Genomic DNA, 57,671 nt, shown 5'->3' on the forward strand with positions numbered 1-57,671 from the left:
CGACGGGCCCCTCGGCATGCCAAGTGGCGACGCCGTTACTGCGCTTGCTGCTGCTGGCTCGGCAGCGTCCCCGCCGCCATCCGCCGCGCCACGTCCCGTCGCAGCCACAGCAGCCACAGCCAGATCCCGAGGAAGATCACCCCGAGGATCGCCACGGCGGGCAACGCGACGAAGAAGGCGATCAGCGCGACCTGCAGCACGAGCACCGCGGGCACCGCCCAGGGCTTCTTCAGGAAGCCGCACAGCACGATCAGCGCGACCGCGATCACGATCACCGACCAGCCGGTGAACGAGCCGACCCCGCCGCCGAGTTTCGCCACCACCGGCAGCGCGAGCGCGACGGTGATGCCCTCCATGATCAGCGAACCGGCCATCACCCCGCGGAAGGACTTCATCGGGTCCTTGGCGGGCGGCTTCGGGGTCTCGTCGGTCACGCCGGCTCCTTACCGAACAGGGTCCTGGCCTCGCCCGCGGTGACGACGGAGCCGGTGACCAGCACGCCGCCGCCCGCCAGCGGTTCCTCGGGGTCGTCGCTCTGCTCGACGAGGCCGATGGCGGTCTCGATCGCGGCATCCAGGCTGGGCTCGGCCACGACCCGGTCTTCGCCGAAGATCGAGATGGCGATGTCGTTGAGTTCGTCGAGCGGCATCGCGCGCGGGGACGAGTTCTTGGTGACGACGATCTCGGACACCACCGGTTCGAGGGCGTCCAGGATGCCGCGCGCGTCCTTCTCCGCCATCACGCCGACCACGGCGGCGAGGCGACGGAAGGCGAACTCCTCGGCGACGGTCGTCGCGAGTGCCTTCGCGCCGTGCGGGTTGTGGGCGGCGTCGAGCAGCACGGTCGGGGCGGCGCGGACGCGCTCCAGCCTGCCGGGGGTCTCGACCTCGGCGAAGGCCTCACGGACGGCCTCGATGACCAGTTGCTTGTCCTTGCCCGCGCCGAAGAACGCTTCGACGGCGGCCAGCGCCAGAGCGGCGTTGGCCGCCTGGTGCGCGCCGTGCAGCGGCAGGAAGATCTCGTCGTACACCCCGCCGAGGCCCTGCAGCTTCAGCATCTGCCCGCCGACGGCGACCTCGCGCTCCAGCACACCGAACTCGCTGCCCGCGCGGGCGACGCTCGCGTCGACCTCGATGGCGCGTTCCAGCAGGACTTTCTGCACCTCGGGGTCCTGCTCCGCGATGACCGCGACACTGCCGGGCTTGATGATCCCGGCCTTCTCCACCGCGGCCTTGACCGGGGAGCCGCCGAAGTACTCGACGTGGTCGACGCCGATCGGCGTGATGACGGCGACGTCGCCGTCCACGACGTTGGTGGCGTCCCAGGAGCCGCCGAGCCCGGTCTCGATGACCGCGGCTTCGACGGGCGCGTCGGCGAAGGCCGCGAACGCCATCCCGGTGAGCACCTCGAATTTGCTCATCGGCACCGCGTCGTGGCCGCCGACGTTGTCCACCATGGTCACATACGGCGCGACGTCGCGGTACAGGTCGACGTACGCGGCGGCGGAGATGGGGGCGCCGTCGAGCGCGATCCGCTCGGTGACCAGCTGCAGATGCGGGCTGGTGTACCGGCCGACGCGCAGGCCCATGCGGGTCAGCAGCGCGTCGATCATCCGGGTGGTCGAGCCCTTGCCGTTGGTCCCGGCGACGTGCAGCACCGGGTAACCGCGGTGCGGTTCACCCATGAGGTTGACCAGGGCCGCGATCCGGGCGAGGGACGGCTCGATCTTGGTCTCGGGCCAGCGCTGATTCAGCTCGGCCTCGACGGCGAGCAGTTCCCGTCGGGCCTGCTGCCCGTTGGGGTCGGACGGGGCGAACTCGTCGCCCTGGTCGTCCAGTTCGTGCAGTTCCACGTCCTCCGGGGCGACGAGGTCCGGCACGGGGCCGAGCGCGAGGTTGTCCCCCAGCTGCCCGATCCCGCCGATGCCGCCCCGCGCGCCGCCGCCCGCCTGGTACGCGGCGTCGGGTGCGTCCAGATCCGGGTCGGTGTCGTCGGACGGATCGTGGGCGCGGGCCCCCAATTCGTCGACACCGGCGAAACTGTCCAGATCTGCCAGGTCCGGGGATTCCCTGAAATCTTCGGAATCCCGGCCGTCACCTCGCGGCACGAACTCTCCTCTTACCCTTGCTGCCTGTCACGCCGAGTCTACGTGCGGCTTTTCCTGGCACTCTCGACGCATGGGGTTCAACCACAACGACCACTATCACCCGCTGCTGCTCGACCAGCTGCCTCCCGGGCCCGGCGTGGCGCTGGACGTGGGCTGCGGCAGCGGGCGGTTCGCGCGGCGGCTCGCGGCCACCGGGATGCACGTCGAGGCGATCGACCGGTCCGGGCCGATGATCGACCTCGCCCGCGCCGCCGGCTCGCCGGGCCCCGGCACGATCTCGTACCGGCAGGCCGACGTGGTCGCCGAGAAGCTGCCGGACGAGGCGTACGACTTCATCTCCTGCCTCGCGATGCTCCACCACGTGCCGTTCGACACGGTCACCAGGCTGCGTGACGCGCTGGTCCCCGGCGGGGTGCTCGCCGTGCTCGGCCTCGGCAGGCCCAGCACCGTCGCCGACTACGCGCGCGCTCTCGTGGCCTCACCGGTGAACGCGCTGGCCAGGGTGGTCGTCTACGCGGGCGAACGGCTGAACGGCGGCGCCGACCCGCTGCCGACGGCGCCGATCGTGGAGACCTTCCCGCCGATGAACCGCGTCCGGCGCGACGCGGCCCGCCTGCTGCCCGGCAGCAAGGTCCGGAACCTGCTCTTCTTCCGCTATCTGCTCGTCTACCGGCGACCCGAAGACGATCACCCGATGTGACACCCCAAGCGGGTGAAACCGGCGCCCGACCACCCGATCGGCGGCGCCGAGCCGGGCGGATCCGGTTCATTTTTGAGAGGCCATCCAGTCCGGAGATCGGGGTCCTCATGCGCTACAGACGCGTCCTGTTCGCGGCCGTCTCGACCGTCGTCCTGCTGATCGCCTCCGCCACGGCGGCCACCGCCACCACGCGGTCCTACCGGAATTACGTCGCGCTGGGTGATTCCTACACCTCCGGACCGCTGATCCCGCTCCCCCGCCTCGATCCGCTCTTCTGCGGCAAGTCGACGCAGAACTACCCGTCGATGCTCGCCTCCGCACTGCGGGTCCGCTCCTTCACCGACATCAGCTGCGGCGGCGCCGACACCACCAACATGACGCAGCGCCAAAGCGTGACCCTCGGCAGCAACCCGCCCCAGTTCAGCGCCCTGCGCGCGAACACCGATCTGGTGACGGTCGGTATCGGCGGCAACGACTACGGCGTCTTCGGCACGCTCGTCGGCACCTGCCCGTCGCTGCGGGCGAGCGATCCCACCGGGAACCCGTGCCAGGAGAGGTTCACCGTCGGCGGTGTCGACACCATCAAGGCCAAGATCGCCGACACCGGCAAGAACGTCGAGAAGGTGCTGGCCGGGATCCACGCCCGCTCGCCGCGCGCCGACGTGCTCGTCATCGGCTACCCGCGGATCGCGCCGGAACGCGGGTACTGCCCGAAGATCCTGCCCTTCGCCGAGGGCGACTACGCGTGGCTCAACGACGTCGAGAAGGCGCTGAACTCGGCGATCGAGAAGGCCGTCGCGGCCGACGGCAAGTCGACCTTCGTGGACACGTTCGGACCGTCGGCCGGGCACGACGCGTGCGCGAAGAACGGGGCCGCGTGGATCAACGGGCAGCACACGAAACTGCTCGCCGCGGCGGCTTACCACCCGTATCGCACCGGGATGGCGGGTGTGGCCGCGGTGGTCCTCCGTCACCTCCGCTGAATGTCATGAAAGGGTCGTTCAGGACAAAAAATGTCCTGAACGACCCTTTCATGACATTGGTCAGGAGGCGGGGAGGGCGGCCAGCCGGGCGTTGATGCGCTCGATGTCCGCGACCGCGGTCTCCTTGCGGGCCCGGATCTTGCCGATCACCGGCTCCGGCGCCTTGTCGATGAAGGCCTGGTTGCCGAGCTTGGCCTCGGCCTGCGCCAGTTCCTTCTCCGCCGCGCCGAGGTCCTTCTGCAGGCGCTTGCGCTCCGCGGCGACGTCGATCGTGCCGGACAGGTCCAGCTCGACGGTCACCACACCGGCCGACAGCCCGACCTCGAGCGACGCGCTCGGCGCGAAGCCCTCTTCGGGCTGGGTCAGCCGGACGAGCGAGCGGATCGGCTCGTCGTGCCCGGTCAGCTCGGCGAATCCGTCGCCGGACAGCCGCGCGGCCACCTTCTGGCTGGGCTTGAGGCCCTGGTCCGCACGGAACCGGCGCACCTCGGTGACCAGCTTCTGCACGTCCGCGATCCGCTTGTCCGCCACGGCGTCGGCGTACGAGGCGTCGGCCACCGGCCACGGGGCGATCACCAGCGACTCGCGGCCGGTCAGCGCCGTCCACAGCTTCTCGGTGATGAACGGGATGAACGGGTGCAGCAGCTTCAGCACGGTGTCGAACACGTGCCCCAGCACCGCGCGCGTCGCCGTCACGCGGGCCTCGTCACCCTGGAAGACCTGGACCTTCGACAGCTCCAGGTACCAGTCGCACAGCTCGGTCCAGGTGAACTGGTAGAGCGTGTCGGTGGCCTTCGCGAACTGGTAGTCCGCCAGGTAGCCGGTGACCTCGTCCACGACGTTGCCGAGCCTGCCGAGGATCCAGCGGTCGGCCTCGGTGAGTTCGGCGGCCGGCGGCAACGGGGCGTTCGCGTCCGCGCCGTTCATCATCGCGAACTTGGTGGCGTTCCAGAGCTTCGTGGTGAAGTTCCGGGAGCCCGCGACCCACTCCTCGCCGATCGGCACGTCGGTGCCCGGGTTGGCGCCCCGGGTGAGGGTGAAGCGCAGCGCGTCGGTGCCGTAGGAGTCCATCCACTCGATGGGGTCGACGCCGTTGCCCGCGGTCTTCGACATCTTCTTGCCGAACTGGTCGCGGACCATGCCGTGCAGCGCGATGGTCTTGAACGGCGCCTCGCCGGTGGCGTAGAGACCGAACATCATCATCCGCACGACCCAGAAGAACAGGATGTCGTAGCCGGTGACCAGCACCGACGTCGGATAGAACTTGTTCAGGTCCGGGGTCTTCTCCGGCCAGCCGAGGGTGGAGAACGGCCACAGCCCCGAGGAGAACCAGGTGTCGAGGACGTCCGGGTCCTGGGTCCAGCCCTCGCCCGAGGGCGGCTCCTCGTCCGGTCCGACGCAGACGACCTCGTCGTTCGGGCCGTACCAGACCGGGATGCGGTGGCCCCACCACAGCTGACGCGAGATGCACCAGTCGTGCAGGTTGTCGACCCAGTCGAAGTAGCGCTTCTCCATCTCAGCCGGGTGGACGTTGACCCGGCCGTCGCGCACCGCGTCGCCGGCGGCCTTCGCGAGCGGGCCGACCTTGACGAACCACTGCAGCGAAAGCCGCGGCTCGATCGGCTCCTTCGAGCGCTCCGAGTGCCCGACACTGTGCAGGTACGGGCGCTTCTCCGCGACGATGCGGCCCTGCTCGCGCAGCTTCTCCCGCACCGCGACGCGGGCCTCGAAGCGGTCCATGCCGTCGAACTCGGTGCCGGTGCCGTCGATCCGGCCCTGCTCGTCCATGATCGTGATCATCGGCAGGTCGTGCCGCTGGCCGATCTCGAAGTCGTTCGGGTCGTGCGCGGGGGTCACCTTGACCGCGCCGGTGCCGAACTCCGGGTCGACGTGCTTGTCCGCGACGATCGGGATCTTGCGCCCGGTCAGCGGCAGCTCGACCTCGGTGCCGATGAGGTGGGTGTAGCGCTCGTCGTCCGGGTGGACCGCGACGGCGGTGTCGCCGAGCATCGTCTCCATCCGGGTGGTGGCCACGACGATCGCGTTCTCGCCGTCGCCGTAGCGCATCGAGACGAGTTCGCCTTCGACCTCTTCGTGCTTCACCTCGGCGTCGGACAGCACCGACCGCAGCTCCGGCGACCAGTTGACCAGCCGCTCGGCGCGGTAGATGAGGCCGTCGTCGAAGAGCTTCTTGAAGATCGTGTTGACGGCCTTGGACAGACCGTCGTCCATGGTGAACCGCTCACGGGTCCAGTCCACACCCTCGCCGAGGCGTTTCATCTGGGCGAGGATCTTGCCGCCGTGCTCGTTCTTCCACTGCCAGACTCGCTCCACGAAGGCCTCGCGGCCGAGTTCGCGGCGGCTGGTGCCTTCGGCGCGGAGCTGCTTCTCGACCAGCGCGTGGACCGCGATGCTCGCGTGGTCCATGCCCGGCAGGTACAGCGTCTCGTCGCCGAGCATGCGGTGGTAGCGGGTGATGGCGTCGATCAGGGTGTGCTCGAACGCGTGCCCGATGTGCAGCGAACCGGTCACGTTCGGGGGCGGGATGACTACCGTGAACGGCGGCTTGTCCGACGTGGGGTCGGCCGTGAAGTAGCCGGCGTCTACCCAACGCTGGTAGAGCGAGGCTTCTTCGTCGGCCGGGTTCCAGGTACCCGGAAGGTCGGTCTGCTGCGGCTGGGCGTTCTCGGTCACAGTTGACAAGTCTACGAACCTCCTCCATCGAGTTCCTCACCGGCCGTAACGCCCGCCGTTCCCAGCCGATGAGGGGTTGTCGTCACGCACTGGGGAGGGGCGGGTTCTTGGAGGACGCGCGGTTGGAGACGCATCCGGATCTGATGGATCCGGAGCGACGCGATCAAGACCGGCATCCTCGCACCCCAGTACGCTGACAAGGACAGACCTCTCGTCGGCCCACCCGTCGCCGACGAGGTCGCCGCCTACGACCCGACGAAACCCTTGCCGTCGCTGGACACCTGCCGGTAGCAGGCCGAACCCTGGGGAAGAGGACCGAGATGGACGAAGAGGACCGGCGGATCGAGACCCATCCGGATCTGATGAATCCGGACTGGCAGAAACACGCCGAACGCGACGCCTGGCTGGGTGCGAAGAAGGAGCTCAAGAAGAAGCGTCGTAAGCAGCAGAAGGTCGCCGCGGCCTCCGGGGGCGGCTACTCCGCGCCAGGGACGAGCCGGTGGCCGGGCATCGCGGCGCTCGTCGGCCTGATCGTGCTGGTCCTGGCCGCGGTGACGGTGAACGTGGTGCAGGAACGCGGCGTCAACGAGACACCTTGGTTCCCGCTCGACGAGTCGCAGATCACCCGGATCGTCACCGACGCCTGACCCCTCGGTCGCGCGCGAAGGCGGCAAGGCGCACGATGGGGTCATGACCCGCGAAGCACCCGCGAACGACGTTGACGAGACACAGCTCGAGGTCGGGAAACCGAAGAGCTGGGCGGCCGGGATCCCCGGTGTCGCCGTCTCCCTGATGCGCGGCATGGAACAGATGGGCGCCGCGCGCACCGTGAAGACGCTGCGCCTGCTGAACCAGCGCGACGGTTTCGACTGTCCCGGTTGCGCCTGGCCGGAGCCTCGCGAGGTCGACGGCGAGCACCGCAAGCTCGCGGAGTTCTGCGAGAACGGGGCGAAGGCCGTCGCCGAGGAGGCGACGAAGCGCCGCGTCGGCCGCGAGTTCTTCGCCGCGCATTCCATCCACGAGCTGGCGGACAAGACGGACTACTGGCTCGGCCAGCAGGGCCGCATCACCGAGCCGTTCGTGCTGCGCGAAGGGGCTTCGCACTACGAGCCGATCTCCTGGGACGACGCGTTCACGCTGGTCGCGGACGAGCTCCGGGCGCTGAGCGACCCGAACGAGGCGATCTTCTACACCTCCGGCCGCACCAGCAACGAGGCCGCGTTCCTCTACCAGCTGCTCGTGCGCTCCTACGGCACCAACAACCTGCCGGACTGCTCCAACATGTGCCACGAGTCCTCCGGTGCGGCGCTCGCGGCCACGACCGGGATCGGCAAGGGCTCGGTGTCGCTCGCCGACATCCACAAGGCGGATCTGATCGTGGTGGTCGGCCAGAACCCGGGCACGAACCACCCGCGCATGCTGTCCGCGCTGGAGGAGGCCAAGGGCAACGGCGCGAAGATCGTGGCGGTCAACCCGCTGCCCGAAGCCGGCCTCATGCGGTTCAAGAACCCGCAGAACATCCGCGGTGTGGTCGGCAAGGGCACCCCGCTGGCCGACGAGTTCGCGCAGATCCGGCTCGGTGGCGACCTCGCCCTGTTCCAGGCGATCGGTCATCTGCTGCTGAAGTGGGAGGAGGAGACTCCCGGCACGATCGTCGACCACGCGTTCATCGAGTCGTCCTCCGAGGGTTTCGAGGACTACGCGAAGCATCTGCGGGAGATCGACTGGGCCGAGGTCGACGCCGCGACCGGGCTGCCGCGTGAGCAGATCGAACGGCTGGCGCGGATGATCGCGACGTCGAAGCGGACCATCTACTGCTGGGCGATGGGGCTGACCCAGCACAAGCACGCGGTGCAGACCATCTCCGAGGTCGCGAACCTGGCGCTGGTACGCGGCATGATCGGCGAGCCGGGTGCGGGCCTGTGCCCCGTGCGCGGGCACTCCAACGTCCAGGGCGACCGGACGATGGGCATCTGGGAGAAGATGCCGGAGTCGTTCATGGACGGCCTCGACGCCGAGTTCGGCATCAAGGTGCCGCGAGACCACGGTCACGACACCGTCGCCGCGATCCGCGCGATGCGGGACGGGCACGGCAAGGTGTTCTTCGCCGTCGGCGGCAATTTCGCTTCCGCCACACCGGATACGGAGCTGACCGAGAAGGCGCTCAAGTCGTGCTCGCTGACCGCGCACGTGTCGACGAAGCTCAACCGCTCGCACGTCGTGCCGGGCAGGACGGCGCTGATCCTGCCCACCCTCGGCCGCACGGAACGCGACGTCCAGGCTGGCGGCGAGCAGTTCGTCACCGTCGAGGACTCGATGTCGCAGGTGCACACCTCACGCGGCAGGCTGGCCCCGGCCAGTGAGCATCTGCTCTCCGAAGTCGCGATCATCTGCCATCTCGCGGAGGCCCTGCTCGGTGCCGGGCACGCCGTGCCGTGGCGGGACTTCCACGCCGACTACGACCTCATCCGCGACCGGATCGCGCGCGTCGTCCCCGGCTGCCACGACTACAACGCCCGCGTGCGCGAGCCCGACGGGTTCGTCCTCCCGCACGCGCCGCGCGATTCGCGGCAGTTCAACGGAACCGCGAACGGCAAGGCGAACTTCACCGTCTCCGAACTCGAATACCCCCAGGCGCCCGAAGGCAGGCTGCTGCTGCAGACGATGCGCAGCCACGACCAGTACAACACCACCATCTACGGCCTTTCCGACCGCTATCGCGGCATCGAGGACGCGCGGCGCGTGGTGCTGGTCAACCCCGACGACCTGACCGCGCTCGGGCTGGCCGACGGCGCGATGGTCGACCTGGTCTCGGAATGGCGGGACGGCGATCGCCGGGCACCGCGGTTCCGGGTGGTCTCGTATCCGACGGCGAAGGGCTGCGCGGCCGCGTACTTCCCCGAGGCGAACGCGTTGGTGCCGCTGGATTCGGTGGCGGACAAGTCGAACACCCCGGTGTCGAAGGCGGTCGTGGTGCGGCTGGAGCCGGTGGCCGCACCTTAAGCTGCCCGCTTGGCGGTGCCGCCCGGCGCCGGACGGGGTCCACCGTGAAGTGGCCAACCCACTTCGCGGAAAGGCCTTGCCATGTCACGAAGATCGACCTTGCGTTGCTTCGCCGCCCTGGCTTCGCTCCTGCTCGTCGCGGTGTTGCCCGGCGCGGCCACCGCCGCCGCGGGCGCACCACCGCCGCTGCCCTTCGTCTCCCAGCTCGACCTGTCCTGCTACCGGACCGAAGGCTACAAACCGCCGCCGACGGAGCTCACCCTCAAGCACCTCAACCCCGTACTCGGGAATCTGCCGGTGGAGACGGTCAAACTCGGTGAACGCCAACAGCTGTGCGTCCCGGTCGCGAAGAACGGCGTGATCCCGCCGTCGGGGATCATCGACTACGTCCGCTGGGTGGATCTGTCGTGCTACCGGATCGAAGGCCGCACGGTGGACTTCCCGCTGACGCTGAGCCATCTGAACCCGGTCGTGCAGAAGCTCGGCATCCAGGACTCGCACGTGACGATGTTGTCGCCGGAGCAGTTGTGCGTCCCGGTCGCGAAGAACGGCAAGCTGCCGCCGCCGGAGATCCTGTCGTTCGTGCGGCACATCGACCTGGAGTGCTACACCCTGCGCGTCCTGGGCATTCCGACCATCCCGTTCCCGCTCACGCTCGGCCATCTCAACCCGGTGCTGGCCGACCGGCCGAAGGTGGACGTGAAGGTCGGTAACGCGCGGCAGTTGTGCGTCCCGGTGGCGAAACGCGGCGACGAGATCCCACCTGAGGTGCTCAACACCGTCCAGTGGCTGGATCTGGCGAAGGCGGACATCAGCACCGCGCCGAGCGTCGTCGGACCAGTCACGCTGAAGCTGACCCATCTCAACCCGGTGCTGTCCCACTTCCCCAGCGAAGCGGCCGTCATCACCGAGCCGGTCCAGCTCGGTCTTCCGGTCGCCAAGAACGGGAAGATCCCGCCAAGGGAATGACGCGGCTCAGTCGATGCAGTCGGTGCCTTCGGCCGTGATCGGCTGCTGGCCGAGCGCACCGGTCGCGCCCCCGCCCGCGGAGACGCCCGGTCCTTTGTAGACCTGGCCGAGGACGACCTCGACCTGGCCCGCCGCGACCGAATCGGCTTTCTGGACGTCCAGTCCGCCGAGCAGTTTCGCGATCTCCGCGGCGGGTCCGGCCGCGTCGCTGTACCGGACGACCGACGTCCGGCGGCCGGCCTCGGCCTTCGTGTCGCCCTTGCCGTATCCCTTCTCCGCCAACAGTTCCGAGACGCGGGCGGCGAGGCCGTCCTTGCCGCTCGCGTTGACGACGTCGACCTTGGGCCCGGCGGGCGCCTGCGGCGTCGTGGGCTGGGCGCCGATCAGGGAGGCGGCGAACGCGCGCACCTGGGCGGGATCCACCTGCACGGCGGTCCAGGTCGGATGCCGGGGGTCGTAGCGGTAGTCGGGGTTGACCACCGGGATGGTCTCGAACGCGATACCGCCGCCGGACACCCCGCGCATCTGCCGCACGAAGTCGAGCAGGTTCCACGAACCGTCGAGCACGACCGAACGCTTCACCGCCTCGATCAGGTCGGACACGCGCGCCGGGTTGGCGAGGGTCCCGCCGGAGAGCACCTGTTTCGCCAGCCCCGCGAGGAACACCTGCTGACGGCGGACGCGGTCGAGGTCGCTGCGGGGCAGGTTCTTGCGCTGTCGGACGAAGGCGAGCGCGTCGGCGCCCGCGATGGTCTGCCGCCCGGCGGGGAAGTCCGCGCCCGAATCGCGGTCCTTGGTGGCGTTCTTCAGGCAGACCTCGACGCCGCCGACGGCCTTGCTGATCTCGTAGAAGCTCAGCAGGTTGACTTCGGCGAAGTGGTCGATCTTGACGCCGCTGAGCTCTTCGACGGCCTTCAGGGTCGCCTTGCGCGCCGCGGTGATCGCCTGCTTGTTGATCTCGGCCTTGTCGGTCTTGCCCGCCGCGCGCTGCTCGCTCGCCGAGGCGAACTTGGTCCGGCCGAAGATCTCATTGATCTTGCTCTTGTCCTTCGTGCCCGGCTGCGCGACCCAGGAGTCACGCGGGATCGAGAACGCCTTCACCGCCTGCTGTCCGTTGGGGATGCGGAGCACGATGAGGGTGTCGGTCAGGTCGTCGCCGTTCGCCCCGGCCCGCAGTTCGCGCAGGATCTCCGGCGGGAGCGGCCGGTCCTGGTTGTCGGTGCGCGCGTCCCGCCCGACCAGCAGGATGTCCAGCGAACCGTCGGCGGGCTGCTCCCCCGGATCCGGCGCCTCGATCACGTCCTCGCGGGTGATGCCGTCGAGCGACTCCAGCGTCGTGTATCCGTACGCGGTCCCGCCGAACACCGCCACCGCGAGCGCGGCGACCAGGACCTTCCCCAGCTTGTGCACGTTCCATAGACGCGCGGGAGGCCGTCAGCGCTGCATCCGTGACCCAGTTCACATCCGCAGATGCGACGCGCCGTTCAGATCGAGGATCGCCCCGGACGCCCACGCGGCCTCGCCGGAAGCCAGGTAGAGCACCGCGGCGGCGACCTCCTCGGGCGTGCCGACCCGGCCGAACGGGCTCTCGCCCCGCGCGCCTTCCACCTTCGCCGCGACCCGGTCGGTCGCGGTGAAACCGGGCGCGACCGAGGTCACGGCGATCCCATGCGGGGCGAGGGCGACGGCGAGCGACTGCCCCAGCGAGTGCAGCGCCGCCTTGCTCGCGCCGTACGCCGGGAACTCGGGCTCGCCCTTGAAGGCTCCCCGCGAGCCGATGTTGACAACGCGGCCGGGCGCGCCGCGCTCGATCATGTGCCGCGCCACGCAGTAGGTCACGTTCGCGGTGCCGAGCACGTTGACGTCGAGCATCCGCCGCCAGACCCGCTGCCAGTCCGCATAGGACACTTCGGCGACCGGATGGGCCGAAGCCGCGGACGGCGCGAAGGCGGCGTTGTTCACGAGGACGTCGACACCGCCCACCAGTGCCTCGGCCTCGTCGGCGACCCGTTGTGCCACTTCGGGTTCCGCGAGGTCGCCTTGGATCAGGCCGTGCCCGGAACCGGGCAGTTCGCCGAGGGTTCGCTCGGCTTCCTCCCGCTTCGAGGCGTAGTGGACGGCGACACGGTCGCCCTTTTCCGCGAAGGCGCGGGCGATCGCACGGCCGATGCCGCGCGACGCCCCGGTGACCAGAACTCCCACGAGCCGACCTTACTCAGCCGCCGAAAAGCTGGACCACCTTGCGGAACAGTTCGTAGACGCCGTAGGCGAAGGGGAGCGCGACCCACAGCCACGCGAAGACCATGAGCCCGGTGCGGCGGCGTTCGGGAGCCTGTTCGGTCATCGGGCCTCACTCCTCGCGGGCTCGCCGGACGGCGCCGGCTCGTGGTACTTGGGGTTGACCGGGCGCACCAGTTCGTTGGCGACGAAGCCGACGACCAGCAGGCCGATCATGATGAACAGCGACGTCGAGTACAGCTCCGGGCCGACCTTGCCCGCCGCCTTCTGACTGTCGGCGATGGCGTTGACGATCAGCGGCCCGAGCACGCCCGCCATCGACCACGCGGTCAGCAGCCTGCCGTGGATCGCGCCCACCTGGTAGGTGCCGAAGAGGTCCTTCAGATACGCCGGCACGGTCGCGAAGCCGCCGCCGTAGAAGGACAGGATCAACATCGCGCACAGGACGAACACGAGCTTCGAGGCATTGGTGGTCAGCGCGATCACCAGGTACAGCAGGGCGCCGACGCCGAGGTAGAGCCGGTAGATGTTCTTGCGTCCCACCAGGTCCGAAGTGGACGACCAGACGAACCGGCCGAGCATGTTGGTCAGCGAGAGCAATGCGACGAACCCGGCCGCGGCGGCGGTGCCGACCGGGGTCGAGGTCTCGCGGAAGAAGTCCGCGATCATCGGCGCGGCCTTCTCCAGGATGCCGATACCGGCGGTCACGTTGAAGCACAGGACCACCCAGAGGAGCCAGAACTGCGGCGTCCTGATGGCGTTGCGCGCCGACACGTTCGCGGTGGTGATCATCGCGTTGCCGTGGTCGGTCTTCGGTTCCCAGCCCTTCGGCTTCCAGCCCTCGGCGGGGACCCGCACCAGCAGGATGCCGAGGGTCATGAAGACGGCGTAGACCAGGCCGTGCACGAGGAAGGCCGTCGCGACCGTCCCGATGGACCACGGCGCCGCGCCCAGCATCTGCGAAGACCACGGGGAGGCGATCAGCGCGCCGCCGCCGAAGCCCATGATCGCGATGCCGGTGGCCATGCCGGGCCGGTCCGGGAACCATTTGATCAGCGTCGACACCGGCGAGATGTAGCCGATCCCGAGCCCGATGCCGCCGATCCCGCCCCAGCCGAGGACGACGAGCCAGTACTGCGACGTCGCCACACCGAGCGCGGAGAGCAGGAAGCCCGAGCTGAAACAGACCATCGAGACGAACATCGCCCAGCGCGGCCCGTTACGTTCGACCAGCGTCCCGCCGAAGGCCGCCGAAAGCCCGAGCATCACGATGCCGAGCTGGAACGGCAGCGCGCTCTCCGTCCCGGTGAGGCCGAGGGTCTTCTCCAGCGGCGGTTTGAAGACGCTCCACGCGTACGCCTGCCCGATCGACAGGTGGACGGCCAGCGCGGCGGGCGGCACCAGCCAGCGGCTCCAGCCCGGTGATGCGACGATGCGGGAACGGTCCAGGAAGCCGACAGCCATCCGGCGCCTCCGTACTCTGAGGATGTGCACTGGGAATGTATTACTTAATTCCCGACGTTGCAGTATCCGAGTGTCGAACAAACCGGTCAGAAGGGTGGACAAGTGGGCAGGGTGACGGTGCGGCGTCCGGTGCGGAAGATCTCCGCGACCAAGGACGTGCGGCGGCCCGACGCGCTCGCGGCCGAAGAACCGCTGGAGATCCGCGTCGGCGGCAAGGCACTCGCGGTCACCATGCGGACACCCGGCAACGACGTCGAACTCGCACACGGGTTCCTGTTGTCCGAAGGCGTGCTCGCCTCGCGTGAGGACGTCGCGGTCGCGCGGTACTGCGACGGCGTCGACGACCAGGGCCGCAACACCTACAACGTCCTGGACATCGCGCTGGCCGAAGGGGTCGCCCCGCCGGAGACCGGCGTCGAGCGGAACTTCTACACCACGTCCTCGTGCGGCGTCTGCGGCAAGGCCGCGCTCGACGCGGTGAAGCTGAAAAGCCGGTTTTCCCCGGAGAAGTCCGAATTCACGGTGAGCACCGACGTGCTGGCGAAGCTCCCGGACACCCTCCGCGCGCACCAGAAGGTGTTCTCCAGCACCGGCGGGCTGCACGCGGCCGCCCTGTTCGACGGAGACGGGAACCTCGCCGTCGTCCGCGAGGACGTCGGCAGGCACAACGCCGTCGACAAGGTGCTGGGCTGGGCGCTGCAGGAGGGCCGGATCCCCGCGGCGGACACCGGGCTGCTGGTGTCCGGCCGCGCCTCGTTCGAACTGGTGCAGAAGGCCGCCATGGCCGGCATCGGGCTGCTGGCGGCCGTCTCCGCGCCGTCGTCGCTGGCCGCGGAACTGGCCGAGGAGAACGGCATGACGCTCATCGGTTTCCTGCGCGGCGACAGCATGAACCTCTACAGCGGGGAACAGCGCGTGCTCGGCCTCGGCTGAGCGTGGCGCGACGTGTTGCGAAAGCCACTTTCGCAACGTTGAAGGTTGCGAAAGTGGCTTTCGCAACCTCACACGGCGGCGAGCGGGCGAGGGCGCCTTCAGCCCTCCGTGCCCACCCAGTTGCCGTGGAAGCCGTTCGGCACCCGGTCCGGCAGGTGCACGGCCCCGACGGTCTCCAGTGTCCCCGCGTCCAGAATGGTCAGATCGCTCTTCTGTGTCGCGGCGTCGTAGACGAAACCCATCAGCACGCCCTCGTCCTCGCCGGCGTCCACTGAGGACGGCACGAAGACGAACTCCCCCACCTGGCTGCCCGCACCGAATTCCCGCGAAGCGACCGACCGGTTCCACAGATCGTGCTTCAGCAAGGAACCCGAGGACGCCGAACCATCCTTTGTGGACACCGAGTAGCCGAAGCGGTGCCGACGCCCCACCAAACGCTCGTCGACGCGCGGGAACTCCTGCCCCTGGTCGTCGAGACGTTCCTCGATGACCTTGCCGACGCTCAGGTCGATCGTCCAGCGATCCAGGGTCGGCGGCCCCTCGGCGGGGCCAAGGAGTTCGGTGTCGAACATCTTCGGATGCCGCACGACGTCCAGCACGATGTCGTCGCCGTCGTCGTAGGCGTTCATCGGGTGGAACACGTAGCACGGCTCGATCTCGAACCAGCGGACGTCGCCGTTGCCGCCGTCGCGCGGCATCACGCCGACCCGCGCCGGGTACTTCGGGTTCCAGCGGTACGGCAGGCCCGCGTTGCCCGTGATCCGCTGACGCAGCCGCGCGCTGAGCGGATCCGGCACCTTCACCTTGCCCACCAGCGCGGACACAACCAGCTGGGCGGGCGTGCGCAGGAACGGCGGGACGGAAGCCGCGACGGCCTGCTCGGTCGCGAACGTGACCGGGAGGTCGTAGAAGACGACGTGCTTCTCGGTCAGGGAGAAGTCGTGCATCATCGGCGAACCGGCGACCTCGATGTCCACCTTGCGCCGCGCGCGGCCCTGCGCGTCGATCACCGAGTACTGCACCTTGTTGCCCCAGCCGAAGAAGTACGACACGGCGTGCAGTTCGCCGGTCTCCGGATCACGCTTCGGATGGGCGGTGTAGCCACCGGGAAGGGTGCCGTCGAAATCGCAGGCGCCGACGGTGTCGAGTTCGTCGGTCAGTTCGAAGTTCGTGGGGCCGCCCTCGATCAGCGCGAGGGTTTTGCCCGCGTGGCCGATGACGTTCGTGTTGGCCCCCATCGACGCGACCCCGGAGACCGGCCCACCCTCCCAGCGCTCGCCGATCTCCGCGGACAGCCGGGGATTGCGCACCCAGCGGTTGCGGTACCACTCGGCGCGGCCGTCCCGCAGCCGGACGCCGTGCACCATGCCGTCGCCCATGAACCAGTGATACGTCGCGGGGTCCACTTCGGACAGCGGGTTGGGCCCGTTCCGCAGATAGCGCCCGTCCAGGTACTCCGGGATGTGCCCGGTGACGCTCAGTTCGGTGATCGTGTGCTCTCGGCTGACCGGGGCGAAATTGCCCTCGAGGAACTTGTTGCCCATCACAGCCCCCTAGCCTGGTATAACGATGTTATGCGGTCATTTATAACAGGGTTATGAGATACTGGCAAGCATGGCACCGAAACCCTCCGCCACCGAGGTCAAGGGAAAGCTGATCGAAGCGGCGATCCGGCTGCTCGCGCACGGCGGCCCGGAGGCGCTCCAGGCCCGCAAGCTGGCGGCCGAGATCGGCGCGTCCACCATGGCCGTGTACACCCACTTCGGCGGGATGGGCGCACTCGTGGACGAGGTCGCGCGCGAGGGATTCCGGCGGCTGTCGGCGAACCTGGGCCGGGTCGAGGAGACCGACGACCCGGCGGCCGACATCCTCACCCTCGCGCTGGCGTACCGGCGGACCGTCGTGGACGATCCGCAGCTCTACGCGGTGACCTTCGGCCAGAGCCAGCCCAGCGGGCAGAAGGTGACCCTCGGCGACATGACCAACGAGGAGACCCGCCAGAACGCCAGCGAAGAAGGCATCGAGGCCTTCGGCTACCTCGTCCGCGCCGCGAAACGGGTGATCGACGCCGGCCGGTTCCGGCCCGCTCCGGAGTTCGAGGTCGCCGCCCAGCTCTGGAGCGCCGTGCACGGCTACATCACGCTGGAGGTCGCCGGCCACTTCGGCGACGGCGAGAATGGTGTGGACCACATCCTGATTCCCCTGGCCACCGCCCTCGGCGTGGGGCTGGGCGACACTTACGAGGCCGCGACGCGGTCCGCCCGGCGCTCGATCGAGGCCTGGCGCGCGAAAGAGGGAAACATCGGCACCTGATCCGGCGATACCCCGGTCACAGGTCGGTGAATCGTGCAACCTTCGAGCGGAAACGCGCGTCTGACCTGGTGGAAGCTCAACAGGGGGATCGGGGATCGGTGAACGAGGACGACCAGGGGCACACGACGCTGCCGGGGGTGGACGGCGCCCGCCGGTGGCTGAGCCGTCGTTCCGTGCTGATCGCGGGCGCCTCCGGCCTCGGGGTCGCCGGGCTCGCCGCCGGAACGGCCACCGGAGCCCTGCCGTTCAGCGAAGCGCTCCAGCGGGCGCTCGGCGTCGCGTCGCCGACCCCGGCCACCCAGCTGGGCAGCCCACGTGTCGAGCGCGTCTACTCCGAAGCCCGCGGCCGCGAGGTCGACCTCGTACTCATGCTGCCGACCAAGGCGCCGCCCAAGGGCCTGCCGATGTCGCTGATGCTGCACGGCCTCCACGGCACCGCGCGGCACGCGGCCCCGACAGGACTGCTGAAGCAGCTCGGCAGCGACGTCGCCCGCAAGGCGGTGCCCCCGTTCGGGTTCGTCGCCGTCGACGGCGGAGACCACTACTGGCACGAGAACAAGCCGGGTGACAACCCGATGGCGATGCTGCTCGAAGAGGTCCCCCGCTGGCTCGCCGCGCGCGGCCTCGGCGGCCGGGACGGCCAGCCGTTCGCCGCCACCGGGCTTTCGATGGGCGGCTTCGGCGCGCTGCTGTACACCCGGCGCCGTCTCGAACGCCGCCGCCGGCCCGCCGCGGTCGCGGCCCTCGCGCCCGCGCTGATCACGTCGTGGGCCGAGATGAGCAAACGGCGCGCGTTCCGCGACGCCGCCGACTGGGGATCGCTGGACCCACTGCGCCACATCGACGTCACCAAGAGCGTGCCGACCGGCATCTGGTGCGGGACCGAAGACCCGTTCATCGGCGGGGTGCGGAAGTTCATCGCCGAGGCGCGGCCCATGGTCGCGCACACCTCGCGCGGCAAGCACGGCGACGCCTTCAACCGCACGGTCGTGCCGAGCCTGGTCGCGTTCCTCGGCAAGCACGTCCCGAAGAACACCTGAGGCCCCTCAGACGCGGAAGTAGATCCTGGTCACGGTCGACCCCGGTCTCAGGTACTGCCGGACCAGGTCGGCCACCTGGTTCACCAGCACCAGGCCCCGTCCGCCGATCTGCCCCGGCGAGGCGGGACGGCGGCCTGCCAGCGGATCGCTCAGCGTGCCCTCGTCGATGACCTCACAGAGCACGTAGCCCTCTTCACGCCAGACACGGACGACACCGTGCCCCGAACCGTGCAGCACGCTGTTGGCGGACAGTTCGGCCACGGCGAGCACGAGGTCTTCCACGCGCTCCAAAGCGAGCCCGTACTCCTCGGCCCGGTCCTGCGCGAAACTCCGCACCGCGCCGAGCCGGGCGAGGTCGAAACGGAACGCGTCGGCCGCCCGCGGTTCGGGCAATGGGAGGTTGTACTTCTCGACGACCGCGTCAGGGGCGTACCCCGCGCTCGGGCGGTCTCCCCCGGCGCCGGACAGCGTCGGATGGGTCCGCTCGGCGTCGGCCAGGACGTCGTCTTCGAGCCGGTTGCGGTCGTACGGGCAGAGAATGCTCAGCTCGCGGTCCCCGAAGGCGAAGTTGATCAGCGCCTCGTGCTGCGCGCAGGCCGGGTACTCCAGCGCCGACCGGCCCGCCCAGATCGGTTCACCGATGATCCGCACCGGCCCCGGGCGGTGGTCCGCGAACGCGAGCAGCACGCCGGGGAGGATGCGGCCGGGATTGCGGCCCGCCTCGGTCATGTCGATGAGCTCGACCCCGGCCGCGGAATCGCCCAAGGCGGCTTCGATCAGCGCCAGGTTCCGGCCCGGCACGGCCACCGCGACGGGCTGGCCGAGCTTCAGGCCCTCCAGGATGTACGGAACCGTACCGTCCAGGTACTCGGTGTCACCGGAGTAGAGCAGGCCCACGTGGGAGAAGAGACCCGCGGTGACTGTCACGGACTCGTCTTACCCCGTGAAGACGATTCTGAAACCCTGCTAACGGAGGGAAATCGCCGAAACGGCGCCGGGCCGATCAGCCGAGCCAGCGTCCCGCCATCGAGATCAGCCAGAATCCGGCGAGCGTCGCACCGGTGAACAGTCCCGTCCAGGCGACCAGCGACTGGTTCGCCTCAGCACTTTTCGCCGCCTTGAGCCGGACGAGCGCATACGCCGAAACGGCGAAGAACGGCAACGGGATCAGCGGCAGTGGCGACAAGCGGACGACCCCGGCCACCAGGCAGGTCGCCACGAGCACGCCCAGCGCGATCGTCAGCGCCCGCGGGAGCCACGGATGCCCGCGGTAGGCCCCGACGACGATGCGTTCGGTGAGTTCGACGAGTCCCCTGACCTCGCGTGGACTCGCGGCTTCCAGCTCGGGAGCCTCGTTCTCGTCCTTCGTGGGAGTCAGCGGCACCTTCGCATCCTATCCCGGTCCGGTCACCGGCCGGACCGGGCCGGAGAAACCGATGCCCCGGCCGGGTGGATCCGGCCGGGGCATCGGTGACGAAACAGCCTTTCTCAGGCGGACTTCTCGCCGCGCTCGCTGCTTCGACGGCGTGACGGCTGACGCGCCACGATCGTCGGGTTCACGTTCTCGCGGACGGTCTGCTCGGTGATGACGACCTTCGCGACGTCGTCGCGGCTGGGGATGTCGTACATGACCGGCTGCAGGACCTCTTCCATGATCGCGCGCAGGCCGCGGGCGCCGGTGCCGCGGAGCACGGCCTGATCGGCGATGGCCTCGAGCGCGGTCTTGGTGAACTCCAGCTCGACGTTGTCCATCTCGAAGAGCTTCTTGTACTGCTTCACCAGCGCGTTGCGCGGCGTGGTCAGGATGCTGACCAGCGAGTCCTTGTCGAGGTGGGTCACCGTCGCCACGACCGGGAGACGCCCGATGAACTCCGGGATCAGCCCGAACTTGATCAGGTCCTCCGGCATGGTGTCGGAGAAGATGTCGCTCTCGTCGATCTCGGCCTTGGTGCGGATCTCCGCGCCGAACCCGAGGCCGCGTTTGCCGACCCGCTCGTTGATGATCTTCTCCAGCCCGGCGAACGCGCCGGCCACGATGAACAGCACGTTCGTCGTGTCGATCTGGATGAACTCCTGGTGCGGGTGCTTGCGGCCGCCCTGCGGCGGCACCGAGGCGGTGGTGCCCTCGAGGATCTTCAGCAGCGCCTGCTGCACGCCCTCACCGGACACGTCGCGGGTGATCGACGGATTCTCCGACTTGCGGGCGATCTTGTCGACCTCGTCGATGTAGATGATGCCCGTCTCGGCGCGCTTGACGTCGTAATCCGCCGCCTGGATCAGCTTGAGCAGGATGTTCTCGACGTCCTCGCCCACGTACCCGGCCTCGGTGAGCGCCGTGGCGTCCGCGATCGCGAACGGGACGTTCAACATCTTCGCCAGGGTCTGGGCCAGATAGGTCTTGCCGCAGCCCGTCGGCCCGAGCATCAGGATGTTGGACTTCGCCAGCTCGACGGTCTCGTCCTTGGAATCCTTCGGCCCGGCCTTGTCGTCGGACTGCACACGCTTGTAGTGGTTGTACACCGCCACGGCCAGCGAACGCTTCGCGTCGTCCTGGCCGATGATGTACTGCTCGAGGAACTCGTGGATCTCGGCGGGTTTGGGCAGCTCGTCGAGCTTGACCTCGCCGGCCTCGGCCAGTTCCTCTTCGATGATCTCGTTGCAGAGATCGATGCACTCATCGCAGATGTAGACCCCGGGGCCGGCAATGAGCTTCTTCACCTGCTTCTGGCTCTTGCCGCAGAAAGAACATTTCAGCAGGTCGCCGCCGTCACCGATCCGTGCCATGGCCGTTGACCTCGTCCCCTCCGGCGCGATACGCGCCTGACTGTCTTACCGCCCCGGTCACGGATGACCTCTCGGAGCCTCACACACTGCCACTGACGGTACCCGTCCGATGCCGCCGACGGGAGAACCAACGTCATATCTGAGCACGCCAGAAGCTGACCATAGACCAGGGGTCCGGTGCGTGTCGTCTCCCGACACGCACCGGCCCCTCCCTCGATCAGCTGCTCGAAGCCTTGCGGTACTCGAGCACCTCGTCGACGATCCCGTACGCCTTGGCCTCGTCGGCCGTCAGGATCTTGTCGCGCTCGATGTCCTTCTTGACCTCGTCGGCGTCCTTCTTGGTGTGCTTCGCCAGGATGACCTCCATCTGGCGCCGCACCCGCTGGATCTCGTTGGCCTGGATCTCCAGGTCCGACACCTGGCCGTAGGTGCCCTCGGTGGCGGGCTGGTGGATCAGCACGCGCGAGTTCGGCAGCGTGAACCGCTTGCCGGGGGTACCGGCGGCCAGCAGCACCGCGGCGGCCGAGGCGGCCTGGCCGATGCACATGGTGACGATGTCCGGGCGGACGTACTGCATCGTGTCGTAGATCGCCATCAGCGCGGTGAACGAGCCACCGGGCGAGTTGATCAGGATCATGATGTCGCGGTCCGGGTCCTCGTGCTCGAGGTGGAGCAGCTGGACCATCACGTCGTTGGCCGACGCGTCGTCGATCTGCACGCCGAGCATGATCTGACGCTCTTCGTACAGCTTGTTGTACGGGTTCGATTCCTTGATGCCGTAGCTCGTGCGCTCGACGTACGAGGGCAGGACGTACCGCGACTGCGGCAGCTGGAGCCGCGACTGCATCCCGGGCGCCTGCGACCCGATCGGAAGCTGGAAGTTGCTCATGAAATTCTCCTGTGTGCCGGGCGCGGATCAGCTGTTGGGAAGCGGGTTCTCACGAGTGAGGACCTGGTCCACGAAGCCGTAGTCCTTCGCCTCCTGCGCGGTGAACCAGCGGTCGCGGTCACCGTCCTTGACGATCTGCTCGACCGTCTGGCCGGTCTGCTCGGCGGTGATCCGGGCCAGCTCCTGCTTCCACTTGCCGAACACCTCGGCCTGGATGGCGATGTCGGAGGCCGTGCCGCCGACCCCCGCCGAGGGCTGGTGCATGAGGATGCGCGCGTGCTGCAGCGCGTACCGCTTGCCGGGCGTGCCGGAGGAGAGCAGGAACTGCCCCATCGACGCGGCCAGGCCCATCGCGTAGGTCGCGACGTCCGGGCGGATCAGCTGCATGGTGTCGTAGATCGCGAAACCCGCGGTGACCGAGCCACCGGGCGAGTTGATGTAGAAGCGGATGTCCGACTCGGAGTCGTCTGCGTCGAGCAGCAACAACTGGGCGGTGATCCGGTTGGCGACCTCGTCGTTGACCTCGGAGCCGAGGACGACGATGCGCTCCTGGAGCAACCGCTCGAAGACCGAGTCGGTGAGGTTGAGCCCTGCGGTACCGGTCCGCGCCTGGGGCGTGTGCTGCGTCACGTCATGCCTGCCTTTTCGCCGACGGCGGCGGGTGGAACGTTCGCCGCCGCGTATGTCCAGATGCTTGAGGATCTTGCAACCGACCCTAACGAACTTGGGCGGTGCAGAATGCCTGACACCGCCCAAGTTCGCTTACAGCTTTACGGTCCGTTTCGACCGGACCGGATATTCCCTACTCGGCCGCAGTCTTCGCGGTCTCCTCGGTGACCTGCGTCTCCTCGGCTGCGGGGCCGAAGAGCTCTTCGAGGTCGACCGTGGCGCCGGAGGCGTCGGTCACCGTGGTCTTGCGGACCACAGAGGCCAGCGCCTTGCCGCGGCGGACGTCGGCGTAGATCGCGGTCAGCTGACCGGACTGCTGCGCCCGCTGGACGTACTCGTCCGGGCTGACGCCGAAGCGCTGCGCCTGGTAGATGATGCGTTCGGTGAGCTCGCCGTCGTTGACCGACGTCTGCTCGGCGTCGGCGATGCTGTCCAGCAGCAGCTGCGTGCGGACCGCCTTCTCCGACTCCTCGCGGACCTCGGTGTCGAACTCTTCGATCGTGCGGCCTTCGGCCTCCAGCGCCTTCGCGAACTGCGCCTCGTCGTGGTCGAAGGGGTGGATCGCGTCGTGCTTGCGGTTCTCGATCTCGGCCTCGAGGACCTTCTCCGGGATCGCGACCTCGGTGCGCTCGAGGAGCTCCTCGAGGACCTTGTCACGGGCCTGGACGCCCTGCTGCATCTTCTTGACGCGGCCGAGGCGCTCGCGAAGGTCACCCTTCAGCTCGTCGATCGTGTCGAACTCGCTCGCCATCTGGGCGAACTCGTCGTCCGCCTCGGGCAGCTCGCGCTGCTTGATGGTCTGCACGGTGACGGTGACGTCGGCGTCCTTGCCGGTGTGCTCGCCGGCGACCAGCTTCGTGGTGAAGGTCTTGGTCTCGCCGGCCTTCGCGCCGATGATCGCCTCGTCGATGCCGTCGACGAGCTGACCGGAGCCGATCTCGTAGGACAGGCCGGTGGTCGAGGCCTCCTCGACCTCCTGGCCGTCGACGGTGGCCGACAGGTCGATCGAGACGAAGTCGCCGTTCTCGGCCGGGCGGTCGACACCGGTCAGCGTGCCGAAGCGGGCGCGCAGCTCGTCGAGCTGCTCGTCGACCTCGGCGTCGGTCAGTTCGACGTCGTCGACGCTGACCGCGAAGCCCTCGAGGTCGGGCAGCGAGATCTCCGGGCGGACGTCGACTTCGGCGGTGAACTCGAGGACCTCGCGGTCCTCCAGCTTGGTCACCTCGAACTCGGGCTGGCCCAGCGTGCGGACCTCGCCCGCGCGCACGGCTTCCATGTACTTGGCCGGAATGACCTCGTTGACGACCTCGTCGAGCACCGGGGCTCGCCCGATCCGGCTTTCCAGCACGCGAGCCGGCGCCTTGCCCGGGCGGAAGCCGGGGATGCGCACCTGCTGGGCGATCTTGCGGTAGGCGCGGTCGAAGTTCGGCTTGAGCTCGTCGAACGGCACCTCGACATTGATCTTGACTCGCGTCGGGCTGAGCTGCTCGACGGTGCTCTTCAACGTATTCTCCTCGAGCGGTAAACGATGTGTTGGGGCATCCGCATGTCTTCGACGGCGGATGTGCCCTGGTCACCTTGCAGACCGGGCCGTCCGAGTCTAGGCCGTGTCCCTTCCCGGTCCGGGCCCGGGGCCATCAGCCCGCCCTCGCCCGCCGGTCACAGGTTTCGAACGACGTCGGACCATCAGGCCCCCGACCACCCGATCGGACGAGTTTTCGGTTCTTCTCTGTTACGAACCGGCCCTTTCCTGGACACGGATGCGTGCCACGCTTCACCATCGGACGCCGTGACGAGGCGTTTCGGCGATCGGATGAAGTTTACAAACCAGTACTAATTGTCTACGGTGTGCTGGCTCGACCCGGTAGCCATCGACCGAGGGGGAACGATCGATGACCGTCGCCGTAACCCGGTCCGAGGACACGGGGGAATCACCCGCGAGAAGCCCCAGACGCGGCGTGCCCAACCCGCGGATCCCGTTGCCACTGGTCTCGGTGCCGACGGTGCTGCTGTTCACCGGTGGCGCCATGGTCTGGACGGGCGCCACCTGGCTGGTCGTCAACGATGCCGCGCCGCTCTGGGTGACCATTCCCCTGCACGCGCTCGTCACCTTCACCATGTTCACCGTGCTGCACGAGTCGACGCATCACGCGGCCGGGCGGCTCACCTGGGTCAACGAACTGCTCGGCAGGCTCGCGATGCCGTTCGTGGCCGCCTACGGCTCCTTCCCCCTGGTGCGCTACATCCATCTGGAGCACCACCGCAACACCAACGAGGACGCCCACACCGACCCCGACGCCTGGACCGCGCACGGGCCGTGGTGGCAGTTGCCGCTGCGCTGGCTGACCATCGACTTCTGGTACGCCCGCTTCTACGTGGCACGGCAGCGCACACGGCCGCCGTCGGAGCGGATCGAGACCGCGGCCGTCGTGACGCTGAGCCTCGCCGCGTTCGCCTGGCTGACCGTGAGCGGCCACGGCTGGGAACTGCTGATGGTCTACCTGATCCCGCAGCGTGTCGGGCTGGCCGTGCTGGCCTGGTGGTTCGACTGGCTCCCGCATCACGACCTCGGCGCGCAGCGGCAGAACCGGTTCGGCGCCACCCGCGTCCGCGTCGGGCTCGAATGGCTGATGACGCCGATCATGCTGTGCCAGAACTACCACCTGGTGCACCATCTCCACCCGGCGATCCCGTTCTACCGGTACCTGCGCACGTGGCGGGACAACCGCGACGCCTACCTCGCCAGGGACGTCCCGATCGCGACCCCGTGGGGCCGCGAGCTGACGGCCTCGGAGTACCGCGAATGGCGACGGCTCACCGGCTCGTTCGACGAGGAGCCGCCCGCGCACCAGCCGCTGCGGCCGAGCCGGTTCCACTCGCTGCGGGTCGCCGAGGTCCGGCCGCTGTGCGAGGGCGCCGTCACCGTGACGTTCGACGTGCCGGAGCGGCTGCGCGAGACCTTCCGTTTCACCCCCGGCCAGCACCTCGTCATCCGCGCGGAGGTCGACGGTGAAGAGGTGCGGCGCGCCTATTCGATCTGCTCGACGCCGGACTCCGGCGTGCTGCGGATCGCGATCAAGCACCAGCTCGGCGGCGCGTTCTCGACTTTCGCCACCACGGAGCTCGCGGCGGGCGACGTCCTGGACGTCCTGCCGCCGGACGGCGAGTTCACGCTGATCCCGGAGCGGGGCCGCGCCGGCCGCTACGTCGCGCTCGCCGCGGGCAGCGGGATCACGCCGATCCTGTCGATCCTGGCCGCGACCCTGGGGAACGAGCCGAACAGCAAGGCGACCTTGCTGTACATCAACACCTCCGGCGCCAGCACGATGTTCGCCGACGAGCTCCGCGAACTCGCCGCTGGGCTGGGCGGACGGCTGCACGTCGTGCACTACCGCACCGACGAACGCGACCCCGACCTGCGCACGCAACGGCTCGAAAAGCCGTTCGACATCGTCGGCGAGGCGCTGGCCATCTCGCACGAGCGCTACCAGCGCGGCCGCCTCGACGGCACCCGCCTCCGCGCGCTGCTGCAGGCACGGCTGCACCCGGCGAAGGTGGACGACTGGTTCCTGTGCGGCCCGCGCGACCTCGTCGACATGGCCCGCCGCACGCTGGCCGACCGGGACGTCCCGGAGGAGAACGTCCACTTCGAACTGTTCCAGGGCGCGCTTCCGGTCCGCCCCTCGCGGCGCCCCGGCTCGACGCTCACGGTGACCGCCGGCGGGAAGACCGTCGAAATCCCCGCGACAGTGGGCGAAACCGTGCTCAGCGCCGCGCTCCGGCACGGCGTCGACGCGCCGTACGCGTGCGTCGGCGGGGCTTGCGGCACGTGCCGGGCGACCGTGGTGCACGGCGACGCCCGGATGGACGTGCACTACGCGCTCGGGGACGACGAGGTCGCGGCGGGCCGGATCCTGACCTGCCGCGCGGTGGCCACCTCCCCGGCACTCGGCGTCGACTACGACCGCTGACCCCGGCCATAAGGGTGGCGCGCACGACAGCCCCTCCGATATGTCGCGAAAGCCACTTTCGGGACATATGACGTCGCGAAAGTGGCTTTCGCGACATGATCGCGCCGTCGATGGGGTCGTGAGTGGCGACTCGTGTTCTAACCCGAATCGCCACTCACGACCACCGGACCGACTCGGTTGCGTGACTGAGTGGCCGACGCGTGTGATCAGGCGGACGACACGCGTGATTGGGTGGACGACACTCGGACGTGACCAATCCTGCCGCGAGGCGTCCGTCTGGACACGCGTGTCGTCCGTCTGATCACATGTGTCGCCCGAAGACAGGTACGTGACCTAGGCACACAGCGGGCTCACAGGCGGGACACAACGCGCGCATACGACCGCGGCGCACGCTCGGGGCATGGCATCCGGTCCGACCACCGGCCCGCGCCGGTGGCCCCGGCCCGGGCGGCTTTCCCTGCGCGCCAAGCTGACCGGCTCGCTGGTCCTGCTGCTCACGTTCGTCTGCCTGGTGATCGGCGTCGCCAGCGAGATCGCGCTGCGGTCGTTCCTCACCCGCCAGATCGACGACCAGCTCTCGGCGGCGTCGGACCGCGCCCACGACTTCGCGAGCAGGCCGCCGGAAGACGGCCTCGGTCCCAACCCGCTCAACGCGCCGGGCCAGGCTTCCGGGACGCTCAGCGTGCGGGTCTCCGGAGACCGCGTGCTCTACGCGGGAGTCCTTACCGTGCAAGGACTTCCGCAAGGACTGTCGGCCGAGCAGGAGGCCGGGCTGTTCTCGATCCCGGCGGACCGGCCGCCGATGACGCTGACGCTGAGCGGGCTGGGCGACTACCGCGTGCAGGCCTCCTCGATCCCCGGCGGCGTGGTCGTCACCGGGCTCCCGCTCGGGCCGATGCAGGACACCCTGGCCACCGTGCGCTGGATCCTGTTCGGGGTCGCTGCGGCGGGTGTCACCGGCGCCGGGTTCCTCGGCGCGTTCGCCGTCCGGCGCACGTTGCGGCCGCTCGACCGGGTCGCGGCGACCGCGGGCCGGGTGTCGGCGATGCGCCTCGACCGCGGTCAGGTCGCGCTTTCCGTGCGGGTGCCCGAGATCGACACCGATCCGCGGACCGAGGTCGGCCAAGTCGGTTCGGCGCTGAACCTCATGCTCGGGCATATCGCTCGGGCCTTGGAAGCCCGGCAGGCCAGCGAGACCCGGGTCCGCCGGTTCGTCGCCGACGCGAGCCACGAACTCCGCACGCCGCTCGCGGCGATCCGCGGGTACGCCGAACTCGCCGGCCGCGGCAGCGCGCTGGCACCGCCGGAGGTCGCGCGTTCGATGTCGCGGATCCAGTCCGAGGCGGCCCGGATGACGACGCTGGTCGAAGACCTCCTCCTGCTGGCGAGACTCGACGCCGGGCGGCCGCTCGAAGCGGGCGAGGTCGATCTCACCCGGCTTGCCGCGGACGCCGTCGGCGACGCGCACGTCGCGGGCCCGGACCATCGCTGGGAACTCCGGCTCCCGCCGGTGCCCGTCCTCGTCCGCGGCGATGTCCAGCGCCTGCACCAGGTGCTGGCGAACCTGCTGTCCAACGCGCGCACGCACACCCCGCCGGGCACCGTGGTGGTCACCGCGCTGACCCGCTCGCCCGTCGGGGCCGCGGTGCTCACCGTCACCGACGACGGCCCCGGTATCGCACCGGAGCTCCTGCCGGGCGTGTTCGAACGCTTCGCCCGCGGTGACTCCTCCCGCTCACGGACCGCGGGCGGCACGGGGCTCGGGATGGCGATCGCGTCGGCGATCGTCGTGGCCCATCAGGGCACGATCGAGGTGCACAGCCGCCCGGGACGCACCGAATTCGCCGTCCGTCTTCCGGTGATCGGATCCTCACAGCGGGTGCACAGCTTCGGCACAACCACGCCCCAGGTCGGCCCCCGACGCTGAGGCCATGACCCTCCTCGCCTCCCGCGACGAAGCCGATCGAACCGCGCCCCCCGCCCGAGGCAGGCCCGCGGATCCGCGCTGGGTCCGGCCGTCGCTGGCCGCGCTGCTGCTCGCGACCGCCGTCCTGTACCTGTGGAACCTCGGGGAATCCGGCTGGGCCAACGCCTTCTACTCGGCGGCCGCGCAGGCCGGATCGCTGAGCTGGAAGGCGTTGTTCTTCGGCTCCAGCGACGCCGCGAACGCGATCACGGTCGACAAGACACCGGCCGCGTTGTGGGTCATGGGCCTTTCCGCGCGCCTGTTCGGTGTCAACGCGTGGAGTGTCCTGGTACCGCAGGCGTTGATGGGCGTCGGCTCGGTGGCGTCGCTGTACGCCGCGGTGCGCCGGACGTCCGGTCCGGCGGCGGGGCTGCTGGCGGGCACGGTCCTCGCGCTCACCCCGGCCGCCGCGCTGATGTTCCGCTTCAACAATCCCGACGCGTTGCTCGTCCTGCTGTTGACCGCGGGCGCGTACTGCGTCGTCCGCGCGCTGGAGAAGGCGAGCCCGCGCTGGCTGGCGCTGGCCGGGGTCGCCGTCGGGTTCGGCTTCCTCGCCAAGATGCTGCAGGCGTTCCTGGTGCTGCCCGCGTTCGGGCTCGCCTACCTGATCGCCGCGCCGGCCTCGCCTGCCAAACGTCTCTTGCACCTGTTCGGCGCTTTGGCCGCGACCCTCGTCTCGGCAGGCTGGTATCTCGCCGTCGTCGCGTTGTGGCCCGCGGCGGACCGGCCCTACATCGGCGGCTCACAGGAGAACAGCCTGTGGGAGCTGGCTTTCGGCTACAACGGCCTCGGCCGCATCACCGGGAACGAGGTCGGGAGTGTCGGCGGGAATCCCAACGGCGGCTGGGGCGGCACGGGCTGGGACCGGTTGTTCGGCGACGAGATGGCGGGCGGGATCGCCTGGCTCCTGCCTGCCGCCGCCGTCGCGCTGGCCGCCGGGCTGTGGTTCACGCGCCGTGCCCCGCGCACCGACCGCGGGCGGGCGGCGCTGATCGTCTGGGGTGGCTGGTTCCTGGTGACCGCCGTGGTGTTCAGCTACATGGGCGGCATCATCCACGCCTACTACACGATCGCGCTCGCGCCGGCGGTCGCCGCGCTCGTCGGGATCGCGGGCACACAGTTGTGGCGTGCACGGGGGAATCCCGCCGCCGCGGGCACCTTGAGCGCGGGAGTGGGGCTGACCGCCCTGACGGCGTACCTCCTGGTGTCACGGCAATCCGACTGGCTTCCCGGGCTCGGGATCGCGATTCTCGTGGCCGGTCTCCTGTGCGCCTTCCTGGTGTTCTTCGCCTCGCGTTTGCCTGACGTGGCAAGGCGTCTGGTCGCCCTCGGCGTACTGGTCACGGTTCTCGCAGGCACGGGGGTGTACACGGTCGCGACGGCGGCCACCCCGCATTCCGGCGCGCTTCCCTCAGCAGGGCCGGATACGGGCCGGGGCATGCGGATGGGCGGCGGCGGGCTGCTCGGGACGAGCCTGCCCGGTGACACCCTGGCCGCCCTCATCCGGCAGGACAGCGCGAACTACACCTGGGCGGCGGCGACCGTCGGCTCCAACAACGCCGCGGGGTATCAGCTCGGCAGCGGCGCGCCGGTGATGGCCGTCGGCGGGTTCAACGGCACGGATCCGGCCCCCACACTCGAACAATTCCAGGAACTCGTCCAAAAGGGACGGATACATTATTTCCTCGGCGAAGGCATGATGATGCGCGGGGAGACCGGCAGCGACGCCGCCGAGCGGATCGCCGCCTGGGTCGCGGATACCTACCGACCGACCACTGTGGACGGTGTCACCGTCTACGACCTGAGCCGGTGAGTCCCGTGACAGGACACAGCGACAGCACAGCTCGGGCACAAGGCGACCTCAGCGCGATGGCCGAGATTGACGTCATGACAACCGCGATCCTCTCCGGCGCCGACACCGGCCGCCGCCCCGCCATCGCCCCGGACGGTTCCCTCGTGCTCGATGTCGTCATCCCGGTCTACAACGAGGAGAACGACCTCGAACCGTGCATCCGCAGGCTGCACGCGCACCTCGTGGAGCAATTCCCGTACCCGTTCCGGATCACCGTCGCCGACAACGCCAGCACCGACGGCACGCTGCGCGTCGCGGAACGGCTCGGCCGCGAGTTCGACGCGGTCGAAGTCCAGCACCTCGAAGAAAAAGGCCGCGGCCGCGCACTGCGCGCCGTTTGGTCCACTTCGGACGCTCCGGTGCTCGCCTACATGGACGTCGACCTCTCGACGGATCTGGCCGCGCTCGGGCCGCTCATCGCGCCACTGCTGTCCGGCCACTCCGACCTCGCCATCGGCAGCAGGCTCGCCCGTGGCGCACGGGTGGTGCGCGGGCCGAAGCGGGAGTTCATTTCCCGTTGCTACAACCTGATCCTGCGCGGCACGCTGGCGGCGAGGTTCAGCGACGCGCAATGCGGCTTCAAGGCGATCCGCGCCGACGTCGCCGAGCGGCTGCTCCCCCACATCCAGGACACCGGCTGGTTCTTCGACACCGAACTGCTCGTGCTGGCGCAGAAGGCCGGGCTGCGGATCCACGAGGTCCCGGTCGACTGGGTGGACGACCCGGATTCGTCGGTGAACATCATCGCCACGGCGACCGCCGACCTCAAAGGCATCGCCCGGCTGACCAAGGCCACGATGACCGGCCGGATCCCGATCAGCGGCCTGCGCGAACAACTCGGCCGCGCACCGATCCAGGTCCAGGCGCCGGGGGTGGCACCGAGCCTGGTGCGGCAGCTGGTGCGGTTCGCCGCCGTCGGGGTTGCCAGCACCGTCGCCTACCTCTTGCTTTTCCTGCTGCTGCGGACGTTCACCGGCGCGCAGGCGGCGAACCTCGTCGCACTGCTGGTGACGGCGGTCGGCAACACCGCGCTCAACCGGCGCCTGACCTTCGGCATCCGCGGCAAGCAAGGCGCCGGGCTGCACCAGTTCCAGGGTCTCATCGTGTTCGGTCTCGGGCTCGCGCTCACCAGTGGCGCGCTGGCGCTGCTGCACACGATGACCGCGCCGGGGCTGGCGCTGGAGATCACCGCGCTCGTGCTCGCGAACCTCGCGGCCACCGTCCTGCGTTTCCTGTTGCTGCGGGGCTGGGTGTTCCGCCGCCGCCCCGCCACCGAGATGGAGAACTGAGCCATGACCACCGCACTCGCCTCCCGGGTGGAACCCGGCCACGCCGGGGAAACCGCCACGAAACCACCCGGCCGATGGGTCCGGCCCGCCGTGTTCGGACTGCTCGCCGCCACCGCGCTGCTGTACTTCTGGAACCTGACCGCCTCCGGCTACGGCAACTCGTTCTACGCGGCGGCCGTGCAGTCGGGCACCCAGGACTGGAAGGCGTGGCTCTTCGGCTCCCTCGACGCGGGGAACGTGCTGACCGTCGACAAACCCCCGGCCGCGCTGTGGGTGACGACGGCGTTCGCCCGGATCTTCGGGTTCTCCGGCTTCACCGTGCTGGCCCCGCAGGCGCTGATGGGCGTGGCCTCGGTCGGCCTGCTGTACCTGACGGTGAAACGGACCTCCGGACCGGTCGCCGGCCTGTTCGCCGGCGCTGCGCTCGCCGTCACGCCGGTCGCCGCGCTCATGTTCAAGTTCAACAACCCGGACGCGCTGCTGACCCTGCTGCTGATCGCCGGTGGATACTGCACGATCCGCGCGATCGAAACGGCGAGCCCGCGGTGGCTGGCGCTGGCCGGGGTCGCCATCGGGTTCGGCTTCCTGACCAAGATGATGCAGGCGTTCCTGGTGCTGCCCGCCTTCGGGCTCGCGTACCTGATCGCCGCGCCGACCTCGCTCGGCAAACGCTTGCTGCACCTGCTCGGTGCGGTGGTCGCGGTGGTCGTTTCGGCGGGCTGGTTCATCGCGCTGGTCGATCTGTGGCCGACCGATTCGCGGCCGTACATCGGCGGCTCGGACGGCGACAGCCTGCTCGAACTGGCCTTGGGCTACAACGGGCTCGGCCGGATCTTCGGCATGGGCGGCGGCATGGTGGTCGGCGGCCCAGGCGGGACCGTCGGCTCCGCCGGCGGCGGGAACGTCGGCTTCGGCGGCGAGAGCGGCCTGACCCGGATGTTCGGCGCCAGCTTCGGCGGCGAGGTGTCGTGGCTGCTGCCCGCCGCGCTGATCGGGCTGGTCGCGGGGCTGTGGTTCACCCGGCGGGCGGCCGGCACCGACCGGACGAGGGCCGCACTGATCGTGTGGGGCGGCTGGATGCTCGTCACCTCGCTGGTGTTCAGCTTCATGAGCGGCATCGTGCACCCGTACTACGCCGTCGCGCTGGCGCCGTCGATCGCCGCGGTGGTGGCGATCTCCGGGACCTCGCTGTGGCGCGGCCGGGCACATCGCGCGCCGCGGGTGTTCCTGTCGCTGATGATCGCGGCCAGCGCCGTCTGGGCGTACATCCTCTTGGACCGCGACGCGGACTGGCTGCCCGCACTGCGCTGGATCATCGTCGGCCTCGGCCTGATGACCGCGACCGTCGTGCTGGTGGGTGTCCCGCCGATGCGCAAACTCGTCGCCGTCGTCGCCACGGTCTCCGTGCTGACGATCGGCCTCGGGACCACCGCGTACGGCATCGAGACCGCTTCGCAGTCGCACTCCGGCTCGATCCCGATCTCCGGCCCGTCCACCGGTGACGAGCGCGGAATGGGGATGGGCCCGGAAGAGGAATCTTCGGCGGAGATCGGGGCCGCGCTCGCTGCGACCACGACGAAATGGGCGGCCGCGACGTCGAGTTCGCAGTCGGCGGCGAGCCTGGAACTCGCGAGCGGGAAGTCGGTGATCGGCATCGGCGGGTGGAGCGGCCGGGATCCCGCTCCGACACTGGCGGAATTCCAGCAGTACGTGGCGAACGGCGACATCACCTACTACATCGAAGGCGGCCGCGGCGGCGGGCCGGGCGGCGGCTCGAACGAGATCTCCGAATGGGTCGCCGAAAACTTCACCGCCACCACCGTCGGCGAGCGGACGGTGTACCACCTGCTGTCTTAAATGCTTCGACAAACCTTGGGGCGCACGGGAATCCTGGACAGCGTGAATCGGCCGTACCGCTGGGATCTCGTGCGCCCCGACCAGCTCGGGACGCTACTGGAGCGCGCCGAAGAACCGTCGTTGTGGTTCCTGGACGAACTGATCGAATGCGCCGCGAAGGTGATCGCCCGGGCCGGCGACGCGGATCTCTACTTCGTCGGCCGCTCCGCGGACAGCGTGTACGACCTGCTGAGCGGAACCCCTTGGCGGGAACGGATCCACCAGTTGCCGCTGTCGTTCGCGGGTACCGGTTCCGAGCTGGCCGAGTCCGATGTGGACACTCTTCGCGGCTATCTCGCATCGGCGGGTCTGAGCCCGTACGACCTGGCGCGCGGACGGCCGAAGGTGTTCGTCGACCTCGTCTACACGGGACAGACGTTCACCGACCTCTACTCGCTGCTGCGGAAGTGGGGCGACGACGAGCGCGAGGCGTGGAGCATCATCCGCGGGCGGCTCCGGTTCCTCGGGATCACCATCCGCGAGGACACCTCCCCGTCGGCGTTCCGCTGGCAGCGGCACTTCGGCTGGCCCGCCGACCTTCCCGCGAACGGCGTCCGGAACATCTCACTCGACGAGCCGGTGTGGCTCTACTTCGGGAACACCCAGCCCAAGCTGACGGCGTCGTTCCCGCGGCCGCGCTGGTCGGACGAGAACGGCCGGGCGCCGGAGCATTCGGAGGAGCGGCTGCGGGGGCTCGCCGAGGCGGTCGCGATCGTCGAGGCCGGGCGCTCGAAGGCGGGGCGGGACCTGCTCGTGCGGCATCTGCGGAAGGAACCGGCGATGGCGGAGAGCTGGCTGCGGACCCTGATCACCCGTCTGCGCTGACCGAAACTCGTGACTCGCGTGATCAAGCACCGATCTCGCGTGATTGAAGGCGGAACTCACGTGACTGAAGGCGTAACTCGCGAGTTCCGCCTTCGATCACGCGAGTCACGGGTGTGATCACGCGAGTCGCGTCTCTGATCACGAGACGGGACCGACAGCCGCCTTTCACCTATCCCTCAGCCGCCCCACAGGATTCGGGCGCACTCTGGAAGCAGGGCATCACCCAGGGGTGAGGAGAAGACGATGAGGGAGCTTCCGCACTGGCACACGGCGAGCGCGCAGGGACCGCGCGAGTACAACGCGGACGCCGTCGCGGCGTACGCGGCGGCGGACGGCCGCGGGATCGTGTTCGCGCTGGCCGATGGGGTCGGAGATCACCCGAATGCCGCACAAGCGGCGCGGACGGCGGCCTCGGCGGCGGCGAGGACACCGGTCGAGCAGGGGGCGGCCGGGGCCGTTCTCGCTGCTCAGCGGGCCGTGCTCGCCCTCGGCGGGGCCGGTGACTGCGTGCTCGTCGTGGCCGTCCGGACGGCCGATGGGTATGGCATCGCGTGGGTCGGGGACGCGCGGGCGTACGCTTGGGACGGTTACACCGTGCGGCAGGTGACGAAGGACCATACGCTCGCGCAGTACTTCCGCGACCACGAACAACCCGTGACACCGCGGATGGAACACGTCGTCACCACCAGCGTCCGCACGGCCGGTGCGCACGAGATCGGCACGGCCACCGTCACGACCGGTGGGCTTCTGCTCACCAGCGACGGTGTGCACAAGACGCTCAGCGGTCCGACCATGCTCGACATCCTCGGGATGCCGGACAGGGCGGCCACCGAGCTGGTGCGGACGGCGATCTCGCTCGGTGGCTCCGACAACGCCACCGCGATCGTGGTGGATCCGCCCGGCGCGGAGGTCACCACGGAAAAGTTTCGCGTCGCGGCCTGAACCGGGCGGTCAGGCCGCGACGCGATCCCTCTTCAGCTGACGGTATTCACGCAGCACCAGCACGACGATCACGACGTCGAGGGCGGCGAAGAACGGCAGCGCGAGCGAGTGCGTGTGGATCGCGCGGAAGATCTCGTAGACCACGAACGCCGAGAGCACCACGGCGGCCACGGGGTAGGCCCGCATCACCTTCTTCGCGAGCGCCCAGACCAGGCCGAGCTTGATGAGGCCGTGCGCGACGAGGTACACGACGGCGAAGGTCCGGCCCTCGGCGAAGTGGCCGGCGGCGAGTTCGAGGTGCCGGGCCAGCGTCCCCTCGGGGTCGCCGAGCAGGTCGCGGGTGACCACGGCGTGCGCGAATCCGGAGATGACCGTCGCCGGGACGATCATCAGGACGAGGCCGCCCACCAGCTGCAACGCGCCGTCGAGCCCCTTCAGGGTGATGGCGATCCGGAAGAGCTTCTCGGTGCTCATGTCACCTCACCCTGCCGCACACGGGGGCCGTCCGCAGCCACCGTCACCGGAACAGGCGGTCCCGGCAGGCCGGGCACCGTTCGTGCCGGGCGGTCCGGCCGGACGGGTCCCTGCCGTAGAACGGGAAGCACGGCGCCCCGCAGACGGCGAGATAGATCCGCCCGCACCGCAGCGGCCGCTCACCGACGTGGTGGGCCACGACCAGCGCCCGGTGGCGCTCGCCCGCTTCGGGCAGCCAGCCGTCGTCCGGCAGCTTCGCGAGCACGGCCGCGTCGACGTCGTCCGAACGGGCGAGCAGCGCCGTGCCGAGGTCGGTCAGCCGTTCCCCGAGATCACGGAGGACGTCGGCGCGCGGCGCCTCGTCCTCGACCATCCGGGTGACGACGGTGATGTCGGTGTCCAGGGAGCCGTGGAGGTCCCGGAGCCGGTCGAGAAGGCGGTGATCCATGCCCTTCCATTAAGGCGTTGCGCCCGGGCAAGGAAAGGGTCACGACGCGTAGGTGACCCGGCCGTTCATGACGGTGGCGGTCACGGGGATGTCGCGCAGCCCGGCCGGGGACAGGCGCGCCGGATCCACCGCGGTGACGACCAGATCCGCGACGTCCCCGACGCCCACCGTCGTCCGGCCGCCGGACGACGCCGCGAGCGCGGCCTCCAGCGGCATGGCCTGCTCGGGATGCCACGCCGGACGGTCGTCGTCGGTGCGGCTGACCGCCGAAGCGATCGCGTCCCACGGGTCCAGCGGCGCGACCGGGGCGTCCGAGCCGAACTCGAGGCGCACCCCGGCGCGGTGCAGGGCGCCGTACGGGAACGCCCGATCGGTCCAGCCGTGCCAGTGCCGGTCGGCGACGTCGCGGTCGTCCGGCTGATGGGCGGGCTGCACACTCGCCACGACACCCAGTTCGGCGAAGCGGGCCACGTCCTCGGAACGCAGCAGTTGCGCGTGCTCGATGCGGCCGGCGCAGCCGACGTTCGCGAAGGCGTCGAGCGCGATCTTGTTGGCGTGATCGCCGATCGCGTGCACCGCGGGTGAGAGACCGTGTTCGGAAGCCTTGCGCATCAACGGCTCCAGCTCCCAGGGCGGCAGTTCGAGCAGCCCGTGGGACTCGGTTCCGGCGTAGTGGCCGACGCAGTACGCGGTGCGCGTGTTCAGTGAACCGTCGACGAACAGCTTGAACGGGCCCACCGTGAGCAGCCCGCCGCTGCCCTCCAGGACGTCGTCCGAGCGGTGGCCGCGGTCGATGGCCGTGTCGAGCAGGTACTTGGCGATCACGCAGGAAACCCGGACCGGCAAGGGTTTCCGCGCCAGCCGTCGCCGCCAGTCGGTGACGGTGTCGGCGTATTCGTAGTCGACGATCTTGGTGACGCCACGGGCGGCCGCCGCGTCGAGGGCGTCGGCGACCCAGCCGTCGATGACGTCTTCGGGGGCGACCGGGAGTTCGGCCGTCGCGCTCATGCAGTCGTTCTCCAGCAGCACGCCGGTCGGATGCTCGCGGCCGATGAGCTTCAGGGCGGCGGGGCTGAGCCACAGCGTGTGGAGGTCGGCGCTGAAGAGCGCGACCGGATGCCCGGGCAGCGCCTTCTGCAGCAGATCCTTGTGCGGGGCGTCGGGCCAGAGGCCGTCGCGGAACCCGGCGCCGAGCACGAGTTCGCCGGGCGGCGCGGGGTGAGCCAGCAGATGGGCGAGCACGAGCTCGACCGTGTGGGCGGCGGAAGTCGCCTCCCCCAGCGGGATCCGGCGGCGCGCGGCCGACCACTGCGCGGTGTGCACGTGCGTGTCGACCAGGCTGGGCAGCAGGGTGCCGCCGTGCCCGTCCAGGATCTCCGACGCCTCACCCGCCTGCCCCGGGCCCGCGATGGCCGCGATCCGGCCGTCCTCGATCCGCACGTCCGACAGGGAACCCGCCAGGCCGACCCGGACCCGGCGCAACAGAAGATCGTCCACGCCCTCACCTTGCCAGCCCGGCCGCGTTTAGTCCTCTAATTGCCGGCGAAGCTGAGCTTTCCGAGCGCGGCGACCAAAGGCGCGAGTTCGGGGAGTTCCTCGGCGGCGGCGAGGGCCTCGGTGAGGACGGTGTCGTGCGTCGGCCGCGCGGCCGCGAGCAGTTCCTGCCCCGACGGCGTGACCTCGGTGTAGATCCCCCTCCGGTCGTCCGGGCACAGGTACCGCTGCAGCAGGCCCCGGTCCTCCAGCCGCGACACCAGCCGGGTGGTCGCCGACTGGCTGAGCACGACGGCGTTCGACAGCTGGTTCATCCTCAGGTGGAAACCGTCCTGGCGGGCGAGCACGTCCAGCACGGTGTACTCGCTCACGGACAGCGAGTGCTGCTGCGCCAGCGCGCGCTCGAGCGCGTCCTCGATCCGCGCGTGCAATGCGGCGAGGGTCCGCCAGCCCTGCGCGCGTGCCTCCACGGCGTCGTCGGCCAGTGACACGGTTCACCTCTTCCCCGGTTGCCCGAGCTTCGTTGCGTCATGCATCATCAAGCGTGTGCAATATACGGCGCGTGCAACTATTTCAGACGCCCGTAGTTGCCAACGCCAGCCAACACCACTCTACGGGAAGAAGTGAGCCTCCAATGCCTGCCGCTCTGCTCGCACTGGCGATCAGTGCCTTCGGTATCGGCACCACCGAGTTCGTGATCATGGGCCTGCTGCCCGAGGTCGCGGGCGACTTCGGCGTCTCGATCCCCTCCGCCGGGCTGCTGATCTCCGGATACGCGCTCGGCGTCGTGGTCGGCGCCCCGCTGCTGACCGCGCTCGCGTCGCGGGTGCCGCGCAAGACGGTCCTGGTCGGCCTGATGGTCCTGTTCATCGCCGGCAACGTCCTGTCCGCGCTGGCCCCCACGTACGGCCTGCTGATGACCGGCCGTGTGGTCGCCGCGCTGTCGCATGGCGCGTTCTTCGGGGTCGGCGCGGTCGTCGCCGCCTCGCTGGTCGCGCCGACCAAGCAGGCGGGGGCCATCGCGATGATGTTCACCGGCCTGACCGTCGCCAACGTCCTCGGCGTGCCCGCCGGGACCGCGCTGGGCCAGGCACTGGGCTGGCGCTCGACGTTCTGGGCGGTCAGCGCGCTCGGCGTGATCGGCCTGATCGGGATCCTCGCGCTGGTCCCCGCGCAGGCGACGACGCAGAGCGCCGGGCTGCGCAGCGAACTGGCCGTGTTCCGGCGCCCGCAGGTGTGGCTCGCGCTGGCGATGACCGCGCTCGGTTTCGCCGGGGTGTTCGCGTCCTTCACCTACATCGCCCCGATGATGACCGAGGTCGCGGGCTTCTCCCCGGGCGCGGTGACGTGGCTGCTGGTGCTGTTCGGCGGCGGCCTGTTCGTCGGCAACCTGCTCGGCGGCAAGGCGGCCGACCGGTCGCTGATGCCCAGCCTGTACGTCATCCTCGCCGTGCTCGCGGCCGTGCTGGTCGTGTTCGTCTTCACCGCGCACGCCCAGCTCCCCGCCGCGATCACCATCGCGGTCTTCGGCGCCGCCGGTTTCGCGACCGTCGCGCCGCTGCAGGCCCGTGTCATGAACAAGGCCGAAGGCGCGCCCGCGCTGGCTTCGGCGGCCAACATCGCCGCGTTCAACCTCGGCAACGCCGGGGGCGCGTGGCTCGGCGGCAAGGCCATCGACGCCGGGCTCGGCTACACCGCGCCCAACTGGATCGGCGCCGCGCTCGCGCTCGCCGGACTGCTGGTCGCGGTCATCTCGGGCATGCTCGACCATGGGCGGCGAAAGGCTCGTCGCGCCGAACTGGCCCCCGCCGCCTGAACCGGAAACACCCATGAAAGGAACGCAAGTGACCGACATTCCCACCGTCAAGCTCAACAACGGGGTGGAGATGCCGCAGCTCGGGTTCGGCGTCTTCCAGGTGCCGGACGAGGAGACCACCGCCGCGGTCAAGGCCGCGCTGGACGCGGGCTACCGCAGCATCGACACCGCCGCCATCTACGGCAACGAAGCGGGCGTCGGCAAGGCACTCGCCGAGTCCGGGATCGCCCGCGACGAGCTGTTCATCACCACCAAGCTGTGGAACAGCGAACAGGGCTACGACGCCACGCTGAAGGCGTTCGACGCCAGCCTGGCCAAGCTCGGCCTGGAGCAGCTGGACCTGTACCTCATCCACTGGCCGACGCCCGAGCGCGATCTCTACCGCGACACGTGGAAGGCCTTCGAGAAGCTCTACGCCGACGGCCGGGTACGCGCGATCGGCGTCTCCAACTTCCAGCCCGCGCACCTCGAACGGCTGGCCGAGGCCGGTTCCGTGACCCCGGCGGTCAACCAGGTCGAGGTGCACCCGTACCTGCAGCAGGCCGCGGTGCGTGAATACGACGCGAAGCACGGCATCGCGACCGAGGCCTGGAGCCCGCTGGCCAAGGGTGGTGACCTGCTCGGCGAGGACGCGGTCAAGGCGCTGGCTTCGAAGCACGGCCGCACGCCGGCGCAGATCGTGCTGCGGTGGCATCTGCAGCTGGGCAACGTCGTGATCCCGAAGTCCGTGACCCCGTCGCGGATCAAGGAGAACTTGGACGTCTTCGGGTTCACGCTCTCGGAGGAGGACATCGCCTCGCTGTCCGTGCTGGACCGGGGCGAGCGGACCGGACCGGATCCCGACACCTTCAACGTCGCCTAGTCACAAGTCCGTGAAGGCCTCCTTGAGGGACTCTGGGTCCCTCAAGGAGGCCTTCACGGACTTTCGCAGGTAGCGGGCGTAGCGCTTTGTTTTCGCCCGAGCCCGCTGCGTAGCCGGTTACTATTCGGCCGCACAGACGGCACTTGTGCGAAAAGAGGTAACCGGACGATGCAGGCCCGAGGACGCGCCGTCCTCGCGACACTTCTGCTCGTGGCGTTCCCAGTGGTGGTCGTCGCGGTGGGTGTCGCCAGTGTGCTGGCGGGCCTGCGGATCCAGGGCAAGATCGGCACCTACGTCATGCTCGGCGGGCTCGCGATCATGGTCGCGCTCGGCTTCGGGCTGATGAGCGCGTTGCGGGCACGGCGTCCCCCGATCGAGGGGCCGCGGCTGGACCGCGAAGCCCATCCCGCGTTGTGGGAGATGATCGACGACCTCGCCGCCCAGGTGAAGACGCGGCCGCCGGACGAGATCGTGCTGATCGGCGAGATCAACGCGGCGGTCAGCGAGGACGCCCGGTTCCTCGGGCTGCGGCCGGGCCGCCGCACGATGCTGATCGGGCTGCCGCTGCTGGCGGCGATGAGCGTGAGCGAATTGCGGTCGGTCCTCGCGCACGAACTCGGCCACTACAGCGGCGGCCACACCCGCCTGCTCGCGCTGACCTACCGCGGCACCCAGACGCTCGCCTTCACCGTCGACAGGCTGGACGGCGGCCCCGCCAGGGCGCTGCTCTCCGCCTACTCGAAGCTGTACCTGCTGGTCGCGAGGTCGGCGAACCGGCGGCAGGAACTCCAGGCCGACGAGGCGTCCGTGCTCGCCGCGGGCAGCCGGACGGCGGCCGCGGCCCTGCGGAAGGCCGCGACGCTGAGCCCGCTGTGGAAGGACTACGCCGAGCGTTACCTCTCGCTCGGCGCGGCGGCGCGGCGCACTCCCCCGGTCCTGCTGGGGTTCCGGTCGTACCTGAACCACCCCGTCCAGCGGGACTGGGTGGCCGAGTACGCCGAAGACGTCATCGACGGCGAAGAGCTCTCGAAATACGACAGTCATCCGCCCACGAAGCGGCGTATCGCCGCGCTGGCGGGGGTTCCGGACAACCCGGTGAAGCCGGACGCGCGACCGGGCTGGTCACTGCTGGGCGCGCCGAAGATCGACGTGCCGGAGGCGGAGCTGGACGTGCTGATCCGCGACGTCGGGCCGCGCGCGGACTGGGACGAGGTCGTCAAACGCGCGGGCCGCGCGTCGGTGGCGGAGGGCGCGAGGCTGCTGACCGCGGCCGGGATCGAGAGCAGGCTGGCGCCGCGCGGCACGATCGGCGAGGTCGTGCGGGTCCTGCGGGACGGCGACGCCGACGCGCTCGCGAAACCCCTGCGGGCGCCGTCCCGCGAAGAGGGTCTTGACCTGCTGACCGAGCTGTTCGCCGACACCGTCACCGCCGCGATGATCGACAACGGCGTCGCCGCGCACCGCCTGAACTGGGGCGGCGGCTGGGAACTGTGCCTCGGCGACGGCGAGCCGTTCGACGTCGCCGAACTGGTCGGCGCGGCGGTGCGCAGCCCGCGCGCGGTGGACGAACTGGTCCACAACCTGCAACTGCTGAGCGTGCCCGCCGCCTACTTCTGCAAACAGGAGCCGCAGCCGGAGCCTGATCCCGCCGAAGCCCGGATGCTCGGGATGTTCACCGCGCTCAAGGCCAAGCGGAAGCTCTACGACCTGATCGTCTGCGACACCGAAGTGGTGCTGCTGCCGTTGGCGCGTTCGGTGCTGCTCCGCCGCGGCCTCGCCGGCCTGATCGGGGCGCGTGGCGTTTCGGACCGCAAGCGGATCCGGAAGCTGCGGGAGCGCGGCCTCGACGATCTGCGCGCCGAACCGGGCGCCCGGCGGATCCCGTTCCCGGACATCGTCGCGGGCGGTTTCCCGCGCCGGAAGCTCACCACGTACCTGACGCTGGAGCTGTCCGACGGCGAGACGCTGGAACTGGCGATCACCGGCAACACCGAGGACTTCGGCACCGCCCACGACGAACTGACGGCGTTCTTCGCCTCGCTGAAAGCCTGACGCCGTGCGCGTTTCCGGCGTTGCGAAAGCCACTTTCGCAACGTTGAAGGTTGCGAAAGTGGCTTTCGCAACCTCCCGCCGACGGTCAGGCGCCCTCTAAGGCTTGATCCCCACCCCACCGAGGCTCAGGTGGTTCAGCTCCGTCAGCGGAGCGAGACGCGGCCCCTCCGGCCACCACTCGTGCAGGTGAACCACACCGGGCTCGAGGATGTCCAGCCCGTCGAACAGCGACTCGATCTCGTCGCGCCCCCGGTGCACCGTGCGATGCCCGGTGCCGGCCATCAGATCGTCGAGCTTCCGGGCGAGCGCGCCGCGCGAGCCCTCGCCGGGCATGAAGTCGTGCGTGATCAGCACGTAGGACCCCGGCGCGATCGCGTCGACGTAGGCGCGCACGACGGCCCGTGCCTTGTCGAGGTCTTCGATGTGGTGCAGCACCGAGTTCAGGATCACCGCGACCGGGCGGTCGAGTTCGATGTGCTCGGCGACCACCGGATCGGCGAGGGTCTGCGCGGGGTCGGTCAGATCCGCGCCGCTCACGTGGACGAGGTGGTCCTCCAGCAACGCCAGACCGTGTGCCTGGACCACCGGATCGTGGTCGACGTAGACGACCAGGGCGTCCGGGTTGTACCGCTGCGCCGCCTGATGGGTGTTCTCCGAGGTGGGCAGCCCGGAGCCCAGGTCGAGGAACTGGTCGATCCCGCGGGCGCCGGCGAGGAAGCGGACCACCCGGTTCGCCCAGGCGCGGAATTCCTTCGCCATCGCGGCGGCGTCGGGGGCCAGGGCGAGCAGGTCTTCGACGGCCCGCCTGTCGACCTCGTAGTGGTCGTGACCGCCGAGGAGGACGTCCTTCATCCGGGCGAGGTTGGGCTTGCTGTAGTCGAGGGGAAGCGGGCGCCTCGGCACAGACCGGACCTCGTCCGAAGTCATGGACACGTTCCACCCTTCAGCCGCGCACAGGCCACGCGAACGCGCCCACGGCTCCCTCGACATCGACGGACCGTACACAGATTACGACATGGCGTGCATCCTCGTGAACCTCCCCAAGGGCCTTGGCCACCTGCGACGATCACCCGAAACCGAGTTCACGCCAGGTGCGTCCGCCGTCGGTGGTGCGATACACGGCGGACCCACCCTCGGCGTCCGGCAGGCCGTCCACGACCACGCCGACCCGTTCGTCAGGGAAATCCAGATCGTTCAGGCAGACCCCGCGGCCGCTGAGCACGGTGGTCGTCCAGGTCGTCCCGCCGTCGGCGGTGCTGTGCAGGAATCCGGTGCCGCCGCCTTCCGCCGCGACGGTCGCCGCCGTGGGGGAAGCCGCGCTGAAGCTCTGGTCGATCCCGAGTGTGGGCGCTTGCCCCGTCCCGGTGAACTGCCCGCCGAGTTTCGGCGCGCGCCACAGCCGCCGGACGGTCGCCCCCGGCTGCGGCGTCCCCGGTCCCCCGCTGCACAACGCCAGCACGTGTCCCCGCCGGACGCCGCTCAGCGAAGCCGAACTGTCGGCCGGGCAGGGCGGCGGCGCGGTCGCGAAGGTCAAGCCGTCCGAAGACGTCCAGTACTTCTGGACGCGGTAGTCCGCCCCCATCGACACCTGGACCCCGCCGCTCGTGGCGATGTCGCCGTAGGTCGTGGAGCCGGTGACGGTGAATCCCGGGACCGGCAGGAGAAGCCGTGTGCCGGAGATCCCGGCGTACAGCGTCGTCGTCGACGGGCTGCCGAACCCGGTGACCATCGCGAACATCCGAGGCCCGGCTTCGGTGATCTTCGAAATGTAGAAGGGTTCCCGCGCCCCGGCGAGCCTGACCTCGGCCCAGCTGCCGCCACCGTCGCGGCTCGCGAGCAGCCGGGTGCCGTCGGAGAGGAAGACGTCACGCTCGCCGATCACCGTGAGCTTGACCTGATTGTGGTTGTCCGGCAACGAGATCGGCGGTTCGCCCGCGCGCCGCCACCGCTTCCCGCCATCGGTCGTCGACAGCAGGGACGCGCACCATCCCGGTTTCCCGCAGGGGGAAAACCCGAGGACGAAGCCGCGCGACGGCCCGGTCCAGCTCGTCGACGCGGGAGCGAAACCCTTGGGCACCAGTGGATCGGCGACGGCGGGCGAGGTGAAGACGGCCAGGGCGGTCAGTGCGGCGGCGGCGAGCGCGGCCCACCGGTTCGGCTTCATGACCACGAGACGTCCCGCCCGCGCCGGGGTTGCCCGCCGTTCGGGGTGAACCCGTCGATCGTCTCCGGTAGGCTCCCCAACCTTGTTTCGCCCGGGGCCGGACCGGGTATACGGCGTTCGGCCGGTGAGACGGAGGTAGCACCGATGGACGACGCGGGTTCGCGTGCTGGTGGTGACGAGGAGGAAGAACCCGATGCCGGGACCACTCAACGCCGGTTCAGCCTGAACGTCCACGACCCGGACCATCTTCCGCGCAAACTCGCCGGCCGGTACGAGGTCGGGGAACTGCTCGGCCGTGGTGCCACCGCACGCGTCTTCCGCGCCCGTGACCTGCTCGAACGGCGCGAAGTGGCGCTCAAGCTGTTCCACGCCGACACGATGACCCGGGACGAGCGCCGCCGCCAGCAGGAGATCCGGACCCTCAGCGCGGTCCGGCATCCCGGGCTCGTCCCGCTGTACGACGCGGGCTCCGACGACGGCTACACCTACCTCACGATGCGCCTGGTCGACGGGCCGAACCTGGCCCAGCGGCTGCGCTCCGGCCCGCTCCCCCAGGACGAGGTCGTCGAGCTGACCGCCCGGCTGGCCGACGCGCTCGCGCACGTCCACGCGCACGGCATCACCCACCGTGACCTCAAGCCGGCGAACATCCTGATCGCCGAAGACGGTCCGCTGATCGGCGACTTCGGGGTGGCGCACGCCTTCGACGCGACCAGGGTGACCGAGACCGGCGGTGTCGTCGGCACGGCGGCGTACATGGCGCCCGAACAGGTCCGCGGCGAGAACGTCGGCCCGCCCGCCGACGTCTATTCGCTCGGCCTGGTCCTGCTCGAATGCCTCTCCGGGGAACGGGAGTACACCGGGACACCGGTCGAGGCCGCGGTCGGACGGCTGCACCGGCCGCCGCGGATCCCCGCCGGGCTGTCGGCGACCATGACGACGTTGCTGCGCGGGATGACGGCGCGGAAGCCCTCGCAGCGCCCGACGGCCGCGGCGATCTCGCGGATCCTGCTGGAGGATTCCACCGGCACGAAGGTCGCCCATCTCGCGCCTGCCACCCGCAAACGGGCGGCCGTGGTCGCCGCCATCAGCGCGCCCGCCGCCGCGATCACCGTCGGGGTGCTGCTCGCGATGAACCAGGCTCCGGGTGACGGACCGGGCCGGCCTGCCGTCCCGCTTCCCCCGGCGGCGACCGGCTCGTCCGCGCCGGCGGTGGGCCAGGCACCGCAATCCTCGGAGGCGGTCGAGGTGACCACCCGCGACCCGAAGGCGAGCAACGGCACCGTCGTGGTGACCGAAGCCGTGCCCGCGACCGGGGATCCGTCCAGTGCCACCGAAAGCGCCGGCGCCACCTCGACACCGAGGGACACGACCGCCGCCAGCGACCGGCAGAGCACCTCGGGCAAGCCGAGCAAGACGAAACCCAGCCCGCCGACGAAGAGCAGGCCAGGCCCTCCCGGCTGAGCGACCGCCCGACCGGGTGTCCACAGTGGACGATGATGGGAGACGGCGATGAACTACATCAACGACCCGCGTGAGCCACCGGAAGAGATCGTCGAACAAACGCCCGCCCGAATCCGCGCCGTGCGGATCATCAACGCCGTCGTCCACGCGGTCTGCTGGATCTTCGCGCTGGTGCTGATCGTGCACATCCTGCTGGTGTTCGGCGAAGCGAATCCGGGGAACGGGTTCGCGCAGCTGATCGACCAATGGTCGCGAGCGGTCTCGCTCGGGCTGCGGAACCTGTTCACCCCGGAGGGGATCAAACCCCGGACGCTGTTCAACGACGGTCTCGCGGCGCTGCTGTGGCTGATCATCGGCGGCGTGGTGACCGATCTGGTCTCGCGGATCGGCCTGCCCGGCCCGAAGCGGGTCTGGTACCGGCGACCGCTCAGTTGAGCGAACCCGGTCTCGCCTCCGGGGCGTCACCGGCCTGGGCCTGCTCGGCCTCGGCGTCGGCGACCTCCGGGGCGGCCTCGGCCTCGGCAGGCCGCTGCTCCGGCTCGTGCTCCGTTTCGAAGTGCTCACGGCACCAACGGCCGTAGCGTCTGGCGTGCACGGTCATCGCGGCACCTCCTCCTCTGCCACCACGATCCCCCATCATTGTGACGCGCGCCACTCGTTTATCCGGCGAATCGGGCCACGATCGCCGCGCAGAACGCGGGCAGGTCGCCGGGATTCCGGCTGGAGATCAGGCCGTCGTCGTCGACCACCTCCTGGTCGACGACGGTGCCGCCGGCGTTGCGGATGTCGGTGCGCACGCTCGGGTACGACGTGAGCGTGCGGCCGCGGACCACGTCGGCCTCGACCAGCGTCCACGGCCCGTGACAGATCACCCCGACCGGCTTTCCGCTGTTCACGAAGTCACGCACGAAGCGGACCGCGTTCTCGTCCACGCGCAGATTGTCCGGATTCATCGTGCCGCCGGGCAGGACGAGCGCGTCGAAGTCGTCGACCGTGACGTCCTTGACCACCCGGTCGACGGTGAACCTGTCGGCCTTGTCGATGTCGCCGTCCATGGCCTGGATCTCGCCGGGTTCCAGCGAGACGATCTCGGCCGTCGCCCCGGCGTCCGTGACCGCCTTGCGCGGTTCGACCAGTTCGACCTGTTCCACGCCGTCCGCGGCGAGGATGGCCACGCGGCGTCCGTTCAGCGATGTCGTCATCGGTTCCCTCCTGAAGTCGTGTTCGCCCCCGGCTACCCCGGGGCGGCCTCGCCGAACCATGGGTATGAACCGGGATCACCGGGGGTATTCGCCGCGCATGCGATTGCGGCGAGCGGATCTGGGGTCCCCCGGTATCGGGAGGCGGCGAAGAGGGCGGGGTTTCGGTTACCTGACACCGGACGGAGAACCGCTGAAGGACAAGGAGACGCTGGAGCGCATCGAGGCGCTCGCGATCCCGCCCGCGTGGCGGCACGTGTGGATCTCGCCGCACGAGAACGCCCATATCCAGGCCGTCGGGGTCGACGACGCCGGCCGGAAGCAGTACCTCTACCACGGGGAATGGCGACGGGCCCGCGACGAGGAGAAGCACGAGCGCGTCCTCGCGCTGGCACGGCGGCTTCCCCGGATCCGCCGGACGGTCCGGGAAGACCTCGCTTCCCGCGGCCTCACCCGCGAACGGGTGCTCGCCGGCGCCCTCCGCATGCTCGACCTCGGGGTGTTCAGGACCGGCGGCGAAAGCTACGCCGACGAGAACGGCACGCACGGGGTGGCGACCTTGCTGTGCGAACACGTGTCGATCCGCCAAGGCTGCCTGCTCTGCGACTACCCCGCGAAAGGCGGGATCCAGCGGAAGGTCCGGCTGCGGGACGACGGGCTCGTCCGGCTGATCCGCTCGCTCCGGCGCGCCCGCGGCGACGAGGTGCGCCTGCTCGCTTACCGCAACGGCCGCGGGTGGCAGGAGATCCGGGCCGACGACCTCAACGAGCGGTTCAAGGAACTCGCGGGTGACGACTTCACGGCCAAGGACCTGCGCACCTGGAACGCCACCGTCCTGGCCGCTTCGGCTTTCGCGGGGACCGAAAAGCCTTCCAGTGAAAGAGGATTGAAGCGGGTCGAGAAGGCCGTGATGGCCGAAGTCGCCGACGGACTCGGCAACACTCCCGCCGTCGCGCGACGGTCCTATGTGGACCCTCGGGTGATCACCGCCTACCGCCGGGATCGGACGATCGCACACGCGGCGCGGAGGGCGGAGAAGGTCTCCGATCCCGATGAAGCCCGCGACATCGTGGAGCGGGCGGTGGTGCGGTTACTGAACGGGTCGTGAGGCTTCGATGGCGAGGACGGCGATGTCGTCGTGCGTCCCGCTGCCGAGCCATTCCCGCACCGCGGTGCGGACGCGGGCGACCACCTCGCGGCCCGACATCCCCTGGCAGCCGGCCAGCAGTTCACGCAGCCGTTCGTCACCGAACAGGTCCGACGGCCGCTCGTGATGGCGCGCTTCGGTGATGCCGTCGGTGTAAAGCAGGCAGACGTCGCCCTCGCCCAGCCGGATGGCCGTTTCGGCGAACCGGGCCTGCGGCGAGATCCCGACCAGCGTGCCGGGCAGGGTGATCTCCTCGACGCCGCCCCGGCGGCGCACCACCAGCGGCGCGGGATGCCCGCCGGAGGCCAGGGTGACGCCGAGACCGTCTTCACCCGCCAGCACCGAACCGAGCACCAGGGTCGCGAACCGGCCGCTTCCTCCGGTGATGAGCAGGGAGTTGAGCAGGCTCAGCAACGTCGTGTTGTCGTGCTCGACGAGGTCGAGCGCGGCGAGGGTCTGCCGGACCCGGCCGGTGAGCGCGGCCGCCTCGGCACCCTTCCCGCAGACGTCGCCGAGGACGAACATCGCGCCCCCGTCTTCCCGCGGCAGGACGTCGTAGAAGTCGCCGCCGACGTCGAGCAGGCCGCCCGAGGGCTCGTACCAGACGTCGAACTTGACGCCGTGGACGTCCGGCGGCGGTGTCGGGCGCAGCGTGGTCTCCAGGCCGCGGGTGGCCTCTTCCTGGCGGGCGTAGCGATGCGCGTTCGCGAGCGCCGTGCCGGCCGCGCGGGCGAACTCGGTCACCGCGCGCGGGTGATCCTCGCCGAACGCGGGCGCGCCGCGCCTGCCGAGCACCACCGCACCGGTGACCCCTCCGCCGCCGTCGAAGCCCAGTGAGACCACGGTCACGGACGGATGGACGGCGAGCCGTTCCGCGACGATCGCGGGCAGCGTCGCGACCTCCTCATCCGGGACGGCCTTGGCCTCAGGCGCCTCGGTGGAGGCGAAGGTGCCGGCGAGCACCGGCGCGAGCTGGGCCGGAACGCGGCGGATCCGGCCGTGCCCGTGGTTGGTGCGGTGGTCGCAGCTCCACCACTCCCACCGGCCGCGTGTGGTCGGCAGCAGCACGAACACGCAGTCGGCGAGCTCGGCAGCGGCGACCTCGGCGATCGCCTTCGCCGTCCCGTGCCGTCCGCGTGCGGAGGCCAGCCGGGGCGCCGAAGCGGCGAGGAAGCCGTCCACGCGCGGGCCGTCGGCCGCGACCGCGGAGGTCACCGTCCACGCGTGCCAGCCGCCGGGCAGGGTCCGGATCCGGGCCGGGAACCGGCGGCCGGTGTGTTCGACATGCCCGACGTCGGGGCCTTCGGCGGTGAGTATCGGGCGACCACCGCCGAACAGCTCGCGGGCGGCGGGATTCGACCAGCGCAACGCGCCGCCGACGTCCTGCACGAGCACCGCGTCACGGACGTCTTCCAGCAGCTCACGCCAGAACCGCCCGGATTCGGGCAGGGCTCCCTCGCTCGTCGGGGGCGACGACTCCGAGGGGAGCGACGTCGAGGCCGGGGCGGGCCGTGACACCATTCCCGGACCTCCTCCTGCCTTGCGGGTAGCGCAGTGTGAGCGGGCGGACTGGCTCGAAGTGTAGGTCGAATCATGGCACGCTGATGCGACGACCATGGCTTGGCATGCGTGGTGGAGAGGGTCGACACAGATGACACAGCACTCCCAAAGGGACCGGATCCCCGTGGAAGGTGGTGGCGGCCAGGTGGACGAAGCGACCCTGGAACGCCTGCTCGCGGCGGCTCGTGACCTCGGGGACGGCAACTTCCGGCGGCGGCTCGTGGCGCACGGCGACGGGCTCGCGGCCCAGCTCGCGGGCGCGTTCAACGACATCGCCGAACGGAACCAGCGACTGGTGACCGAACTCCTGCGCGTCCGCGAGGCGGTCGGCAAGGAAGGCAGGCTGACCGAGCGCGTCGCGGCCGAGATCGGCCCCGGCGGCTGGGCCACCGCGGTCGACGTCGTCAACGGGCTGATCGAGGACGTGAGCAGGCCCACGGCCGAACTCAACCGCGTCCTCGGCGCGGTCGCCGAGGGCGATCTGTCCGAGCCGATGCCACTGGAAGTCGGCGGACGGCCGCTGCAGGGTCAGTTCGCCGAGGTCGCGAAGACGGTCAACGGCCTGATCAAGCAGCTTTCGCGGTTCGCGACCGAGGTCACCAGAGTGGCCCGCGAGATCGCCACCGAGGGACGGCTCGGCGGCCAGGCCGAGGTCCCGGGCGTGGCGGGCACGTGGCGTGATCTCACCGACAACGTCAACGTGATGGCCAGCAACCTGACCGACCAGGTGCGCAACATCGCCCAGGTGACCACCGCGGTGGCGCGGGGCGACCTGACCCAGAAGATCAACGTCGACGCGCGCGGCGAGATCCTGGAGCTCAAGAACACCGTCAACATCATGGTCGACCAGCTCTCGTCGTTCGCCGACGAAGTGACCAGGGTTTCGCGCGAGGTGGGTAGCGAGGGCCGTCTCGGCGGTCAGGCGCAGGTCCCCGGCGCGGCGGGTACGTGGCGCGACCTCACCGACTCGGTGAACCTGATGGCGGACAACCTGACCGACCAGGTCCGCAACATCGCCCAGGTGGCCACGGCGGTGGCGAAGGGCGACCTCTCGCAGAAGATCAACGTCGACGCCAAGGGCGAGATCCTCGAACTCAAGAACACGCTCAACACGATGGTCGACCAGCTCTCGTCGTTCGCCGACGAAGTCACGCGCGTCGCGCGCGAGGTCGGCAGCGAAGGCCGGCTCGGCGGCCAGGCGCAGGTGCCCGGGGTCGCCGGGACGTGGCGCGGGCTCACCGACTCGGTGAACCAGATGGCCGACAACCTGACCGACCAGGTCCGCAACATCGCCCAGGTCACCACGGCGGTCGCGAAGGGCGACCTGACGCAGAAGATCACGGTCGACGCGCGTGGCGAGATCCTCGAACTGAAGACGACCGTCAACACGATGGTGGATCAGCTCTCGTCGTTCGCCGACGAGGTCACGCGCGTCGCGCGCGAGGTGGGCACGGAAGGTCAGCTGGGCGGCCAGGCGCAGGTGCCCGGGGTCGCCGGGACGTGGCGCGACCTCACCGGGTCGGTCAACTTCATGGCGAACAACCTCACCGCGCAGGTCCGCAACATCGCCCAGGTGGCGACCGCGGTGGCGAAGGGCGATCTGTCGCAGAAGATCGCCGTCGACGCCAAGGGCGAGATCCTCGAACTCAAGAACACGCTGAACACGATGGTGGATCAGCTCTCGTCGTTCGCCGACGAGGTCACCCGAGTGGCCCGCGAGGTCGGCAGCGACGGACGGCTCGGCGGTCAGGCGCAGGTGCCGGGCGTGGCCGGGACGTGGAAGGACCTGACCGACAACGTCAACTTCATGGCGAAGAACCTGACCGACCAGGTCCGGAACATCGCCCAGGTCACCACCGCCGTCGCGAAGGGCGACCTGACGCAGAAGATCATCGTCGACGCGCGCGGCGAGATCCTGGAGCTCAAGAACACCGTCAACATCATGGTCGACCAGCTTTCGGCGTTCGCCGACGAGGTCACCCGGGTGTCGCGCGAGGTCGGTACCGAAGGCAAGCTCGGCGGGCAGGCGCAGGTGCGCGGCGTCGCCGGGACCTGGAAGGACCTCACCGACAACGTCAACGTCATGGCCACCAACCTCACCGACCAGGTGCGGAGCATCGCGACGGTGACGACGGCGGTGGCGAACGGCGACCTGTCGAAGAAGATCTCGATCGACGCGCAGGGCGAGGTCGCCGTCCTCGCCGAGACGATCAACAGCATGGTCGAGACGCTGCGCGCGTTCGCCGACGAGGTCACCCGTGTCGCCCGCGAGGTGGGTACGGAAGGCATCCTCGGCGGTCAGGCCCGGGTGCCGAACGTGGCGGGCACGTGGAAGGCGTTGACGGACAACGTGAACGTCATGGCCGACAACCTGACCGGCCAGGTCCGGAGCATCGCGACGGTGACCACCGCGGTGGCGCAGGGCGATCTGTCGAAGAAGATCGACATCGACGCGCGCGGCGAGATCCTCGAACTCAAGACCACCATCAACACGATGGTCGACCAGCTCTCGGCCTTCGCCTCCGAAGTCACCCGTGTCGCCCGCGAGGTGGGCACGGACGGCACGCTCGGTGGCCAGGCGGAGGTGCCCGGCGTCGCGGGCACGTGGTCGCGGCTGACCGAAAGCGTGAACCAGCTGGCCGGGAACCTGACCACCCAGGTGCGCGCGATCGCGCAGGTGGCCACCGCGGTGACCGCCGGCGATCTGACCCGGCACATCACCGTCGACGCGTCCGGGGAGGTGGCCGAACTCAAGGACAACATCAACCAGATGATCGCGAACCTGAAGGAGACCACCCGGGCGAACCGCGAGCAGGACTGGCTCAAGACCAACCTCGCGCGGCTGTCGGCGCTCATGCAGGGGCACCGCGACCTCGCGTCCGTGGCTTCGCTGATCCTTTCCGAACTGACGCCGCTGGTGTCCGCGCAGCAGGGCGCGTTCTTCCTCGCCCGCGAGGACGAGCAGGAAGAGGTGGTCCTGGAGAGCATCGCCACCTACGGGCTGGCGAAATCCCAGACCGGGCTGCGGTTCTCCCCCGGCGAATCGCTCATCGGGCAGGCCGCCGTCGACCGCCGCACGATACTGGTCCACGAAGCGCCGCCGGAGTACGCGCTCATCTCGTCGGGACTGGGTTCGGCCGCGCCGGTGAACGTGATCGTGCTGCCGGTGCTGTTCCAGGGCGAGGTGCTCGGTGTGCTGGAACTGGCGACCATCAACGCGTTCAGCACCGTGCACATCGACCTCCTGGAGCAGCTGAAGGAGACCATCGCGGTCAACGTCAGCACCATCCAGTCCAACTCGCGCACCGAGGCGCTGCTGACCGAATCCCAGCGCCTGGCACAGGAACTGCGCGCGCGGTCCGAGCAGTTGCAGGCGCAGCAACGGGAACTGCGCCGGTCCAACACGGATCTGGCGGAGAAGGCGGCGCTGCTGGCGCAGCAGAACCGCGACATCGAGGTCAAGAACAGCGAGATCGAGCAGGCGCGGCAGGAGCTCGAAGAGCGTGCCGGGCAGCTGACCATGGCGTCGCAGTACAAGTCCGAGTTCATGGCGAACATGTCGCACGAACTGCGGACCCCGCTCAACAGCGCGCTGATCCTCGCGAAACTGCTCTCGGAGAACCCGGACGGGAACCTGTCGGAGAAGCAGGTCCAGTTCGCGCGGACCATCTACTCGGCGGGCAGCGACCTGCAGCAGCTGATCAACGACATCCTCGACATGGCCAAGGTCGAGGCCGGGCACCTGGATCTGCAGATGTCCGACGTCACGCTGCCCGAGCTGGTCGAGTACGTCGAATCGATCTGCCGTCCGCTCACTTCGGACAAGGGCCTGGAGTTCGCCGTCCTGATCGACCCGCCGGTGCCGTCGTCGATCCACACCGACGAACACCGCGTGCAGCAGGTGCTGCGGAACCTGTTGTCCAACGCGGCGAAGTTCACCGACGAGGGCGGCGTGCGCCTGCACATCCGGATGGCCGACCCGGGCGAGGTCGAAGCCGACTCGCTCCGCAACGCCCCCGGCGTCCTCGCGTTCGCCGTGGAGGACACCGGGATCGGGATCGCGCCGGACAAACTCGCGATCATCTTCGACGCGTTCCGCCAGGCCGACGGCACCACCAGCCGCAAATACGGCGGCACCGGGCTGGGCCTGTCGATCAGCCAGCAGCTGACGGAACTGCTCGGCGGCGAACTGCGGGTGCGCAGCGATCCCGGCAAGGGCAGCACGTTCACCCTGTACCTGCCGGTGGGCGCGGCGAACCTGGTGGTCCCGACCTCCGCCGCGGCGAGCGGTGTCCCGTTGATCATGGCCGTGCCGCAGGTGATCCCGGTGCCGCCGTCGCAGCGGTTCCACGGCGAGAAGATCCTGATCGTCGACGACGACCTGCGCAACGTCTTCGCGCTGGCCGCCGTGCTGGAACGCAACGGCCTGGAGGTCATCTACGCCGAGACCGGCGTCGCGGGCATCCGGGCGCTGGAACGGCACGAGGACACCGCGCTCGTCCTGATGGACGTGATGATGCCCGAACTGGACGGCAACGCCACGATCACCGCGATCCGCGCCGAGGCCGCGCACGAAGACCTGCCCGTGATCGCCGTCACCGCGAAGGCGACCGCTGAGGACAAGGCGCGGACGCTCGCCTCGGGGGCGGACGACTACGTGACCAAGCCGGTCGACACGGACAAGCTGCTGGACCTGATCGCGGCGCATCTGGAGGCGGATGCCGCTTCCAGCGGGCTCTCGCAGGCCGTGGCACCCGCCGAGTCGGACTGAGCCGTGTCCTGAAGGCCCCCTTTGAGACGTTGGATGTCTCAAAGGGGGCCTTCAGGACACGCGGACTTTCGCCCCAGGAACGAAAGAACCCGCAGGCCAGAGAGCCTGCGGGTTCGGATGTGGAGCTGTGGAGCGGGTGACGGGAATCGAACCCGCGTAGCTAGTTTGGAAGACTAGGGCTCTACCATTGAGCTACACCCGCGTGCCCCCGGAGTACCGGGTGCGAAAACAGCTTAGCGTGACCCGCTAGGCTGTGCGCACACCCCCCGGGAGATCCGGGAAGTAGCGGGATGTGGCGCAGCTTGGTAGCGCATCCGCTTTGGGAGCGGAGGGTCGCAGGTTCAAATCCTGTCATCCCGACCAGATGGGGCCGGACCTGCGGGTCCGGCCCTTTCGGTACCACCGCTCGGCGACGTCGGAGCGTTCAGTCCCACCACAGCACGACGGCCAGCCGGCGGCGGGCGGCTTCCTCGTAGAAGTCACGCAGGACGGTGTGTTCCCGAGCCAGCTGTCCGGCCAGATCACCGCCCATCCCCAGCGCGCCCTTGCCCAGCTCGGCCTCGATCCGGTCCGGGTCCGACGGCACGACGGCACGGACCGCATCGGGTGTCACGGCACGCAACGCTTCGGCGACGTCGTTTGCCTGCGGTGGCTCCAACGCCGTCACCGGGTGTTCCCAGATCGTGCCGGGGTGATCCCGGTACGCCGGGTTGACTTCTTCCTCACCGCCGAAGCAACGCCGCAGCCGCGCCAAGGTCCGGTCATCGGCCTCGGTCAGCGCCCAAGCCCGTTTCAAGGTGGCAGGCCACCAGTCCATGTCGAGGTAGTCCTCGACCGGGGTCGACGAGAAGGAGCAGAGTTCGTGTAGCGCGTCGACCGACCGGCGACACACGGCGAGCCGCGTGGCCGGGATCCGAGCGAGCTGCTGAGTCACCGCCATAGGTTCAGTGTGCTCAGTCCTGGGAGGGCCACAAACCCAGGAAGCTCCGGACGTCGTCGAAACCGTCCATCGCTCGTCCGTCCACGTCAGCCGGGTCCGCTTCCGCGCGGGAGGCCAGGGATTCGGCGAGTTTCACCGCCTCGTCGCCGAGCCGCCCGAAGCGGCGAGCGGTATGCCCCAAGCACAACCCGGCGAGCCCGAGCAAAGGGCTGCCCGGCTCGGCCCGTGTCCCCACCTCGACACACCAATGCTCGACGAACGCGTGGTCGTCGTCATTCAACGCGGTCCCGACCAGGGTGTCCGCCACCTCGCCTTCGAACGATCTGTCCCGCAGGGCACGCTCCAGCGTCTCCACGACCGCGGCGTGGGGTAACGCGGGCGGGTTCCGGAAGCTCCGATGCGTGTGCACAACGCGAGACCAGCCAGCTCGCGGTACTCGTCGGCCATCGCACGTCCGGGCAAGATGGCGATCATGGAGATCCGCCACGCCGTCAGCACCGACGCCCCCGCCGTGACCGCGCTCCTCGCCGAGCTGGGCTACCCGGACAACACCGAGACCGACGTGCACGGCCGGCTCGAACGCTGGGCGCGGCATCCCGAAGGGGCCGCGTTCGTCGCCGAGTCGGACGGCACCGTGGTCGGTGTCATCGCGGTGGTCGCGATCCCGCTGCTCGAGCGACCGGGCTCCGGAGGCCGAATCGTCGCCTTGGTGGTGGACGAGACCCGGCGCGGAACCGGGATCGGCCGCGAGCTCGTCGCCGCGGCCGAAGCGGAGGCGCGGCGCCTGGGCTGCGACACCATGGAGGTCACCAGTTCCCGCCACCGGACCGGCGCGCACGCCTTCTACCGTGCGAGGGGTTACGAGGACCGCTGCGAACACAGCGCCAGGTTCATCCGACGGCTTGCTCCCGGATCGTGAGAGGCCTAGGCCCGCCGCCACCCGCTTGCGAACATCGGCACCGTGACCGGCAGGCGGAGCGCCAGTGCCAGCGCGGTGCTCCGCGTGGTGCTGGACGAAGGGGCGACAGCGCGCAGCACCATCGCGCGCCGCACCGGGCTCAGTGCCGCGGCCGTCACGGGGCATGTGGCGGAGCTGCTGCGCCGCGGGTTCCTCATCGAGCTGCCGGAGGTCGCGGGCGCGGTCGGCAGGCCGTCCGTGCCACTGGACCTCGACACGGAGCGGTTCGTGGTGTGCGGAGCGCATGTCGCGGTCGACCATCTCACCGTCGGGCTGCTCGATCTGCGCGGGAAAGTGCTGGCACAACTGGAAACCCCGCATCACGGCGCCGAGCCTGCCGTGCAGGTCGCGCAGATCGCGGAACTGCTCGACGACCTCCTCGTCGGGCACGCGCCGGATCGGACGCCACTGGGGCTGGGGGTGGCGACGGGCGGTTGGGTCGACGAAGCCTCGGGAACGGTGGTGGAGCACGGGTTGCTCGGCTGGCACGGGGTTCCGTTGCGCGATCTGCTCACGGAGGTCACCGGTCTCGACGTCCGCGTCGACGGGCATTCCCGGGCGCTCATCCACGCCGAACGCCTGCTGGGGCAACCGAGAACGCGCCGCAGTGTGGTGCAGTTGTTCACCGGCAACGTGGTCGACGCCGCCTTCGCCACCGGCGACACCGTCCATCATGGACCGCGTTCGGCGGCGGGCGCCGTCGCGCATCTGCGGGTGGACGACAGCGAGGAACCTTGCCGTTGCGGACGTTCCGGCTGTCTCGAAGCGACGGTGTCCGAGCGCACCGTCGCCCGT

Annotated in this window: 49 protein-coding genes and 2 tRNA genes (1 of these 51 running past the window's edge); 25 read left to right on the forward strand and 26 right to left on the reverse strand. The window is 69.7% G+C overall.

Translation table 11 applies throughout. The annotated features are described in order from the left end of the window. Positions 1-35: 35 nt before the first annotated feature. Positions 36-434, reverse strand: coding sequence for a DUF4233 domain-containing protein (locus AVR91_RS21690; protein WP_063276912.1), 399 nt, complete (start codon positions 432-434; stop codon positions 36-38). Further along, a complete protein-coding gene (folC, locus tag AVR91_RS21695; RefSeq protein ID WP_063276913.1) occupies positions 431-2,107 on the reverse strand; it encodes a bifunctional tetrahydrofolate synthase/dihydrofolate synthase in 1,677 nt (558 codons plus the stop codon). Before folC ends, AVR91_RS21690 begins: the two co-directional genes overlap by 4 nt. A 70-nt stretch (positions 2,108-2,177) precedes the next feature. Here folC and AVR91_RS21700 point away from each other — a divergent pair, with 70 nt between their 5' ends. After that, entirely contained in the window at positions 2,178-2,807 is a 630-nt protein-coding gene (locus tag AVR91_RS21700; RefSeq protein ID WP_063276914.1) for a class I SAM-dependent methyltransferase, read from the forward strand. Between the two features lie 107 nt (positions 2,808-2,914). Next, entirely contained in the window at positions 2,915-3,790 is an 876-nt protein-coding gene (locus AVR91_RS21705) for an SGNH/GDSL hydrolase family protein (protein ID WP_063276915.1), read from the forward strand. Positions 3,791-3,850: 60 nt separating this feature from the next. Here the strand turns inward: AVR91_RS21705 and AVR91_RS21710 are convergent, their stop codons facing one another. Then, positions 3,851-6,484, reverse strand: coding sequence for a valine--tRNA ligase (locus AVR91_RS21710; RefSeq protein WP_063276916.1), 2,634 nt, complete (start codon positions 6,482-6,484; stop codon positions 3,851-3,853). Positions 6,485-6,804: 320 nt separating this feature from the next. Between AVR91_RS21710 and AVR91_RS21715 the strand changes: the two genes are divergently transcribed. The 3 genes from AVR91_RS21715 (at position 6,805) to AVR91_RS21725 (ending at position 10,456) form a co-directional block, all read left to right on the forward strand. Then, positions 6,805-7,131: a hypothetical protein gene (locus AVR91_RS21715; protein WP_063276917.1), complete on the forward strand. Its 327-nt coding sequence runs from the start codon at positions 6,805-6,807 to the stop codon at positions 7,129-7,131. 43 nt (positions 7,132-7,174) lie between these two features. Beyond that, positions 7,175-9,487: an FdhF/YdeP family oxidoreductase gene (locus AVR91_RS21720; RefSeq protein ID WP_063276918.1), complete on the forward strand. Its 2,313-nt coding sequence runs from the start codon at positions 7,175-7,177 to the stop codon at positions 9,485-9,487. A gap of 81 nt (positions 9,488-9,568) precedes the next feature. Further along, on the forward strand, positions 9,569-10,456 hold the full coding sequence (locus AVR91_RS21725; protein ID WP_063276919.1) for a hypothetical protein: 888 nt from the start codon (positions 9,569-9,571) through the stop codon (positions 10,454-10,456). A 6-nt stretch (positions 10,457-10,462) separates the two neighbouring features. Here the strand turns inward: AVR91_RS21725 and AVR91_RS21730 are convergent, their stop codons facing one another. The 4 genes from AVR91_RS21730 to AVR91_RS21740 are packed head-to-tail and all read right to left on the reverse strand — an operon-like array spanning position 10,463 to position 14,158. Then, positions 10,463-11,866 (reverse strand): LCP family protein, encoded by a 1,404-nt coding sequence (locus tag AVR91_RS21730; RefSeq protein ID WP_063276920.1) that lies wholly within the window; start codon positions 11,864-11,866, stop codon positions 10,463-10,465. Positions 11,867-11,914: 48 nt separating this feature from the next. Then, positions 11,915-12,658, reverse strand: coding sequence for an SDR family NAD(P)-dependent oxidoreductase (locus AVR91_RS21735; RefSeq protein WP_063276921.1), 744 nt, complete (start codon positions 12,656-12,658; stop codon positions 11,915-11,917). Positions 12,659-12,671: 13 nt separating this feature from the next. Further along, a complete protein-coding gene (locus AVR91_RS44330; RefSeq protein WP_255355414.1) occupies positions 12,672-12,800 on the reverse strand; it encodes an MFS transporter small subunit in 129 nt (42 codons plus the stop codon). Next, entirely contained in the window at positions 12,797-14,158 is a 1,362-nt protein-coding gene (locus AVR91_RS21740) for an L-lactate MFS transporter (RefSeq protein ID WP_063276922.1), read from the reverse strand. The genes AVR91_RS44330 and AVR91_RS21740 overlap by 4 nt, the downstream gene beginning before the upstream one ends. A gap of 102 nt (positions 14,159-14,260) precedes the next feature. Between AVR91_RS21740 and fdhD the strand changes: the two genes are divergently transcribed. Beyond that, positions 14,261-15,091: a formate dehydrogenase accessory sulfurtransferase FdhD gene (gene fdhD / locus AVR91_RS21745; protein WP_063276923.1), complete on the forward strand. Its 831-nt coding sequence runs from the start codon at positions 14,261-14,263 to the stop codon at positions 15,089-15,091. Between the two features lie 98 nt (positions 15,092-15,189). On the opposite strand, the gene AVR91_RS21750 is transcribed toward fdhD, so the two are convergent. Then, positions 15,190-16,635 carry a carotenoid oxygenase family protein gene (locus AVR91_RS21750; RefSeq protein WP_063276939.1) on the reverse strand — a complete coding sequence of 482 codons (1,446 nt, stop codon included), beginning with the start codon at positions 16,633-16,635 and terminating at the stop codon, positions 15,190-15,192. 70 nt (positions 16,636-16,705) lie between these two features. On the opposite strand from AVR91_RS21750, the gene AVR91_RS21755 reads away from it, so the two are divergent. Both AVR91_RS21755 and AVR91_RS21760 read left to right on the forward strand, forming a co-directional pair. Continuing rightward, the gene (locus tag AVR91_RS21755) at positions 16,706-17,404 is read left to right on the forward strand and encodes a TetR/AcrR family transcriptional regulator (RefSeq protein ID WP_016332359.1); all 699 of its coding nucleotides are present in this window, start codon (positions 16,706-16,708) and stop codon (positions 17,402-17,404) included. Between the two features lie 98 nt (positions 17,405-17,502). Further along, positions 17,503-18,444 carry an alpha/beta hydrolase gene (locus AVR91_RS21760; protein WP_063276924.1) on the forward strand — a complete coding sequence of 314 codons (942 nt, stop codon included), beginning with the start codon at positions 17,503-17,505 and terminating at the stop codon, positions 18,442-18,444. Between the two features lie 6 nt (positions 18,445-18,450). Here AVR91_RS21760 and AVR91_RS21765 read toward each other — a convergent pair whose 3' ends face one another. The 6 genes from AVR91_RS21765 to tig all read right to left on the reverse strand — a co-directional run bounded on the left by AVR91_RS21765 (position 18,451) and on the right by tig (position 24,290). Beyond that, entirely contained in the window at positions 18,451-19,371 is a 921-nt protein-coding gene (locus AVR91_RS21765) for a sensor histidine kinase (RefSeq protein ID WP_267284124.1), read from the reverse strand. A 76-nt stretch (positions 19,372-19,447) separates the two neighbouring features. Next, positions 19,448-19,828 carry a hypothetical protein gene (locus tag AVR91_RS21770; protein WP_063276926.1) on the reverse strand — a complete coding sequence of 127 codons (381 nt, stop codon included), beginning with the start codon at positions 19,826-19,828 and terminating at the stop codon, positions 19,448-19,450. A gap of 104 nt (positions 19,829-19,932) precedes the next feature. Continuing rightward, complete coding sequence (clpX, locus tag AVR91_RS21775; RefSeq protein ID WP_016332355.1) at positions 19,933-21,228, reverse strand: ATP-dependent Clp protease ATP-binding subunit ClpX; 1,296 nt, start codon at positions 21,226-21,228, stop codon at positions 19,933-19,935. Positions 21,229-21,445: 217 nt separating this feature from the next. Next, positions 21,446-22,117, reverse strand: a complete 672-nt coding sequence (locus AVR91_RS21780; RefSeq protein ID WP_063276927.1) for an ATP-dependent Clp protease proteolytic subunit — start codon at positions 22,115-22,117, stop codon at positions 21,446-21,448. 27 nt (positions 22,118-22,144) lie between these two features. Further along, the gene (locus AVR91_RS21785) at positions 22,145-22,747 is read right to left on the reverse strand and encodes a ClpP family protease (protein ID WP_016332353.1); all 603 of its coding nucleotides are present in this window, start codon (positions 22,745-22,747) and stop codon (positions 22,145-22,147) included. 172 nt (positions 22,748-22,919) lie between these two features. Continuing rightward, positions 22,920-24,290 carry a trigger factor gene (gene tig, locus AVR91_RS21790; RefSeq protein ID WP_063276928.1) on the reverse strand — a complete coding sequence of 457 codons (1,371 nt, stop codon included), beginning with the start codon at positions 24,288-24,290 and terminating at the stop codon, positions 22,920-22,922. 454 nt (positions 24,291-24,744) lie between these two features. On the opposite strand from tig, the gene AVR91_RS21795 reads away from it, so the two are divergent. The 7 genes from AVR91_RS21795 to AVR91_RS21825 all read left to right on the forward strand — a co-directional run bounded on the left by AVR91_RS21795 (position 24,745) and on the right by AVR91_RS21825 (position 35,527). After that, complete coding sequence (locus tag AVR91_RS21795) at positions 24,745-26,757, forward strand: fatty acid desaturase (RefSeq protein WP_083737690.1); 2,013 nt, start codon at positions 24,745-24,747, stop codon at positions 26,755-26,757. A 400-nt stretch (positions 26,758-27,157) separates the two neighbouring features. Next, positions 27,158-28,684, forward strand: a complete 1,527-nt coding sequence (locus AVR91_RS21800; protein ID WP_063276930.1) for a sensor histidine kinase — start codon at positions 27,158-27,160, stop codon at positions 28,682-28,684. Between the two features lie 4 nt (positions 28,685-28,688). Then, the gene (locus AVR91_RS21805; RefSeq protein WP_083737692.1) at positions 28,689-30,536 is read left to right on the forward strand and encodes an ArnT family glycosyltransferase; all 1,848 of its coding nucleotides are present in this window, start codon (positions 28,689-28,691) and stop codon (positions 30,534-30,536) included. A gap of 74 nt (positions 30,537-30,610) precedes the next feature. Next, positions 30,611-31,864 carry a bifunctional glycosyltransferase family 2/GtrA family protein gene (locus AVR91_RS21810; RefSeq protein WP_228709283.1) on the forward strand — a complete coding sequence of 418 codons (1,254 nt, stop codon included), beginning with the start codon at positions 30,611-30,613 and terminating at the stop codon, positions 31,862-31,864. A gap of 3 nt (positions 31,865-31,867) precedes the next feature. Then, positions 31,868-33,721: an ArnT family glycosyltransferase gene (locus AVR91_RS21815; protein ID WP_063276931.1), complete on the forward strand. Its 1,854-nt coding sequence runs from the start codon at positions 31,868-31,870 to the stop codon at positions 33,719-33,721. Positions 33,722-33,763: 42 nt separating this feature from the next. Next, positions 33,764-34,585: a hypothetical protein gene (locus AVR91_RS42470; protein WP_228709285.1), complete on the forward strand. Its 822-nt coding sequence runs from the start codon at positions 33,764-33,766 to the stop codon at positions 34,583-34,585. 243 nt (positions 34,586-34,828) lie between these two features. Then, positions 34,829-35,527, forward strand: coding sequence for a PP2C family protein-serine/threonine phosphatase (locus AVR91_RS21825; RefSeq protein WP_063276933.1), 699 nt, complete (start codon positions 34,829-34,831; stop codon positions 35,525-35,527). 9 nt (positions 35,528-35,536) lie between these two features. Here the strand turns inward: AVR91_RS21825 and AVR91_RS21830 are convergent, their stop codons facing one another. Genes AVR91_RS21830 through AVR91_RS21845 form a run of 4 tightly spaced genes read right to left on the reverse strand, consistent with a single transcriptional unit; the run spans position 35,537 to position 38,434 of the window. Further along, positions 35,537-36,001, reverse strand: a complete 465-nt coding sequence (locus AVR91_RS21830) for a DUF2127 domain-containing protein (protein WP_016332343.1) — start codon at positions 35,999-36,001, stop codon at positions 35,537-35,539. 43 nt (positions 36,002-36,044) lie between these two features. Continuing rightward, positions 36,045-36,449, reverse strand: coding sequence for a hypothetical protein (locus AVR91_RS21835; protein WP_063275468.1), 405 nt, complete (start codon positions 36,447-36,449; stop codon positions 36,045-36,047). A 39-nt stretch (positions 36,450-36,488) separates the two neighbouring features. After that, the gene (locus AVR91_RS21840) at positions 36,489-37,946 is read right to left on the reverse strand and encodes an amidohydrolase (protein ID WP_063275469.1); all 1,458 of its coding nucleotides are present in this window, start codon (positions 37,944-37,946) and stop codon (positions 36,489-36,491) included. Between the two features lie 35 nt (positions 37,947-37,981). Beyond that, complete coding sequence (locus AVR91_RS21845; protein WP_063275470.1) at positions 37,982-38,434, reverse strand: MarR family winged helix-turn-helix transcriptional regulator; 453 nt, start codon at positions 38,432-38,434, stop codon at positions 37,982-37,984. 143 nt (positions 38,435-38,577) lie between these two features. Here AVR91_RS21845 and AVR91_RS21850 point away from each other — a divergent pair, with 143 nt between their 5' ends. The 3 genes from AVR91_RS21850 to AVR91_RS21860 all read left to right on the forward strand — a co-directional run bounded on the left by AVR91_RS21850 (position 38,578) and on the right by AVR91_RS21860 (position 42,673). Further along, entirely contained in the window at positions 38,578-39,759 is a 1,182-nt protein-coding gene (locus AVR91_RS21850; protein ID WP_063275471.1) for an MFS transporter, read from the forward strand. Positions 39,760-39,787: 28 nt separating this feature from the next. Continuing rightward, a complete protein-coding gene (locus AVR91_RS21855) occupies positions 39,788-40,621 on the forward strand; it encodes an aldo/keto reductase (protein WP_063275472.1) in 834 nt (277 codons plus the stop codon). A gap of 210 nt (positions 40,622-40,831) precedes the next feature. After that, positions 40,832-42,673 (forward strand): M48 family metallopeptidase, encoded by a 1,842-nt coding sequence (locus AVR91_RS21860; protein WP_228709286.1) that lies wholly within the window; start codon positions 40,832-40,834, stop codon positions 42,671-42,673. Positions 42,674-42,769: 96 nt separating this feature from the next. On the opposite strand, the gene AVR91_RS21865 is transcribed toward AVR91_RS21860, so the two are convergent. After that, positions 42,770-43,600 carry an SAM-dependent methyltransferase gene (locus AVR91_RS21865; protein WP_063275474.1) on the reverse strand — a complete coding sequence of 277 codons (831 nt, stop codon included), beginning with the start codon at positions 43,598-43,600 and terminating at the stop codon, positions 42,770-42,772. Between the two features lie 139 nt (positions 43,601-43,739). After that, positions 43,740-44,837: a sialidase family protein gene (locus AVR91_RS21870; protein WP_083737696.1), complete on the reverse strand. Its 1,098-nt coding sequence runs from the start codon at positions 44,835-44,837 to the stop codon at positions 43,740-43,742. 144 nt (positions 44,838-44,981) lie between these two features. On the opposite strand from AVR91_RS21870, the gene AVR91_RS21875 reads away from it, so the two are divergent. Together AVR91_RS21875 and AVR91_RS21880 are read left to right on the forward strand one after the other, a co-directional pair. Then, positions 44,982-46,301 carry a serine/threonine-protein kinase gene (locus AVR91_RS21875; protein WP_063275476.1) on the forward strand — a complete coding sequence of 440 codons (1,320 nt, stop codon included), beginning with the start codon at positions 44,982-44,984 and terminating at the stop codon, positions 46,299-46,301. A gap of 48 nt (positions 46,302-46,349) precedes the next feature. Next, a complete protein-coding gene (locus AVR91_RS21880; RefSeq protein ID WP_063275477.1) occupies positions 46,350-46,736 on the forward strand; it encodes a hypothetical protein in 387 nt (128 codons plus the stop codon). On the opposite strand, the gene AVR91_RS43375 is transcribed toward AVR91_RS21880, so the two are convergent. Next, positions 46,729-46,902: a hypothetical protein gene (locus AVR91_RS43375; protein ID WP_170064561.1), complete on the reverse strand. Its 174-nt coding sequence runs from the start codon at positions 46,900-46,902 to the stop codon at positions 46,729-46,731. The genes AVR91_RS21880 and AVR91_RS43375 overlap by 8 nt on opposite strands. 58 nt (positions 46,903-46,960) lie before the next feature. Then, positions 46,961-47,503 carry a type 1 glutamine amidotransferase domain-containing protein gene (locus AVR91_RS21885; protein WP_063275478.1) on the reverse strand — a complete coding sequence of 181 codons (543 nt, stop codon included), beginning with the start codon at positions 47,501-47,503 and terminating at the stop codon, positions 46,961-46,963. A 97-nt stretch (positions 47,504-47,600) separates the two neighbouring features. On the opposite strand from AVR91_RS21885, the gene AVR91_RS21890 reads away from it, so the two are divergent. After that, complete coding sequence (locus AVR91_RS21890; RefSeq protein WP_228708351.1) at positions 47,601-48,608, forward strand: DNA topoisomerase IB; 1,008 nt, start codon at positions 47,601-47,603, stop codon at positions 48,606-48,608. Here the strand turns inward: AVR91_RS21890 and AVR91_RS21895 are convergent. Continuing rightward, positions 48,591-50,168, reverse strand: coding sequence for a SpoIIE family protein phosphatase (locus AVR91_RS21895; RefSeq protein ID WP_063275480.1), 1,578 nt, complete (start codon positions 50,166-50,168; stop codon positions 48,591-48,593). The genes AVR91_RS21890 and AVR91_RS21895 overlap by 18 nt on opposite strands. A gap of 184 nt (positions 50,169-50,352) precedes the next feature. Between AVR91_RS21895 and AVR91_RS21900 the strand changes: the two genes are divergently transcribed. Further along, entirely contained in the window at positions 50,353-54,978 is a 4,626-nt protein-coding gene (locus AVR91_RS21900; protein ID WP_143254059.1) for a HAMP domain-containing protein, read from the forward strand. A 128-nt stretch (positions 54,979-55,106) separates the two neighbouring features. Here the strand turns inward: AVR91_RS21900 and AVR91_RS21905 are convergent. Next, positions 55,107-55,180 (reverse strand) — tRNA-Gly (locus tag AVR91_RS21905). An 84-nt stretch (positions 55,181-55,264) separates the two neighbouring features. On the opposite strand from AVR91_RS21905, the gene AVR91_RS21910 reads away from it, so the two are divergent. After that, positions 55,265-55,341 (forward strand) — tRNA-Pro (locus AVR91_RS21910). Between the two features lie 61 nt (positions 55,342-55,402). On the opposite strand, the gene AVR91_RS21915 is transcribed toward AVR91_RS21910, so the two are convergent. Both AVR91_RS21915 and AVR91_RS21920 read right to left on the reverse strand, forming a co-directional pair. After that, entirely contained in the window at positions 55,403-55,918 is a 516-nt protein-coding gene (locus AVR91_RS21915) for a hypothetical protein (protein ID WP_063275482.1), read from the reverse strand. 13 nt (positions 55,919-55,931) lie between these two features. Then, complete coding sequence (locus AVR91_RS21920; protein ID WP_211282755.1) at positions 55,932-56,273, reverse strand: hypothetical protein; 342 nt, start codon at positions 56,271-56,273, stop codon at positions 55,932-55,934. Positions 56,274-56,315: 42 nt separating this feature from the next. Here AVR91_RS21920 and AVR91_RS21925 point away from each other — a divergent pair, with 42 nt between their 5' ends. Both AVR91_RS21925 and AVR91_RS21930 read left to right on the forward strand, forming a co-directional pair. After that, a complete protein-coding gene (locus AVR91_RS21925; RefSeq protein ID WP_228709289.1) occupies positions 56,316-56,837 on the forward strand; it encodes a GNAT family N-acetyltransferase in 522 nt (173 codons plus the stop codon). A 42-nt stretch (positions 56,838-56,879) separates the two neighbouring features. Beyond that, positions 56,880-57,671 carry the 5' portion of an ROK family protein gene (locus AVR91_RS21930; RefSeq protein ID WP_063275484.1) on the forward strand. It continues 375 nt past the right edge of the window, so 792 of the gene's 1,167 nt are visible here — the first part of the coding sequence; the start codon lies at positions 56,880-56,882; the stop codon falls past the right edge of the window.

The sequence above is a fragment of the Amycolatopsis keratiniphila subsp. keratiniphila genome (genome assembly GCF_001620365.2).
Lineage (GTDB): Bacteria > Actinomycetota > Actinomycetes > Mycobacteriales > Pseudonocardiaceae > Amycolatopsis > Amycolatopsis keratiniphila.

Bases quoted from the DNA above. Each gene is read 5' to 3' on its own strand.
- AVR91_RS21740 (WP_063276922.1), bottom strand. From the start codon at position 14,158: ATGGCTGTCGGCTTCCTGGACCGTTCCCGCATCGTCGCATCACCGGGC.
- AVR91_RS21925 (WP_228709289.1), top strand. From the start codon at position 56,316: ATGCGTGTGCACAACGCGAGACCAGCCAGCTCGCGGTACTCGTCGGCC.
- AVR91_RS21815 (WP_063276931.1), top strand. From the start codon at position 31,868: ATGACCACCGCACTCGCCTCCCGGGTGGAACCCGGCCACGCCGGGGAA.
- AVR91_RS21705 (WP_063276915.1), top strand. From the start codon at position 2,915: ATGCGCTACAGACGCGTCCTGTTCGCGGCCGTCTCGACCGTCGTCCTG.
- AVR91_RS21825 (WP_063276933.1), top strand. From the start codon at position 34,829: ATGAGGGAGCTTCCGCACTGGCACACGGCGAGCGCGCAGGGACCGCGC.
- AVR91_RS43375 (WP_170064561.1), bottom strand. From the start codon at position 46,902: ATGACCGTGCACGCCAGACGCTACGGCCGTTGGTGCCGTGAGCACTTC.
- AVR91_RS21725 (WP_063276919.1), top strand. From the start codon at position 9,569: ATGTCACGAAGATCGACCTTGCGTTGCTTCGCCGCCCTGGCTTCGCTC.
- AVR91_RS44330 (WP_255355414.1), bottom strand. From the start codon at position 12,800: ATGACCGAACAGGCTCCCGAACGCCGCCGCACCGGGCTCATGGTCTTC.
- clpX (WP_016332355.1), bottom strand. From the start codon at position 21,228: ATGGCACGGATCGGTGACGGCGGCGACCTGCTGAAATGTTCTTTCTGC.
- AVR91_RS21875 (WP_063275476.1), top strand. From the start codon at position 44,982: ATGGACGACGCGGGTTCGCGTGCTGGTGGTGACGAGGAGGAAGAACCC.
- AVR91_RS21850 (WP_063275471.1), top strand. From the start codon at position 38,578: ATGCCTGCCGCTCTGCTCGCACTGGCGATCAGTGCCTTCGGTATCGGC.
- AVR91_RS21715 (WP_063276917.1), top strand. From the start codon at position 6,805: ATGGACGAAGAGGACCGGCGGATCGAGACCCATCCGGATCTGATGAAT.
- AVR91_RS21915 (WP_063275482.1), bottom strand. From the start codon at position 55,918: ATGGCGGTGACTCAGCAGCTCGCTCGGATCCCGGCCACGCGGCTCGCC.
- AVR91_RS21870 (WP_083737696.1), bottom strand. From the start codon at position 44,837: ATGAAGCCGAACCGGTGGGCCGCGCTCGCCGCCGCCGCACTGACCGCC.
- AVR91_RS21750 (WP_063276939.1), bottom strand. From the start codon at position 16,635: ATGGGCAACAAGTTCCTCGAGGGCAATTTCGCCCCGGTCAGCCGAGAG.
- AVR91_RS21880 (WP_063275477.1), top strand. From the start codon at position 46,350: ATGAACTACATCAACGACCCGCGTGAGCCACCGGAAGAGATCGTCGAA.
- AVR91_RS21720 (WP_063276918.1), top strand. From the start codon at position 7,175: ATGACCCGCGAAGCACCCGCGAACGACGTTGACGAGACACAGCTCGAG.
- AVR91_RS21835 (WP_063275468.1), bottom strand. From the start codon at position 36,449: ATGGATCACCGCCTTCTCGACCGGCTCCGGGACCTCCACGGCTCCCTG.
- AVR91_RS21780 (WP_063276927.1), bottom strand. From the start codon at position 22,117: ATGAGCAACTTCCAGCTTCCGATCGGGTCGCAGGCGCCCGGGATGCAG.
- AVR91_RS21755 (WP_016332359.1), top strand. From the start codon at position 16,706: ATGGCACCGAAACCCTCCGCCACCGAGGTCAAGGGAAAGCTGATCGAA.
- AVR91_RS21895 (WP_063275480.1), bottom strand. From the start codon at position 50,168: ATGGTGTCACGGCCCGCCCCGGCCTCGACGTCGCTCCCCTCGGAGTCG.
- AVR91_RS21865 (WP_063275474.1), bottom strand. From the start codon at position 43,600: ATGACTTCGGACGAGGTCCGGTCTGTGCCGAGGCGCCCGCTTCCCCTC.
- AVR91_RS21700 (WP_063276914.1), top strand. From the start codon at position 2,178: ATGGGGTTCAACCACAACGACCACTATCACCCGCTGCTGCTCGACCAG.
- AVR91_RS21800 (WP_063276930.1), top strand. From the start codon at position 27,158: ATGGCATCCGGTCCGACCACCGGCCCGCGCCGGTGGCCCCGGCCCGGG.
- AVR91_RS21885 (WP_063275478.1), bottom strand. From the start codon at position 47,503: ATGACGACATCGCTGAACGGACGCCGCGTGGCCATCCTCGCCGCGGAC.
- AVR91_RS21810 (WP_228709283.1), top strand. From the start codon at position 30,611: ATGACAACCGCGATCCTCTCCGGCGCCGACACCGGCCGCCGCCCCGCC.
- AVR91_RS21805 (WP_083737692.1), top strand. From the start codon at position 28,689: ATGACCCTCCTCGCCTCCCGCGACGAAGCCGATCGAACCGCGCCCCCC.
- AVR91_RS21890 (WP_228708351.1), top strand. From the start codon at position 47,601: ATGCGATTGCGGCGAGCGGATCTGGGGTCCCCCGGTATCGGGAGGCGG.
- AVR91_RS21830 (WP_016332343.1), bottom strand. From the start codon at position 36,001: ATGAGCACCGAGAAGCTCTTCCGGATCGCCATCACCCTGAAGGGGCTC.